The organism is Pseudomonas sp. AK-TSAG1-1, from assembly GCF_056821665.1.
Genome location: NZ_CM165965.1, coordinates 6,174,568 through 6,232,238 on the forward strand (window position 1 = coordinate 6,174,568; position 57,671 = coordinate 6,232,238).

The following is a 57,671-nucleotide window of genomic DNA, read 5'->3' on the forward strand; positions in this document are numbered from 1 at the left end:
GGCGCACTGGCCACGCAGCCCGCAGCGACGAACCTGGCACCGCACATCAGCCGCACCACCAACGAGCTCGACCCGACAGACAGACAATCCTCCTCACGCTTCAACCAGGTCGAGCAGGCATTGCCGCAGTGGATGCTCGACGCCTCGCCCAGCGACTTGACTGCCTACAGCCGTCACCTGATGGATCTTGCGCAGGTGCAAAGCCAGAACGCCGAGCAATCCTTTGACGACGGCATCAAACCGATCCGCGAATATGCGCTGGAGCAACTGCACGCGGCCATGCTTCAGGAGCACGCGGATGCCGCACAACTGAACCTGGCCGATATTCAGATCGTGGTCGAGAGCGTGGTGGTCTGGGGCAGTTATACGCCGTTGCTGGAGCCCGAGCGCAACACCTTCAGCCTGGCCGACCTGGCGCTGCAAAACCTGATCGCGCTGCCGCTGGGCAACAAGACCGTGCGCAGTATCGGCAGCACCGTGGTGCCGGTGTGGATGACGGCCAATTACCTGCAGGCGTTGATCGTCAGCGTCGACATCGGTCAGCACTATCCCGCGCTGATCAAACGCACGCTGCACGATGATCCGCTGGAAAGCCTGCGGCGGCAGAACCTGTTTACCAGTCGGCTGCGTGTCGAATTGCCGTTGCTGGCCCTGCAGCAGAAAATCCGCGCGCAGGCCGGGATTGACGCGTTGGGCTATCGCTATGTCGCAGCCGCGGTTCAGGTCCTCGATGCCAACCGTTGGGTGGACGGTCAGGAGATCGTCATTCGGCCGCTGGCCTTCAATCCCTCGTGGCGCCCGGGCACAACCACGGACGAAGTCGTCAACATGTTCGTGATTGGTCCACGGCAGATGGACAAGGGACCGTGCCTGCTTTACCGGCCACTGCTCGATCACTCGTTGGCCCAATACCCGTCGCCGGCCAACCTGGTGTATGCCATCAAACACTCTCCGAAACTGCGCCAATCGGTACTCGCCTGGTTGCCGGACCGTGTGCGGGCCAATTACGCCAACTACGTGTTCAGCGACGATCGGCCGTCGGTATGGACACTTTCACAATTGCTCGCCGATCCACTGACCTCCCTGCAAATGAGCGGCACACTGGCGTTGGGTACTCGGGTCGGCGCCGAGGATTACCTGACATCCCTGTTCAAGGCCAGCGTCAGCGCCATGGTCGAACTGGCCGATCGGCAATCGCTGTCCAATGCCGAAAGTCGCTGGGAAAGCTTCAAGCGCACCGGCTGGTTGCTCCTCAACACGGCGCTGCCCTTTCTCGGTCGAACAGTCGGCACGGCCGCCTGGATCTGGCAGGTCCTGGACGATCTGCAACAAACCCTGGATGCCGCCGAAACCGGCGACACCGGGCAACAGAAAACCGCGATGACCGACCTGTTGCTGACCCTGTCCATGGTCCTCGCGCATCACGCCAGCACGCGCAACTCGCCGTCCCGCCACATGGCTGAAAAAGCGCCGGCGCCCCTTGCAGTCGAAACCAAGGAGCCCGCGCCACAGCCGTTGGTGAACATCGTTCAACGGCCTGATGTGATCGGCGAGCCCCCAGCGCGGCACCCGGTGGCGTTGCTGACCGACGCCGCCCTGAGCCTGGCCAAGACACTCGATCGCTTCGCGATCACTCGCCCCGAATCACTCATCCCGCCAGCCAGCGAAACCGGACCTTATCGCCACTTGTATCGCCAGGGCACCCGTTATTACGCGCAGGTGGCTGAACGCTGGTTCGAGGTGACGGTCGGGGACGAGAGCGAAGTATCGATCTTCGACTCACGCGAGCAACCAGGACGCGAAGGACCTGCATTGATCGGCAATCGGCGCGGCGAATGGTTCGTCGATACGCGCCTGCGCCTGCGTGGCGGCGGTCTGTCGAGTCGACGCAAAGCCAAAAAACAGAAAAACCTCGAGCACATTGCCGAGCTCAGGAAACAACTGGCCGAATTCGATACCGAGCGCGAGCAGGCACGCAAAGAGCTGACAGCTGCGCACATCGCCATGAGGGCGGCCACCGACGACACCCGGCCTGCCGAACAAGCGAAGTTTCTCGAGGCGCTGGAGCGCCGCACCAGGGAATACGTCATCCCCATCGACCAGCTCAAATCGCTGAATCTGCTGGAGGCGGTTCCCAACTATCGCAGCGCCATGACCGAGATGCTCGGGACCCAGTTGTTTTTCAACCAGACCTGGCTCGATCAACGCAATCCCGCCTTCACTCAAACCCTCAAGGACACCCTGGTGCTGCTTGACGCTGAAGAGACGGCTGAAGGTCCCGGTGATCCTGCGACCTACCGCCAAATGTTCGATCTGACCGAGGAAGTGATCAACAAAGTCGAATTTGCTCAGTCGCGTTTTCAGGAAATGAGCCGACTGGGCAAAAGTGCCGCCGAAATCGCCAATACCTACCGTGCAAAATTGCCCGTGTTCAGCCTCAACGATCTCAAGGCACTGCAGGTTTCGCTGGGGCGCGATATCTGCCTGAAAGAGCAGGCCTCTGCTGCGCTGAGTCAGGCCAAGGGCGAGCTGGTTCACCTGCTCGAAACGGCCGACCTGATCATCCAGACCTCGCAGGAACTGATGCTCGAACACCCGAACCTGGATGCCAACGAGCGAATCGAGGGCCTCAATGACATGCTCGAACAGTTTGCCGCCATCGACCAGACGCTCGAAGACTTCAGTCTCAACCATCAGGAGGTACTCCTCGATCAGCCGTTCGGACACTTGCGATCACGCATCAGTGAATTCCAGCAGCAAACCGAAGAACACCTGGCGAACCTGCTGCTCGAACACCGGCCGGTGGAACCTCGCCCCGGCCCCTCGAGGTCCGCACCACCGTCACGCAAACGAGTGATCAAAACCCGCTTCAAGGGCACGGTGGTCGGTGAATTACGCCCAACGGCACCGGGGCAGCCGACTCTGCTGGACGTCAAAGCACCGTTGACCGGCAACGTGATCGCCACCTTTCATGAGAAAACCCCCGGCGTCTGGCTCGAGCGTGTTCAACCTCGACGTCGCCGCCCGAGCGCTCCGGCCCCGGACCTCGCGACCCAGATCACTCAAGGGCAGACGCTGCTCGACGGCGTGGAAAGCTTCGTGCGGAAAACCGAAGCGCATGCAAAAAAGCCCGGTCGTATCCCGGTGGAGATCGAGGAATTGTTCCAGCACAGGGCCGAGCAACTCGATGAGAGCGCCAGGAGCCTGGAGCAGGCCCGGCTGCGAGCGAACAGCATCGAGGAGCCTCCAGCGCTGATCGCGCAATTGCAGGAGGCGCGAAATCGTTTGTACGCCGAGGGCTACCGGGTACGGGTCGAGATGATCAAGCAACAGCCGCCCACTGCCGCCCGTGTCGAATGGCTATTGAGCAAGGATGAAATCGAGATTGTGGCGGGCGCTGATCGACGCCGCCTCAAAGGGCCGCGTCGGGATTACCTGCAGGAATACGAAATTCGCGAGCGGCGCACCGGGAAGACCTTGTGGTACGCCCACTTCCATTACGCCAGCCTCGACGCACCAGTCGATGCGTTCACCGCCGCCCACTTGAAACTGCAGGATCAACGACTGACCGGCACCTTCGATCTGAATGCCGCCAGCAGCAGCCCACAAGTGATCGCCATCTATCGCAGCGCAATCAGCCCACAGCTGGCGCGCTCGCTGTTTTTCTCATAAGCCCCGAACGTCAAAAAGGAAAATGACGATGACCGAGCACTCAGATGACACCGAAACCCAGGCTTTGCTGCAAAAGAGCCAGATCGTCCATCAGACCAGTCGTGGACCGACGATCGATGAAGTTGCCGCCAGCATACTGCGCCGGGCGCTGAAGCAGCTGTATCCGCACAAGGACATCGACCCTGACCAGGCGATGATCGGCACACCGCACTGGCAATGGCTCGACGGCGAGCCGGCCGCTCTGCCCACTCGGTTTGAATCGCTGACCCAGGCGCTGATCCGGCAATTTTTCAACAGCTCCCACGCCAACTACCTTGAGGGCCAACACTTTCTCACCTTGAATCCCCAGGCCTCGCCCGTGGTGCATCTGGACATCGATATCGAAGCCATTGCCGCGTTGCTGAACGACTACGCGCCTCTGCTGTTCATGGCCTTTGCAGAGCACCAACTGGGTTACTGGAACAGCACCCGGCACCAGATGCCGCACTGGCAGGAGCTATCCGATGCACTGCGCAAGGCGCTGAACGTTCGCAGCGCGCACGGCTGGGACGATGAACAGTGCCGAATCGCCCGGGCAGTCTCGCTGCACCCCGACAAGCAGGAGCGCCGCAACCATGACCAGACACTCTCGGCCATCCAGGTCTGCCTGATCGACATTGACGCTGTCGACGCCCAAGGCCACCGCCAGCACCTGACTCTGGGCGGGGTCGCCGTACTGACCGGCCGCTATGGGCTGCGTAATGTGGTGATGATGTACACCGTAGAAGACGGTTATGAATCGTTCGACTCCCTGGAGCAGTTGGGCGCGTCGTTGCCGCAACGTATCGACTTGCAGCCAGACGGACAGAACCTGCAGTGGCAATTGTTCGAACCGGCGGGGAATTTTTTCGACCACATGGCCTGGGCACTGATCGCCAATCAGCTCGATGCCATCCGGGCGATCACCCAGCAAAGTCTCGACACCGATGCCGAGGACGGCAGCAACTTCCCGCCGCTGATCGAGCAAGCCAGTGAGTCGCAGAAAAAAGCCCTGATTGGCCTGGACGATTCAATCCCCGAATGGCTGATCGGCGCTACGGCGTCCGACCTTGATCAGTACAGTCAATCGATCAACGCGCTGGGTCTGCTGTACCGCCAGGCAGACCCGGCACTGAAACCGGTTCTACCGATCAACACCTATGCACAGAAGCGTATGCGTGAAGCGATCATCGCTGATCAGGCGACGGCTGCCGGATTGCCACTGGACCGCCTGCATATCAACATCACCAACAGCTTCGAATCCGGCGGCTTGACCCTGCCCAACCCGCATGACACCCATACCGAAACCCTGGGTGAGTACGCCTTGCAGAACAGCGCGCCGTATCGGGCCTCGCTGCAATTCAGCCCGCCACAAGCGCTGCCGTCATGGCTGACCGTCGCCTATCTGACGAAGATGGCAAGCCAGGTCAACATCGGTGAGGTGTACCCCGAACTGATCAAGAACAGCCTGATCGACGACCCGCTCCAGGCCCCTTTGCAACAACGTTTTTACATCAGTCAACTGCGTGCGCTACTGCCGTTGATTGCACTGGAGTGCAAGCTCCGTCGCCTCGGTGGTGTGGATGAACAAGGCTATCGCCGTGTCCTCGATTGGCTGAAACCGGCACCCGCTCAGCCGCCAACCGTGGTCATTCGTCCGCTGACCTTCGTCCATGCCGGGGAAACCCAGGGCGACACGGTCACCAACATGTTCATCATTGCCGCGCATCGGCCAGACGCAGGGCCATGCCTGTTGTATCGCCCGTTACTTGATCAGCCGTTGCTGCAATTCCCTTCCGCGCAAAACCTGCTGTACGCCTTGCATCAGCCAGGCGAACTGAGGGATTCGGTGCTGGCCTGGCTGCCAGACTCGGACACCAGTTTCAAATATGCCCAATACACCTTCCCCACTGGCCTGCCCAGCCCATGGCTGGGCGCGCAATTACTTTCCGAACCCTGGACTTCAGTGAACTGGGCCGGGCCGGTCAGGCTCTCCTCCAGAACGCTGAGCGGCGATGTGTTCCCGGTCCTGTTCAAGACCCATGCGCTGGCGATGGCCGAACTCGCTGACCGCCAGTCGCTGTCCAACGCGCAACGTCGCTGGACCTTGTTGCGTGATAGCGGCTGGGCGCTGTTCAACGTTGCCGCGAATTTCCTCTGCGGCCCGGCAGGCGCGGCGATCTGGGTCTGGCAAAGCATCAGTGAGGTCGACCAGGTGGTGGACGCCCATCAACGTGGGGATACGCGGGCTCAGTGGGGCGCCGTTGCCGACATGCTGCTGAACCTGGGGATGATCCTCGCCCATCATGCCGCCGTACGCCGCAAAACCGGCTCCCGCACGGTGCCGCGCGATGACAGGGAATTGTTGCCCCCACCCCCGCTGCCCCCGGTGATAAAGCCTGCACTGCCCAAGGTCACCCACCTCCCGACCTTGTTGCGCGACGAGTTGCCCTCCAGCCACTACACCTCGCTCGAGGCCAGCGGCTCGGTGCCTCGTCGCTCGCCTGCGGCATTGACCACGTTTCTGAACAGCCTGGCCGTACCGGCCCCGGATCTCACCGCAACGGCCATCGAAACCCTGCTGCGCGACAAGGCCAGCTTGTATCGCCTCGATTCCCGGACCTATGCGCAGGTAGGCGAACGCTGGTTTGAAGTGACGGAAAACGATGACCAGCAGGTCCAGATCGTCTATCCCGACGCGCCCTCGAAAACCGGGCCGTTATTGATTCACAACGCGCAGGGCCAGTGGTTCGTGGACACGCGCTTGCGCCTGCGCGGCGGTGCTGGCGGCACCAGCCTGCAAAGCCAGCTCAAGGCTCAGCGCAAGGAAAAGGAACTGCAAAGGCAACAACTGGGCACCGCTCTGCAGACATTCAGAAGCCGGGAAGCGGCCGGCCATGCCGAGCTGGAGAAAGCCCAGAAAGCCTTGCTCGGCAACACCGGGCATGCCTACGAAGAGGCAACCCGACGCTACCTCGAACAGGTCGAAAAGCAGATCGACGATTACCACGAGGCCTTGAAAACGCTTGGGCGGTGGCGCCTCAAGGGTGGGAGCGACGGCTATTTCATTGAGCTGCAACGCATGACCACGTTGCTGCAAAAAAACCTCAGCCTGTGGTTCGTCCTCAAACGGAACGCGTATTCGATACTGACCCGCAACCTGGCAGATAACCGCGTGATCGAATCAGAGCCGGCCCGGCACAGTTACGTCGAAGAAGTGCGCCAGGCCCTGGCCTTGAGCCAGGACATGATCGAGCGCCTGCAACTGTCGCAGACCTCGCTGGAGCCCCTCGACGCTAGCGGCAGCGCGGGCATGACCACCGCGCAGCGCTTGCGAAACCTGCTCCCGACATTCACCCCGTGGGACTTGAAATCCAATGCCATCGGCATGTCCCATGAGGTGTGCATGCGCGACACCGCCACCGAGGCGGCCCGCGAAGCGACCGGCCTGTTGATTATCGAAGCGGCAACCGCCACCCATCGGCATGCCGCCCTGATCAGAAGACCTGAAAACGCCGAATCCGCCGCTCAGCGCATCGATTGGCTGAGTCGGCTGCTCGATATCTATGTCGATGCCGACCAGCGTCTTGGCGACTTGCCAGGCGAACATCCCGGCATGGTCGAACCGGACGAACTGGCGCGGATAAGCGCCTTGATCGGCGAATTCAGGCAGCGCGCCCAGGAGCAGTTGAGCGACCTGCTGCCGGGAACCGGCACCAGCACCCCGCCGCCCGCCGCCAAACCCGCCGTTGCCGGGCCTTCCCGACTGGTTGCCAAGGTCACCAAGAGCCGGCCACGCGACCCTGCGCCCGGCAAACCTTCGACCGCCGCTGAGTCGCCCCTGGAAGAAATGCTTCCCGTCAGACCCAAACCCTCGCCAGCGATGCAACTGGACGACATCGACATCATTGCCAACGCCCTGACGCAAAACGAGGACGTGCATGGATTCATTGAGCGAACCCGTCGCGACGCACTGAGGCCCAACCGGATTCCGGCGGACATGCAGGACCTGTTCGACCATCAGGCCCGCCGACTGGAGCAAAGCGCGATCAGTGTCGAGCAGGCCCGGGCGCGCTTGCTCGCCTCAGGCGGGACGCGACTTCCGGTGGGCGACCTGAGCGCCGAACTCAACAGCGCCGCCGTCCGCCTGCGCGCTCAAGGTGTCGCGGTGCGGGCCAGCCTGCTCAAGCAACGCCAGCCTCGACAGGCCTATGTGCAATGGCTGCTGGACAATCACCAGGTACGGATCGTCAGAAACGCCCAAGGCCGGATCAAGACCCAAAAGCGCAAGGATTACTTCCAGGAATATCAGGTGCTCGACATCACTGAGCAGGACCAACCGCTGTGGGTGGCACACTTTCACTATGACTCGCCTGAAGCACCGCCGGAGCAGTTCACGGCGGCGCACCTGAAGATCGCCGATGCACACCTCAAGAGCCTGAACGCAGAACGGCGTCAGGCCCTGACCAGCCTGACGCCGCTCGACTATGTACTGCGCCGGATTGGCGACCCGAGCCCGTTCCTGCAACTGGAAGCGCGACCTTGACCGGCGTCCGCTTCAGCGGTTGTGCCATACCGTACGCAATCGTTTGAGGGCCGCCTCGATCTCACGTTCAGGCACCGCAGCAAAACCCAGCACCAGACCGGCTCGTTGATCGACCGGGGTGCTGGAGTCCGGTAACCAATAGCTGCTCAACCCGTTGATCTCGACGTCGACGCTACGCGCCAGATCGATCAGTTCGGTTTCGCGCGCCACGCTCTCGACCGGCACGGTCAGGTGCAGCCCGGCGGCGACACCGGGCAACGGGCCGACGCCCGCAATAGCCTGCGGCCAGCCATCGAGCAAAACATTACGCCGACTCAGCGCCGCGCGGCGCATGCGGCGGATGTGCCGCTGGAAGTGCCCGGCGGCCATGAACTCGGCCATCACCGCCTGGGTGCTGACTTCGGAATGGCGCACATCCACCGCGCGTCGCTGGGCAAAGGCATCGACCAACCCTGGCGGCAGCACCAGATACCCCAAGCGCAACGCCGGGAACGCGACCTTGCCGAACGTGCCGACATACAGCACCCGCCCCTGTCGATCGAGCGCGGCCAACGGCGCCAGCGGAGCCCCGCTGTAGCGGTACTCGCCATCGTAATCATCCTCGACGATCCAACCTTGCGTGCGCTCGGCCCACGCCAGCAGTTCGAGCCGCCGCGCCAGACTCATCACCACCCCCGTGGGGTACTGGTGGGAAGGCGTGACATAGGTCAGACGGCAATCGGCAAGTCCCGCCAATTGCTGGCAGTCGATGCCCTCACTGTCCACCGCCACCCCGTGCAACCGGGCACCGGCCACGGCGAAGGCATGACCGGCCGCGCGGTAGCCTGGATTCTCGATTGCTACGCCGTCCCCCGGCTCCACCAGCAACTGTGCACAAAGGCTGATCCCCTGCTGCGCGCCGCTGGTGATCACAATTTGCTCAGCCGTGCACTGCATGCCACGGGAGCTGCGCAAATAGGCCGCGATCATCCCGCGCAACCGTGCATCGCCGGCCGGGTCGCCATAACACAGCTGCTGCAAATCCGGTTTGCGCCAAAAAGCCGCATTCAGCTTGGCCCAGACGTCGAAAGGGAACAGATCGAAGGCCGGCACACCGACCCGAAAAGCCCGCGGCGGACCACTGGGAGGATGCGCCAAATGATTGTTTTTGACTCGAGTCAGCGGGTCGCTGTGGATAACTTTGCTGGATGGATCCACAGGTAAATCCAGCCAATTTGTGGATAAGGCTGTGGGTAAGCCTGTTGAAAACCCTGTGGATACTTTTGTGGATAGTTTTTTCGCCGGCAACACCGTTTGCGGCAATTGCGCAACGTAAGTGCCATCACCCACCCGCCCTTCAATGAACCCTTCGGCGTACAACTGATCGTAGGCGCGCACCACGCTGTTGCGCGAGATGGCCAGCGCCGCCGCCAGATCGCGACTGGCCGGCAACCGCGTACCGCTGGCCAGACGCCCGTCCAGCACACGCAGCCGCAGCGCTTGATACAACTGGCGACTCAAGCCCTGACGGCGGTCGAGTTCGATTCCCGCCGGATTGAACGGCATGGACAGCGTGGGCGATTCGGGCATGGCAATGGACCTATGAAATTGGTCATCAATGGCTCTTACAACAAACCAATAGCCTGCCTAGGATGCAGGCATTCGCCAAGGAAAATATCTCCATGTACACGCCGCGCGCCTTTGCCATCGATGAGCTGTCCCAACTGCACGAGTTGATCCTCGCCACCCGCCTCGCCATCCTCGTGACACACGGTGAAAGTGGTCTGCAAGCCAGCCATGTGCCAGTGCTGTTGCATTGCGAACAAGGCGAGTACGGCACGCTGTACGGACACTTGGCCAAGGCCAATCCACAGTGGAAAGATCTACGCGACGGCGCCGAAGCCCTGTTGATTTTTGCCGGCCCGGACGCCTACGTCAGCCCGGGCTTTTACCCCAGCAAGGCCGAACACGGCAAAGTCGTGCCGACCTGGAACTACGTCGCCGTGCACGCCTACGGCCACGCCGAAACCTTCAGCGATGGCGGTCGTCTGCTCGATATCGTCAGTACCCTCACCGACCGCCACGAAGCCGGCCGCGCAAAGCCCTGGTCAGTCGACGACGCCCCTGCCGACTATATCGACGGCATGCTCAAGGCCATCGTCGGTTTTGCCATTCCCATCGACCGCCTCGAAGGCAAGCGCAAGCTCAGTCAGAACCGCAGCGCCGAAGACATCGCCGGCGTGCGCGACGCTCTGGCCGCCAGTCCCGAAATCAATGATCAAACCCTCGCCCAATTGATGCGCTAAGGAAATCACCATGAGTCAGATCGACATCCGCCAGGTCAGCGCCGCCGACCACGCCGCATGGCTGCCGCTGTGGCAGGCCTACCTGGGTTTCTACAACAGCGAACTGCCGGACGCGGTGACCGACAGCACCTGGCAGCGCTTTCTCGACCCGAGCGAACCGACCCACGCGGCCTTGGCCTGGGCCGATGGCAAAGCAGTAGGCATGGTGCATTACATCTATCATCGCTCGAACTGGAGCATCGAAAACTCCTGCTACTTGCAGGATTTGCTGGTGGCTGCGCAAACCCGTGGTACCGGCGTGGGCCGTCTGCTGATCGAACACGTTTACGCTACGGCCAAGGCTGACGGCTGCTGCAAAGTGCATTGGCTGACCCACGAAACCAATGCCACTGCGATCCAGCTCTACGAGCGCATCGCCGAGCGCCCGGGATTCATCCAGTTTCGCAAAGCCATTTAAGGAGCCACGTACATGACCACTTCACTTGCCGACTGGAAAGGCGTGCCCGCCCCCACCGCCATCTTGCTCGAAGGCCGCTTCATTCGTCTGGAAAGACTCGACCCGGCACGCCATGGCGACCAACTGTTCGCCGCACTCGAAGGTCCCGGTGCCGATCCGAAACTCTGGGATTACTTGCCTTATGGCCCGTTCCCGCAACGCAGTGCCTTCAACGATTGGCTGAACAACCACGCCGCCAGCAGTGACCCGTATTTCTTCAGCGTCATCGACCGTACCACCGGTCAGGTGCAAGGCATCCTCAGCCTGATGTCGATCGTCCCGGCGCAAGGCCGCATCGAAATCGGCCACGTCACCTTCGGCGCGCCGATGCAGCGCTCACCGAAAAGCACCGAGGCGGTGTACCTGCTTGCCAAGTACGCCTTCGAACTGGGCTACCGGCGCCTGGAGTGGAAATGCAACAACGGCAATGCCCGCTCCAAATATGCCGCCGAGCGTCTGGGCTTCAGCTTCGAAGGCGTGTTCCGCCAGCACATGGTGGTCAAGGGCCAGAACCGCGATACCGCGTGGTACTCGATTCTGGATTCGGAGTGGCCGGCGATAGCGCCGGGGTTCGAGCAATGGCTGAGCGATGAGAACCAGACGCCGACGGGGCAGGTGAAAGGGTTGGTCGAATGCCGTTCCTGAGTGTTTAAAGCAAACAGCCAGCAAACCTTCGCCGTGGGCTGATCGGGCAGTGGCTGATGGGTTTCTGATCATTACCAGCGGCTAGCGGCAGCACAACTTGTAGGAAAGGGCGACAGACCGGCAGGATGCAATCGGTACTTCTGCGCCGGGCTGCCCTTTTCCGCCGATCAAACCGACGTAGCCCGCAGCACCGTGCGATCCAGCTGACATCGGCGTCTGCCGGCGCCAACTTAGAGTTTGGCCTCCTTCCACCCGAGGCTGAACTCGATGCCCGTTCAATTCCACTATCGACCCAAACACCTGACACTGGCCATTGCCCTGGCACTGGGATGTGCTGATCTGTCCATGGCCCAAGAGGCACCGCTCGACTTTCAAGACACCTCGTCCGCCCCCCCAAAAACACTCAAATCACAGATCGATACCTTCGCCAGTCATCCAGATACCGTTCAACTCAAGGTCAACAAGGCTTACAAGGCGCAGGATGGCGTGGCTCTGGCGCTCGACGGGCGCAATGACCTCGTCACCGTTCAAGCCCGAGGCAGTTTCGCCGGCCTGATTGACGGAGGCGACGGTGACAACCTGCTGCAACTCGACGCAGACAAGAAAGGGACGCTGGGTGAAACCCGTAACTTCAGCGCACTGGAGGTCAGGCGCGGGAGCTGGATACGCAGTGGGCCGGGAGACTTCAGCCTCGGTGTACTGGTTCATCCGAAGGCCTTGCTGGTCAATGACGGGCATATTCTTGGCACGGCAATGACCGAGGGCATCTTGATCAACAAAGGTGCAATCAGCGGCGGCGCTACTGTCCAGTCAGGAGGCGACCTGACCAACCAGGGCCTCATTGACGGCGTTGTGAATGTTCAGGAGAACGGTCACTTTGCCGGCAGTGGCGCGGTGAACCATCTGAACGTGGACGGACGCATGAGCGTCGACGATGTGTACGGCGCGCCCAACGTCTCGGGAGACCTGAGCCTTTCTCGCACCGCCGTACTGGCTTATGCCGTGGATGCCTCCGGCAATAGCCCGACCGTCTTCGTCAAAGGCACTGCCCATCTGGGCGACGCCACCCTGAAACTGGTGACCACCGGCGATTATCCGCAAAGCAGCCAGCACACCATTCTTGAGGCGGGAAAGGTTGAGGGACAGTTCGGCACTGTCGAAAACGATCTGGCGTTCATGACTCCCACGCTGCATTACGAAGCACAACGCGTAGGTCTGCTGTACGCCCGTAACGACATACCACTTGAAAGCCTCGCGACCACGGAGAATAGCCAGGCGCTCGCTCAAAGCATCGACGAACCCTCCTCCTCACCTCAGCAACCTCAGCAACCTCAGCAACCTCAGCAACCTCAGCAACCTCAGCAACCTCAGCAACCTCAGCAACCTCAGCAACCTCAGCAACCTCAGCAACCTCAGCAACCTCAAAAGCCTGAGCCCTCTGGCGAGTCTGCGAAAGCCATTGGTTCTTCCGTTGCTCCCAGCATGGCTGTCACTGCCCTGCTGGGTGCCGACAAGCCAACAGCTAACATGGCACTGGAACAGTTGGCCGCCGGCAGCAACGCCAACCTCGCCAAAGCCACATTGAGCAGCGTCAGTCCGGTCAGCGCCAGCATGCTCTCGGCGATGCACCAGCTGGACAAACGCACGCCTGCGCAGGGGACGGGAAATGCGCCGCGCCTGGCGGCGGGCGATGGCGGATCCGCACGGGTCTGGCTGCAAGCGCTGGGGCATGGCGGCAAGGTCGACCGTGACGTCGACAGTGCGTTGAAACACTCCACACAAGGCCTGATCCTGGGTGCCGACTGGCAACTCGCCGAGCAATGGCATGTCGGCCTGATGGGCGCAAAAGCGCAAACCCGCTTCGATGCCCGGCAGTTCGATGGCGATCTCGACAGCTGGCACCTCGGCGCCTACGCCCTGCGCCAGGATGGACCATTCGCCCTGCGGTTGGGCGCTTCTTATGGCAGACACGATGGCAGCGGCAAACGTCATGTCGACTTCAATGGTTTCAGCGACCGGCTCAAGAGTAACTACGCCGCCAATACCCAGCAGCTGTTTGCCGAAGTCGGCTACAACCTGGGCCGTGGCAACGTCAGCATCGAACCGTTCGCCAGCGTTGGTTATCAGCGTTACCAGCGAGACGGATACACCGAAAAAGGTGGCGATGCGGCGCTGAGCGTTGAGGGGCAGACCCGAGCGAACCCAAGCAGCACCGTTGGCCTGCGTCTGGCGAAAACCAGTCAGCTGTCCAATGGCATGCAACTCACGCCGCGTCTCAGCGCCAGCGTGAAGCACACCTACGGCAAGCTCGACAACGACACGCGTCAGCAATTGGTGAGGGGCGGGAAAAGCTTTGAGGTGACCGGTGCCGAGATGGATCGCAACAGCGCACTGCTCAATGCCGGTCTCGACCTCAGCCTGTCCGCGCGCAATACCCTGGGCGTCGGCATCACTGGCGAGGCCGGCAGCGACAGCCGCAGCTACGGCGTGATGGGCCAGTGGCGCATGGCCTTCTGATGCGTTGAGCCCCCCTGTAGGAGTGAGCCTGCTCGCGATAGCGGTAGATCAGTCGACCTGTGTAGAGACCGATACCCTGCTATCGCGAGCAGGCTCACTCCTGCAGAGGGTCTCGCGGGCAAAAAAAAGGGGAGCACATGCCCCCCCGAGGTTTAAAACGCTGGATCGCGGCAGTTATCTCAGCCTTCGATCTCGATCAGGATTTCACCCGGATTCACCCGGTCGCCTTTGGCGACATGAATCGCGGTGACCTTGCCGGCAATGGCTGCCTGGACTTCGGTTTCCATCTTCATCGCTTCGGTGATCAGCACGGCCTGACCGGCCTTGACCGTGTCGCCCTCCTTGACCAGCACATCGACGATGTTGCCTGGCATGGTGGTGCTGACGTGACCCGGTGCCGACGCTTGCTTGCGTTTGCTGCTGCCACCGCTGACAAATTCGTTGAGCGGTTCGAACACCACTTCTTCCGGCATGCCGTCGATGGACAGGTAGAAGTGACGCTTGCCTTCAGCCTTGACGCCCACACCGGTGATATCGACGCGGTAGGTTTCGCCGTGGACGTCGATGACGAACTCGGTCGGAACGCCTTCCCCGCCCGCCTTCGTCACACCACCTGCTTCAGGAATCGGCAGCAACACTTCCGGTGTCAGAGTGCCGGCGGCACGTTCTTCAAGGAACTTGCGGCCGATGTCCGGGAACATCGCAAAGGTCAGAACGTCTTCTTCAGACTTGGCCAGCGCGCCGATGTCGGCACGCAGCTTGGTCATTTCCGGCTTGAGCAGATCGGCCGGCCGCACGTCGATGACCTCTTCGCTGCCAATCGCCTGGCGACGCAGTTTTTCGTTCACTACGCCCGGCGCCTTGCCGTAACCGCCCTGCAAGTACAGCTTCACCTCGTTGGTGATGGTCTTGTAGCGCTCGCCGGCCAGCACGTTGAAGAACGCCTGAGTGCCGACGATCTGCGAAGTCGGGGTCACCAGCGGCGGGAAGCCGAGGTCTTCACGCACGCGCGGGATTTCCGCGAGGACTTCACCCATGCGGTTGAGAGCACCCTGCTCTTTCAACTGGTTGGCGAGGTTGGAGATCATCCCGCCCGGCACCTGGTTGACTTGTACGCGGGTGTCGACCGCAGTGAATTCGCTTTCGAACTGGTGGTACTTCTTGCGCACGGCGTAGAAGTACAGACCGATCTCTTGCAGCAGTTCGAGGTTCAGACCAGTGTCGAACTCGGTGCCCTTGAGCGCCGCGACCATCGACTCGGTGCCTGGGTGGCTGGTGCCCGAAGCGAAGCTGGAGATTGCGGTGTCGATGTGGTCGGCGCCGTTTTCGATGGCCTTGAGCTGGCACATGGTCGCCAGACCGGCAGTGTCGTGTGAGTGGATGAACACCGGCAGCGACTGCTCGGCCTTCAGTGCGCGAACCAGTTCGCCAGTGGCGTACGGGGTCAGCAGACCCGCCATGTCCTTGATCGCTACCGAGTCGCAGCCCATGGCTTCCATCTGCTTGGCCTGCGTGACGAAAGCGTCGATGGTGTGCACCGGGCTGGTGGTGTAGGCGATGGTGCCTTGGGCGTGTTTGCCGGCAGCCTTCACTGCTTCGATGGCCACGCGCAGGTTACGCACGTCGTTCATCGCGTCGAAGATGCGGAACACGTCGATGCCATTGACTGCAGCTTTGGCGACGAAGGCTTTGACCACATCGTCGCTGTAGTGGCGGTAGCCCAGCAGGTTCTGCCCGCGCAGAAGCATTTGCAGGCGGGTGTTAGGCAACGCCGCGCGCAGTTGACGCAGGCGCTCCCACGGGTCTTCTTTCAGAAAGCGCACGCAGGCATCGAACGTCGCGCCGCCCCAGCACTCCAGCGACCAGTAGCCGACTTTGTCGAGCTTGTCGCAGATCGGCAGCATGTCCTCGGTGCGCATACGGGTAGCGAGCAGCGATTGGTGAGCGTCGCGCAGGATGGTATCGGTAACGAAGATCTTCTTAGTCATTGGTATCTCCTCATAGCGGCAAGCTTCAAGTTACGAGCTGCAAGAAAAAGCCGAGTCGCTCTCACTTGAAACTTGTCGCTGACAGCTCGCAGCTGGATTTATAGGCCTGCGTGGGCGGCGATGGCGGCGGCGATGGCCAGGGCCAGCTCTTCGGGTTTGCGCTTGATCGAGTAGTTGGTCAGTTCAGGATGGCTTTCAACGAAGCTGGTATTGAACTGGCCGCTACGGAATTCCGGATTGCGCAGGATTTCCTGGTAATACGCGGCGGTGGTCTTCACGCCTTGCAGACGCATGTCGTCGAGGGCGCGCAGCCCACGGTCCATCGCCTCTTCCCAGGTCAGTGCCCAGACAACCAGCTTCAGGCACATCGAATCGTAGAACGGCGGAATGGTGTAACCGGTGTAGATCGCCGTGTCGGTGCGCACGCCCGGACCGCCGGGGGCGTAGTAACGGGTGATTTTGCCGAAGCTCGGCAGAAAGTTGTTCTTCGGGTCTTCGGCGTTGATGCGGAACTGCAACGCGAAACCACGGTGCTGAATGTCTTCCTGCTTGACCGACAACGGCAGGCCGGAGGCGATACGGATCTGTTCGCGGACGATGTCGATCCCGGTGATTTCTTCGGTGATGGTGTGTTCCACCTGCACCCGCGTGTTCATCTCCATGAAGTACACCTCGCCCTCGGCGAGCAGGAACTCCACGGTGCCGGCGTTCTCGTAACCCACGGCCTTGGCTGCGCGCACCGACAGGTCACCGATATAGGCGCGCTGTTCCGGAGTCAGTTGCGGGCTCGGGGCGATCTCGATCAACTTCTGGTTGCGACGCTGGATCGAGCAGTCACGCTCGAACAGGTGCACCACGTTGCCAAAGCTGTCGCCGAGGATCTGCGCTTCGATGTGTTTCGGGTTAACGATGCATTTTTCCAGGAACACTTCGGCCGAACCGAAAGCCTTGGTGGCCTCGGAGATGACGCGAGGGAAATTCTGTTCAAGTTCTTCGCGGCTGTTGCAGCGACGGATGCCACGACCGCCGCCACCGGAGGTGGCCTTGAGCATCACCGGGTAACCGATGCGGTCGCCCTCGGCCAAGGCTTCTTCGATGTCGGCAACGTTGCCTTCGGTGCCCGGTGTCACCGGTACACCGGCCTTGATCATGCTGCGCCGGGCTTCGGTTTTGTCGCCCATGCGGCGAATGACTTCTGCCGACGGGCCGATGAATTTGATTCCGCGTTCGGCGCAGATGTCTGCCAGCTCGGCGTTTTCCGAAAGGAAGCCATAACCGGGGTGCAGTGCATCGCAACCGGTTTCCACCGCCAGGTTCACCAGCTTGCGCGGGTTCAGGTAACCGGCCAGTGGCTCGGCACCGATGCTGTGGGCTTCGTCCGCGCGCTTTACATGCAAGGCATGGCGGTCGGCGTCGGAAAAAATCGCAACCGAGCGAATGCCCATTTCGGCGCAGGCTCGCACGATTCGTACGGCAATCTCACCACGGTTGGCGATCAGGATCTTTGTTATCACTTGGAGGTTCCCTTGAGCCGGTGGCACCACGACCTGCTAGACCCAGGTCGACGCGTGACTAAATGTTTCAATTTAGTCGCAGCCCCACACTAGCGCTCGCAAGGGATTAACAAAAATGAATAAAAATTGGGTCAGGCATAAGCAAAGACTTATAGTTAAACCATCAGCCCGCCGTCAGAGCCCATAAGAAATGCGTAAGTCCTTGATGCGTATGACATTACGCCAATTGCAGATTTTCAACGAAGTGTGTGATTTGCGCTCCTACAGCCGCGCAGCCGATGAAATGTCTCTCACACAACCGGCCGTCAGCCTACAGATTCGTCAGCTCGAAGAGCTGATCGGCCAGCCATTATTCGATTATGTCGGCAAAAAACTCTACATGACCGAGGCTGCCGAAGCCCTGCAGCGGGCCAGCCGGGATATCTTCGGCCGCCTGGAAAACCTCGACATGCAGCTGTCGGACATGCAGGGCTCGCTGCAAGGCCAACTGAAGCTGGCAGTGGAATCCAGCGCCAAGTACTTCGTGCCACACCTGTTCGCCGCCTTCAAGCGCCAGCACCCGGAAGTGAACCTGCAACTGACGGTGGTCAACCGTGGCCAGGTGATCCGCCGCCTCTCGGACAACCGCGACGATCTGGTGATCATGTCGATGGTGCCGCAGGACATGGGCCTGGAATTTCTGCCGTTTCTGAACAATCCGATTGTCGCCGTGGCGCGCCCGGACCATCCGTTGGCACACATGGGGCCGCTGCGCCTGCAGGATCTTGAGCCCTACACGCTGCTGATCCGCGAGTCGGGATCAGGCACGCGACTGGCCTGCGAGGAATACTTCAAAGAGAAACGCGTGCACTTCACCCAGACTCAGGAAGTGGCCTCGGCCGAAGCCCAGCGCGAATGCGTGGTGGCGGGTCTGGGACTGGCGCTGTTGACGCGCCACGCCCTGAACCTGGAGCTGGCGACCGGCGGCCTGGTCGAGCTGCCGGTCGAAGAATTGCCGCTGTTTCGCAGCTGGTGCCTGGTGCAGGCCAAGGCCAAACGGCTGTCACCGGTGGCGCACGCCTTCCTGGCGTTTATCCGCAGCGAACGGGTGCAGATCAGCGCGCTGGTTGAGCGCTTCGACGGGAAGCTGCCGGTGCGGCCTGCCAGTAGTTGAGTTCGATGTCCTCGGGGAAATCGCTGATTTCGCTCTGAAGCTGACGGAGTTCGAAGCGATCTTCGATCGCGCGACGGAATTCCATGCGGCGTTGGTCTTCCTGTTGACGACGGGTTTTCGCGGCGCTGTTGCGTTCTTCGTAGGGCTGAGCCATTTCGAGTCTCCCAAGGCGAGTACGGGAGTTTCACGATAGGCGCGGGGGATGACGGTTTGGCTGCGCGGGGATGACAGTGCGATGAAAGTTTCACAGAGCTGTGGTGTGTGGGAGGCCGCCTTCGCGAGCAAGCCCGCTCCCACAAAGGATCTACGGTGACCACAAATTCTGTGTCTATCGAGATCAACTATGGGAGCGGGCTTGCTCGCGAACAAGGTCGCAATGACCTTGCTTAATCGTCCAGCGCCTTTACGGCCTTCGGCGACAAACGCAAGCTGCGCAGGCTGCGTTTCACGCTCTTGAGGTGATTGACCAGGCTCGGCCCGCGCGCCATGGCCACGCCCATCGCCAGCACATCGATCACCACCAGGTGGGCGATGCGCGAGGTCAGCGGGGTGTAGATTTCGGTGTCTTCATGCACATCGATCGCCAGGTTGACGGACGACAGCTCAGCCAACGGTGTCTGGCTCGGGCACAGGGTGATCAGCGAAGCGCCGCTCTCGCGAACAAGGTTGGCGGTGATCAGCAGGTCCTTAGAGCGGCCGGACTGGGAAATGCAGATCGCCACGTCGGTCGGCTTCAAAGTTACCGCTGACATCGCCTGCATGTGCGGATCGGAGTACGCCGCTGCGGTCAGCAGCAAACGGAAGAACTTGTGCTGCGCGTCCGCCGCCACCGCGCCGGACGCGCCGAAGCCATAGAACTCGACGCGCTGCGCCTGCGACATCAACGTCACCGCCCGCTGCAACTCCACCGGATCGAGCTTCTCGCGAACTTCCATCAGGGTGTGCAACGTGGTGTCGAAAATCTTCAGGCTGTAGTCGGCGACCGAATCGTCTTCGTGAATCGCGAACTGACCGAAGCTGGCCCCGGCAGCCAGGCTCTGCGCCAGCTTGAGCTTGAGATCCTGAAACCCGGAGCAGCCAATGGCCCGGCAGAAGCGCACGATGGTCGGCTCGCTGATGCCAACGCTGTGGGCCAGGTCGGCCATGGAACTGTGCATCACGGCCGCAGGGTCAAGCAGCACGTGGTCGGCGACCTTGAGCTCCGACTTGCGTAACAGGTGACGTGACTGGGCGATGTGTTGCAGCAGATTCAAGGGGCTGGACTCTTCTTATGGGCAAGGATGTAGCACGCTTGTAGTTATACTACATGAATTGGCTTTTTGCCTGCTCAATGCGTAACTCCATGTCCCCATATCAGGCGCGATGGGGTGCATGTAGCCCTTAAAACGGTTTTTCCTGTTCGCGCAAAAGCCCGGCCAGAGCGGCAGCCTCCACGGGGCGACTGATCAGATAGCCCTGCACTTCATCGCAATGCTCGACGCGTAAAAACTCCAGCTGCTCTTGCCGCTCGACACCTTCGGCTACCACCTTCAACGACAATCCATGGGCCATGGCAATGATCGCGCGGGTGATCGCCGCATCCTCACTGCTCTGCCCCAGTCCACGAATGAACGCCTGATCGATCTTCACGTAATCCACCGGGATGCGCTTGAGGTAGCTCAGCGACGAATAGCCGGTGCCAAAATCATCGATCGCCAGCTTCACGCCCAGATCGCGCAGTTGCTGGAAGGTGGCGATGATGTGTTCAACGCTGTCGAGCAACTGGCTTTCGGTGAGTTCCAGTTCCAGGTAGTGCGGCGCCAGCCCGGTTTCTTCCAGCACCTGGCGCACCAGACTGACCAGTTTGCCCTGACGCAGTTGATGCACCGACAGGTTCACCGACACGCGGATCGGTTCCAGACACTGGCGCTGCCACTCGCACGCCTGCCAGCAAGCCTGGCGCAGGACGAATTCGCCGATCGGCCCGATCAGCCCGGTCTCCTCGGCCAGCCCGATGAAGTCCCCCGGCGGCACTCGACCCATGCTCGGATGGTCCCAGCGCACCAGCGCTTCCGCCGCATTCAGGCGCCCGGTTTGCAGGCACAGCTTCGGTTGATAGAACACTTTGAGCTGTTTGTCCTCGATGGCTTTGCGCAGCTGGTTTTCCAGTTGCAGCCGCTCCAGGGTGCTGGCCTGCAGGCTGTCGGTATAGAACTGGAAATTGTTGCCGCCCAAGTGCTTGGCGTGTTGCATGGCCATGTTCGACTGACTGACCAGCGCAGAAATTTCCCGGGCGTTGTCCGGTAGCATGCTGATGCCCATCGAAGCGCTGACCACCAACTCATGCCCCTCAACGGTCAGTGGCAGGCGCAGCTTGCTCGATAGTCGCGTGGCGACTCGCGCCAGACTCGACAAGTTGCCATAGGCATCGAACAGCACGGCAAATTCATCACCGGACAAGCGCGCGATGGTGTCAGCCTCCGGCAACGCGTTGACCAGTCGCCGGGACATTTTCTGCAGCAGTTGGTCCGCCACCTCGTGACCGAGGCTGTCGTTGAGCAATTTGAAGCGATCCAGGTTGATATGCAGCAATGCCAGACTGCGCCGTCCGCCCTGACGCACGCGCTGATGGGCTTCGTGCAGGCGCTCGCGGAACAGCGAGCGGTTGGCCAGCCCGGTGAGTTCATCGTAATGCGTCAGGTAGCGCATGCGTTCTTCGGATTCGCGCCGCGCGGAAAGATCGGCGAAGAAGCCGACGATATGGCTTACATTTCCCCGACGGTCGCGCACCGCGTTGAGTTGCAGCCACTGCGGATACAACTCGCCGTTCTTGCGGGTCTCGACCAGTTCGCCCTGCCAGCTGCCGTGCTGCTCCAGCGCGTGACGGATCGCGACGTAATGGCGCCGGGCATCACGACTGCACGGCAGTTCGACGACATTGCGCCCGAGCATGTCTTCGATGTCATAACCGGTGACCCGACTGAACGCCTGATTGATCGCGATCAGCGCATAGTTCGGGTCGAGAATCACGATGCCTTCGCTGGCCGCTTCGAACACCGTGGCGGCCAGCCTTTGCTGCTCTTCAAGGCTTTTGCTGGCGCTGATGTCGCGCCGGGTGCCGACCATGCGGATCACCCGCCCACTGTCACTGCGCTCCACGGCGCGGCCGCGATCCTCGATCCACACCCAATGACCGTCGCCGTGACGTACGCGGTACTCGATCTGATAGTCCTCGGTGCGACCTTTCAGGTGCTCGATCAGCGCCTGCTTGAGCGACGGCACATCCTCGGGGTGCAGGCGTGGCTTGAGGTCGCGCAGGATCGCCGTGACGTATTCCGGTGCCAGGCCGAACAGCTCCTGGATCTGTGTGTGGTGAACTTCGTCGGTTTGCAGGTTCCAGTCCCACAGCCCCAGCTCGCTGGCCTTCAAAGCCAGAGCCAGACGGGCTTCGCTTTTGCTCAGCGCCTGATTGGCCGCGTCCAGTTCGCGGCTGCGCTGTGCCACGCGGTCTTCCAGTTCGACCTGCGCCTCACGCAATGCACCTTCGGCACAACGGCGCTGCTCGACCTCTTTGCCCAGGGCTTGATTGAGCTGTTCGCTACGGCTCTGCGCCTGCTGCAAATGCTCGATCAGGTGCTGATTCTGGAAGCGCCGCAGTAGCCCGCGATCGATCAACCGATTGACTTGCCACGCCACCACACTCAGCGAGCCGAGCAGGATCAGCCCCAGCCAGCCCCAGCCCCGCGCCTGTTCATCGCCGCCCCAGAACAGGTAACCGATCGCCGGCAGCAGGCACGGCAAGGTAAAGGACAGGAAGGCCGGCAGGCTGACCGCGTAGGCGACGCTGGCGGACAACGTCGCGGCGCCGATCAGGCCGAACACCCAGGCTTGCTGCATGAAGTTGTCGGCGGGCACCAGCGCAATACCGGCGCCGGCCAGGGTCAGACCGGTCATGGTCGAGCCCAGCAGGAACATGCGGAACCAGATCGGCTGGGCCTGACGGTCCGGGATCGCCGAATCGAACGCGGCGACCTGAATCACTCGCAGCGCCACCAGCGACAACAACCAGACCAGCCAGATGCTGACCACGAAATAGCGCTGCGGACTCCAGAGCAAACCGGCGCAGACCAGACCATTGAGTAGCATGAACAACGTGGGCAGCAGTGAGCCCTGATAAAGCAGGCGCGTGCGTTCCACCGCCATTTCGGTGGCGTAATGCTTGCGGATGACCCGGGGTTCCACAGAGGGGCCCGACAGGTCTGAGCTGAGGGTCTTTTGCAATGTTTTTGTTCTTATAGGAGTGAGCATGGGCCCGAAACGTGGACGGAGCATACACAAGCCGATCCCGTTGCCAAACTGCTCCAGATCATAATTTGAGCGAAACTTTTCCCCGCCCGATCGCTGGCAAAACCCGCAGAGCGAGGCGGGCCAAAGCCTGTAGCCAGTGACCGACCGGTCGTCATTGGCGGCACTTTCATCGGCTAATGCAAAGCTCGGTTTGCCCGGGCCTGCGGCGCACCCTAGAATGCCCCGATGCGCGATGATCTCTCCCTTCTGCTGAACTCCCTCAACGATGCCCAACGCCAGGCCGTAGCAGCCCCCGTTGGCCGTCAGTTGGTCCTGGCCGGTGCCGGTTCCGGTAAAACCCGAGTGCTGGTGCACCGTATCGCCTGGTTGATCCAGGTCGAAAACGCCTCGCCCCACTCCATTCTGTCGGTGACCTTCACCAACAAGGCCGCTGCCGAGATGCGTCACCGCATCGAGCAGTTGCTGGGTATCAACCCGGCCGGCATGTGGGTCGGCACCTTCCACGGCCTGGCGCACCGCTTGCTGCGGGCGCACTGGCAGGAAGCGGGCTTGAGCCAGACCTTCCAGATTCTCGACAGCGACGACCAGCAAAGGCTGGTCAAGCGGGTGATCCGCGAGCTGGGGCTGGACGAACAACGCTGGCCGGCCCGTCAGGCCCAGTGGTTCATCAACGGGCAGAAAGACGAAGGTCTGCGTCCGCAACACATTCAGGCCAGCGGCGATTTGTACCTGGCCACCATGCGCGGCATCTATGAGGCCTACGAGGCCGCTTGCCAGCGCGCCGGCGTCATCGACTTCTCCGAACTGCTGCTGCGCGCCCTCGATCTGTGGCGCGATCACCCGGGCCTGCTGGCGCACTATCAGAAGCGCTTCCGGCACATTCTGGTGGACGAGTTCCAGGACACCAACGCCGTGCAGTACGCCTGGTTGCGTCTGCTGGGCAAGGGCGGCGACAGCCTGATGGTGGTCGGCGACGACGACCAGTCGATCTACGGCTGGCGTGGCGCGAAAATCGAGAACATTCATCAGTACTCGTCCGACTTCGCGGATTCGGTGACCATTCGTCTGGAGCAGAACTACCGCTCCACCGCCGGCATCCTCAAGGCCGCCAACGCCCTGATCGCCAACAACACCGGGCGTCTGGGTAAAGAGCTGTGGACCGATGGCGGCGACGGCGAAGCGATCAACCTGTACGCCGCGTTCAACGAGCACGACGAAGCACGCTACGTTGTCGAAACCATCGAAAGCGCGCTGAAAACCGGCCTGGCACGCAGCGATATCGCGATTCTCTACCGCTCCAACGCCCAATCACGCGTTCTCGAAGAAGCGTTGCTGCGCGAACGCATTCCGTACCGCATCTACGGCGGTCAGCGCTTCTTCGAGCGCGCGGAAATCAAGAACGCCATGGCCTACCTGCGTTTGCTCGAAGGGCGCGGCAACGATGCGGCGCTGGAGCGGGTGATCAACGTGCCGGCCCGTGGCATTGGCGAAAAAACCGTCGAAGCGATCCGCGACCATGCACGCCACAGCGACGTGTCGATGTGGGAAGCGATGCGCCAACTGGTGGCCAATAAAGGTCTGACCGGACGTGCTGCCGGTGCACTGGGTGCGTTTATCGAGCTGATCGAAAACCTCGCCGCCAAGTGCATGGAGATGCCGCTGCACTTGATGACGCAAACTGTCATCGAGCAATCGGGCCTCATCGCCTATCACGAAGCGGAAAAAGGCGAGAAAGGCCAGGCCCGGGTGGAAAACCTTGAGGAACTGGTCAGCGCCGCGCGCAACTTCGAGAACACCGAAGAAGACGAAGAGCTGTCGCCTCTGGCGGCGTTCCTCGGCCACGCCTCGCTGGAAGCCGGCGACACCCAGGCCGACGAGCACGAAGACAGCATTCAGCTGATGACCCTGCACAGCGCCAAAGGCCTGGAATTCCCTTACGTGTTCCTGGTGGGCATGGAAGAAGGCCTGTTCCCGCACAAGATGAGCCTGGAAGAGCCTGGGCGTCTTGAGGAAGAACGACGCCTGGCCTACGTGGGCATCACCCGGGCCATGCAGAATCTGGTGATGACCTATGCTGAAACCCGACGCCTGTACGGCAGCGAAACCTACAACAAGGTCTCGCGCTTCGTCCGTGAAGTGCCGAAAGGCCTGATTCAGGAAGTGCGCCTGTCGAACAGCGTCAGCCGACCGTTCGGCGGCAACCAGTCGATGAGCGGCAGCAACCTGTTCAGCGGCAGCGAGATTCCGGAAACCGGCTTCAGCCTGGGCCAGACCGTACGCCATTCGATCTTTGGCGACGGTGTGATCCTGAACTTCGAAGGTGCCGGCGCGCAGGCGCGGGTGCAGGTGAATTTCAGCGAGGGCAGCAAGTGGCTGATGCTGGGCTACGCCAAGCTGGAAGCAATCTGAATACTGGTTTTGCGTTTCTGTGGGAGCGAGCCTGCTCGCGAATGAAATCACCACGGCTTATCTGATAAACCGCAGTGAAGCTTTCGCGAGCAGGCTCGCTCCCACAGGGTTTTGTGTAAACCTCGATTCGACACGGGAGCAATTCATGGGCTCAGGCTTCTTTTCTTCCTGGACATTCTGGGCCCTGCTCTCGGCGACTTTCGCCGCATTGACGGCGATCTTCGCCAAAGTCGGCATCGAAAACGTCAATTCCGACTTCGCCACCCTGCTGCGCACCATCGTGGTACTGGTCAGTCTGGCCTTGATTTTGTACGCCACGGGCCAATATCAGTCCTTGGGATCGATCTCCGCCAAGAGCTACTTGTTCCTGCTGTTGTCCGGTCTGGGTACCGGCGCATCATGGCTGTGTTACTTCCGCGCGCTGAAAGTCGGCCCGGCCTCGCTGGTCGCCCCGGTGGACAAGCTCAGCGTGGTGCTCGTGGCGGTGCTCGGCGTGATCCTGCTGGGCGAGAAACTCGACCTGCGCCAATGGGGCGGCATCGGTCTGATCACGGCGGGTGTGGTGATGCTGGCGTTTCGTCGCTAAGCAATTTCTCACTGAACCTATCCAGTTTTCCTACAGCCAAAAGTACATGGCCTGATTGCCTCGACCGAGCTGAACGTAACCTGTCAGGCAAAAGCCCGAAACACTCTCTCGCTAGCCAGTAACACTTCAGCTGTGCAACATGGCGCGCGTGTCTCCACAAACGGGAATTCCCTTTATGAAACGTTTTCTTAGCATCGCCATGGCGTTGTGCATCGGCCTGACGATGAGCCTCGACGCCAACGCCAAGCGCTTCGGTGGTGGCAAAAGCGCCGGCGCTGCGCCGACGCACCAGACCAGCCAGATGGCTCCTTCTTCTCCAGGCATGGGCGGCGCAGCAGCGACCGCTGGTGCTGCCGGTGCCGCTGGCGCCGCTGCCAAGGCCGGTGGCGCCTCGAAATGGCTCGGCCCTCTGGCCGGCATCGCCGCCGGTGGCCTGCTCGCTTCCATGTTCATGGGCGGCGGCTTCCAGGGCATGCAGATCTTCGACATCCTGATCATGGCCGTGATTGCGTTCGTGATCTTCCGCTTCATTGCCGCCCGTCGACGCAAGCAGCAGGAACACCTGGCTCCGGCCGGCGCGCCGATGCAGCGTGAAGTGTTCGAGCAGAAGCCTGCGGCCATGGGTTCGATCTTCGGTGGCTCGGCCGCTCCGGTTGCTGCTCGTCCGGTGATCAACGCACCTGCCTGGTTCAACGAGCAGAACTTCCTTGCCGCCGCTCGTAGTCATTTCCAGTCGCTGCAGCAGCACTGGGACGCCAACGAAATGGACAAGATCGCCGAGTTCGTGACCCCGCAGATGCTCGACTTCCTCAAGCGTGAGCGTGCGGACCTGGGCGAAGGCTTCCAGTCGACCTACATCGACAACCTGCAAGTGCAGCTGGACGGCGTGGATGATCGTGCCGACAAGACCATCGCCACCCTGACCTTCAGCGGCGTGTCGAAGACCTCGCGTTTCGACCAGGGCGAAGTGTTCAGCGAAAGCTGGAACATGGAACGTCCGCAGGGCGACAACCAGCCTTGGCTGGTGGCCGGTATCCGCCAGAACGGCTGATCCCTCTGCGCTACGCATGTGGTAATAAAAACCCCAGCCTCGGCTGGGGTTTTCTATTTCGCGGTTGCATCTATAGCGAGCTACTGTATAAACCGGCCCATATAAACCGCGCCATTCAAGCAAGAGGATCCCGGACGTGGAAGAAATCATCGAACAACTGCGCGAAGCCAACGAACCCGTACCGGTTCCCCTGGAGTTGCCTGACGAAGACCAGTTGGTTGAAGTCGAAGAAGAACTCTTCATCAACATCCCATTTGTCTTCAAAGAGTTTTTGCTGACCGTCAGCGATGTGGTTTACGGCAGCCTTGAGCCGGTGACTGTCACCGACCCGCAATCGCACACCTACTTGCCGGACGTCGCAGCCAATGCGTGGGACATCGGTGTACCGCGCGACCTGATCCCGATCTGCCAGGACGGCGACAACTACTACTGCGTCGAAGAGGACGGCACCGTGGTGCTGTGGTCCGGCGAAGAAGAGTTGATCACCGAAGAGTCCTGGGAATCGGTCTGGCATTGGGCACGGGACGTCTGGCTGGAAAGCTGAGTGGCCAGACGCCCCGACTGATCAGTGCCCCGACGACTCCTTGTGGTTGTCGAGGGTTTCCAGCAGGGCCACCTGCATCCGCGTGTGCACGCGGATGAACCAGCGCCAGAGCATCGCCGCCACGGCGGCCGCGACCACGGCGATCAGCACCAGCAACTTGTTGGTCGGCAGGATACTGGCCGACAAGGCTGCCAGCAGCAGGAAGATCACCAGCAACGAGAGAATCGGGATCACCTCGGAGATCACCCGCCGCACTCGCTGGGTGTGCCGCCCGGCCATCTCCGGCTTCACGCCCATCTCCGCCAGCAGCATCGACAGCGCCTTGAGCTTGCGATAAGCGGCGATCAGAAACGGCAACGACAGCATCAGCGCCCCGCCCCAGATCAAGGCTTTCTGCCAGCTCGGGTCGCCGATCCAGTCCTGCATCCACACCGACAGCCGTCCGGCAAAGAACGCACCGCTGAAGAAAATCGCGATCACCAGCGCCAGATTGACCCCGACCTGCAGCAGGATCCGCCGAATCATCGCCGCCAGCATCGCACCCTCGCCTTGCGGCTGGATGCTGCGCAGCCATTCGCCGTACATTCCGAACACCCGCCCGAGACGCTTGGGCACTGCGGCAGACAGCTTGATCGACAGCGGATCAGCCGCGCGAATCAGGTACGGCGTCAGCAGCGTGGTAATCACCGAAACCGCCACCGCTACCGGATACAGGAAGTTGCTGGTGACCTGAAGTGTCATCCCGAGTGCAGCGATGATGAAGGAAAATTCGCCAATCTGTGACAGCCCCATACCGACGCGCAGTGAGGTGCGTCCGTCGTTGCCGGCGATAAACGCGCCGAGGCCGCAGGACAACATCTTGCCGAGCACAACAGCCACGGTAATCACCGCGATCGGCCACGCATATTGCAGCAGGATCATCGGATCGAGCATCAGACCGATCGCCACAAAGAAGATCGCACTGAACAGGTCGCGCACAGGCTCGATCAGGCGCTCGATTTTCAGCAACTGCCGCGACTCGGCCATGATCGCACCGATCAGGAAGGCGCCGAGCACCATGCTGTATTCGAGCTTGACCACTAGCAGGCAGAAACCGAAGCACAGGCCCAGCACGGTGATCAGCAGCATTTCGTTGCTTTCGAATTTGGCGACGTACGCCAGCAGGCGCGGCACCAGCAGAATGCCGACCACCAGCGCGACGATCATGAACAGCGACAGCTTGCCGACCGTGGAAAATACTTCACCCGAGCTGACCGTACCGCTGACAGCGATGCTCGACAGCAAGGCGATGATGCCGATGCCAAGGATGTCCTCAACGATCAATACGCCGAAGATCAACTGGGCAAAGCGCTCGTTCTTCATCTTCAGGTCATTGAGCGCCTTGACGATGATGGTGGTCGAGGAAATCGCCAGGATCGCCCCCAGAAACAGCGAATCCATGGTGTTCCAGTCGAACCAGCGGCCGATTTCGTAGCCGATCCAGATCATCAGCACGATTTCGAGGAACGCCGCGATGAACGCCGTGGCGCCGACCTTGAACAACTTGCGCAGACTGAATTCGAGACCCAGACAGAACATCAGGAAGATCACCCCCAGTTCGGCGAGGGTCTTGATGGTTTCTTCGTCGTGGATCAGGCCGAACGGCGGCGTGTGCGGGCCGATGATGAAACCGGCGACGATGTAGCCGAGCACCACCGGCTGCTTGAAGCGGTGAAACAGCACGGTGACCACACCTGCGACCAGCATGATCACTGCCAGGTCCTGAATAAAGCTGATGGCATGCATGGTGTGGGCTCCTTGTATGACGTGACCCGCGGTCAGACATCAGAAAGGTCTGAGCGAGCTGGGTAAAAATCCGCTTTTGGTGTGGGAATTGCCCTTGGACAGGGCCTTTTGCAGGTTAACACCGCGACTTCCGGCTGGAAGGCGGTGCAATATAAGGAAACAGATCGATACCGGCGTGACGGCAGCCAGTCGCCTGGCGTCCCGATAACGGTGCTTTTGAAAAAGCGACCAGGCACCCGCAGAGGTGCTTCCAGCAATCCAGCCTTGATCCGTGAGAACGTTATGGAACCCGGAAACGCCCAACTGTCGATGACGGTACTGATGACCCCCGACATGGCCAACTTCTCTGGCAATGTCCACGGCGGTACCCTGCTCAAATACCTCGACGAAGTGGCCTACGCCTGCGCGAGCCGCTATGCCGGCCGCTACGTGGTGACGCTGTCGGTGGATCAGGTGATTTTCCGCGAGCCGATCCATGTCGGCGAACTGGTGACCTTCCTCGCGTCGGTCAACTACACCGGCAACACCTCGATGGAAGTCGGCATCAAAGTGGTGACCGAGAACATCCGCGAGCGCTCGGTGCGCCACACCAACAGCTGCTTCTTCACCATGGTCGCGGTGGATGACCAGCGCAAACCGGCGGCAGTACCGCCGCTGCAACCGCAGAACAGCGAAGACAAGCGCCGCTACATGCAGGCTCAGCAGCGCCGGCAGATTCGCCAGGAGCTGGAGAAGCGTTATCAGGAGATCAAGGGCGACGCCTGATCAGCCCTTTGGAATGATGTCGCTTTACAGATATCTTTCGCGAGCAAGCCCGCTCCCACATTTAATCGCCGTTCCCCCATGAGAACGCGGCCGAATGTGGGAGCGGGCTGGCTCGCGAATGGACGTAACGCGGTCTTACAGACTGATCGCCGTCGCCTCGAATTTCACCCGCGGATGCGCGATCCGGTCCTGCGCCCGTACCAGTTGCAGCTCATAGCTGGCACACGCCTGGGTCTCCAGCAGCACTTCATGCACCGCCGCTGCGGTGAACTCAAACGCCGCCACCAGACTGTCGCCCAACAGCACCCGCGCCAGGAACAGTCCCGACGTCAGATCGCCCACGCCCACCGGCTGACGCGGAAACGCCAGCAGCGGACGGCGCAGGTGCCAGCTTTCGTCAGCGGTCACCAACAACATCTCGAAACCATCTGCCGGCTTGCCCGGATAATCCAGATGCTTGACCAGCACTGCTTTGGGTCCGCGCGTCAGCAGCGCCCGAGCCATCGCCAGGCAATCGAACAGCGACTGCGGCTTGCGCCCGGAGAAGCTGTCCAGTTCCAGCTGGTTCGGGCACATGATGTCCGCCACTGCCGCTGCTTCCTCCAGCAGGAAATCGCTGACTTCAGCCGGCACACTGCAGCCTTTTTCCGGGTGGCCCATGACTGGGTCGCACAAGTACAGCGCCTTCGGGTTGACCGCCTTGATGCGCGCAACGCCACTGAGAATCGCCCGGCCTTGCGCCGCGCTGCCTAGGTAGCCGGAGAGCACCGCGTCGCAGTTGCCCAGCTCGCCAATGGCAGCGATGCCTTCGACCAGTTCGGGAATCTGCTGCGGCGCCAGCACTTCACCGGCCCATTGGCCGTACTGGGTGTGGTTGGAAAACTGCACGGTGTTGAGCGGCCAGACATTCACCCCGACCCGCTGCATCGGAAAAACCGCAGCGCTGTTGCCGGCATGGCCGAAGACCACATGGGACTGAATGGCGAGCAGATGAGGCGTACGTTTCATTCGGGTTATTCCGTAAAACGATTGAAATTCAAGCCGCGCAGTATGCGACGAAACACAGCCTGTACGACAGACCGGCGACGCAGTTAAGCTGGACCTATCTTTTGGAGTTTCCTGTTGATGCTGACCCTTGAAAACATCTTCGTGCTGATGCTGTTCGCCGCTGCCGGCGCATGGCTATGGCACAACCACGGCTTGCGCGAGCGGGCGCTGGAGCGGGTCAAGCAGCATTGCATCAACGTCGGCGTCGAGCTGCTGGACGGCAACGTGGCGTTGAAGAAAATCGGTTTGATCAAGGATGCCAGCGGTCGGCGGCGCCTGGCCCGGGTCTACAACTTCGAGTTCACCGTGACCGGCGAAACCCGGCACAACGGCACCATCACCCAGTTTGGCGCGCACAGCGCGCAGATCGAACTGGCGCCCTACCCGGCGCCGTTCGACGACACGCCGCCGGTGGTCGAAGTCACCCGCCCACGGGCCGAAGTGATCGAGCTGAGTCAGTGGCGCCAGGAACACAACAAGTGGAAGCCGTAAACTAATCCGCCCGAACCCGGCATCGCGCCAGGCCTGCCTGCAAAGCATCGATATGCTGCGAATCGGCGAAGATCAGTTCGATACGCGAATCCCGGCGCCATTCGCTCGGCTGCCAGTTGAGCTCAGCGTTATCCAGAGCATTGGCCGAAACCCAGCCCTCATCGCTGTGGATAACCAGCTTGGCCCGCCGCCAGTTCAGGGCCTGTAGCCATGCGCTCATGCGTTGCGTATCGAACGTCTGGCCCGGATGCCAACGCCAGCCGATGCTCCAGCCGCCCTCCTGCGCCTGGCTAAGGCAAATCGGCACTGCCGGATCGCTCCAGAGCGCCGGGATCGGCCCTGCCCCCTTGGGTACGGCGAAGTTATCCACACCCGCTACGGCTTGCGCAGTCACACCCGGTAGCTCAAGCAAAGGCAGTTGCGCCTGCTGTGTCCAGATCAGCCTGACCCGCGGCAAACGCTCGGCGATGGTCTGCCGCATGGCTTCATCCAGACTTTCGGCTTTGTTCAGTAACAGCAAACCGGCGCAGGCCAGCGCCTCCTGCTGAGCGGACGGCAAGGTTTTCCCGGCAGCTAGCGCCTGTGCATCCAGCACCAACACACAGGGCTGCACTGCGAGCACACCCCGCCATGGCGCCTCGCTCAATTGCTTGAGCAATTGCGCCGGATGCCCCAGACCGGACGGTTCGATGAACAGCCGATCCGGCCTGGCCTTGCGCAGTAAACGGCCGAGGCCGATCTGAAACGGCGCGCCGTTGACGCAACACAAACAGCCCCCAGCGACTTCACCCAGTGCGATACCATCGGCGTCGCGGGTCAGCAGCGCGGCATCGAGACCGATCTGGCCGAATTCATTGATCAGTACAGCCCAGCGCTCGTCGTCCGGCCGTTGCGCCATCAGTTGGCGAATCAGGCTGGTCTTGCCGGCGCCCAACGGGCCGGCGATGACATGGGTGGGAATGTTCTGCAACATGGCTGGGCGTTTTCTGAGAGGACTGGACATGCGTTGGATGGGATGGTCGTTGCTGTTGATGCTGGTGTCGAGCGAAGCCTTGGCTCAAGCCTGCGTTGTGCACAGCCAGGGTGAGCGGCTCGACGTCAAGGTCTGTCAGCAGAACCGCAATATTCCCGAGAAATTGTTCAGCGATGGTTTCTGCCAACCGACCCTGGCCGGGCAAAAAGTCGAGGTGCAGTACGTCGACCAGTGCCCGAGCGGCGCGTTCGGCGTGTGCAGCAACGCGCAAGTCGCCAATATGCCCTATCGCCAGGATATCCACTATTACGGTGTTGCCTCCGACGCGGCGTATTTAAAGCCGTACTGCGAAGGCCAGAGTCAGGGCAAGTGGCTCAAGCCTTGAGCCGTCAAGCGAGCCAGTCGAGGGTCAGCAGCAGCCGTCGTTCACCCAGTGCCGGTTGCGGGGAACGATGAATCAGGCCGAAGCCTTCATTGCCATGCCACTTCTCGCCTTTCAATAGCGCCACGTCCCCGCTCTGCAGTTGCTGGATCTGCGCCATGTCCTGCGGCTCGGCGTTCGCCTGGCCCAACTGCTCGCGATCCATCACCCCTTCCTTGAGCCACTGACTGCCGATTCCCGCGTACGTGGTGATCAGGCGCACCGGCACATGATCGACATGGAAGCGCGGGCACATGGCCTTGTCCAGCACCCGCAGGCGCAGGCCGACACGGCGTGCACCCAGCAAGCAGGCGAAGGCACTGACCAGCCATTGCAGATCAGCGATAAAACCTTCGTGGCCTTCCAGATCACGGAACCCGGCTGCCAGTCCGCTGAGATCGGGGTCAGCGTCTTCGTCCGGCAATTCGATGCAGAGCGACTGCGCCAAAGGCTCGTTGAGCGACAGCAGCAACGCTGCGAAATCGGCGATGTGCAGCGGCATTTGGCGCTGCCAGACCGCGAGATTGACGTCATCTTCAAGGATTCGCGTGAGGGTTTTCGGCGTCGCCCCCTGATGCTGGCAGCGCGCCCGGTTCTGTTGCAGTTTGAGCGCAAGCATCAGGCGGCCTCGTCGTGCCAAGGGCCGAACGGATCCGGCAGCAAGCGCCAACCTTCGGCGCCAACGGCCATTTCCTGATCCGTCAGCAAGCAGGCGTCGAGTTCAGCAGAGAGCTGTGGAAAATCGATGTTCTGACCAATGAACACCAACTCCTGACGGCAATCGCCGACACTCGGCGTCCAGTTTTTCATGATTGCGGCGGTGCTTTCCTGATCCTGCGGCCATTGGTTTTTGGGTATAAAACGCCACCAGCGTCCGGCAAAACCGTGGCGCATCAGGCCGCCCGCCTGCGACCAACTGCCCGCATCGGTGGCTTTACTGGCGAGCCAGAAGAAGCCTTTGGAGCGCAGCAATTTACCGTTCGTCCACGGACGGTCAATGAAGTTGTAGAAGCGCTGCGGATGAAACGGGCGACGCGCCCGGTAAGCGGTGGAGGCAATGCCGTACTCGGTGGTTTCCGGCACATGTTCACCGCGCAATTCCTGTAACCAACCCGGGGCCTGGGCGGCTTTTTCGAAATCGAAACGCCCGGTGTTGAGGATCTGCTCCAGCGGCACCTCGCCCATCACCATCGGGATGATTTGCGCCTGGGCGTTGAGGCGCTTGAGGATTGCCGTCAACTCGTCGCGCGCCTGGCGGCTGATGAGGTCGATCTTGCTGATCAGCAGGACGTCGGCGAACTCGATTTGCTCGATCAACAGATCGGTGATCGAGCGTTCGTCTTCCTCCCCCAAAGTTTCGCCACGGGAAGCGAGACTCTCTGCAGCCTGGTAATCGATGAGGAAATTCATGCCGTCGACTACCGTAACCATGGTGTCGAGTCGCGCAACGTCGGCGAGGCTCTGACCCTGCTCATCGCGGAAGGTAAACGTCTCGGCGACAGGCAGCGGTTCGGAAATTCCGGTGGATTCGATGAGCAGATAATCGAAACGACCTTCGCGGGCGAGTTTGCTGACCTCTTCAAGCAGGTCCTCGCGTAACGTACAGCAGATACAGCCGTTGCTCATCTCTACAAGTTTTTCTTCAGCGCGGTTCAGGCTGACATCGCGCTGGACTTCGCTGCCATCAATATTGATTTCGCTCATATCGTTAACGATGACAGCGACACGCAAACCTTCTCGATTACGTAGTACGTAATTCAAAAGTGTACTTTTTCCGGCGCCGAGAAAGCCTGAAAGAACGGTTACGGGAAGCGGGTATGACATTGGATAATCCTCATCAGGTGGTGGCCGATGGGCGCTTATGCCGGGAAATGGCATAACGCACCGCGTTCTCTGGCTTCAAAACAGCGTTGTGGCAGAAGCAGACGCTTTAAATCGGCGAGCTCAGGCTCAATTCAAATTTAATGTTATATTATAACAATATGAATAAGCCAGACCCGCTCTTGCTCAAACCGACAAAGAGCAGGAAGCTGCACGCAATCTGCCCGTCCGGAACCGTGATGAAAAAAGCCCTGAAATGCTCACTGCTGAGCCTTGCATTGCTGTCGGGTGCCAACGCCTGGGGACAAACCCCAATGCTCGCCAACTGCACACGCAGCGCCAATCTGCTGGCCTGTGTCGATGCGCAAGGCAATGCTTACAGTGTGAATACGGTGGGCAGTACGATTTACCTGCGGGGCTTTGAAAACGACGGCAAACGCTACTGGGCGCAGACCAACAGTCGTTTTGGCCAACTGACGTTCTTCACCGGAATCGCCTCTGACGGAGAAGCCTGGGTCGGCTACACCCGTCGAGTCGGCTGGACGACGATCAATCGCTTTTCCAGCTCGGGAGGCAGCAGTGCGAAATTCACCTGCAGCCGGATCACTGGCTGCTAGACCTGCGCTTTTTGCTGATCCAACTGCCAGGCGATGTAGCTGTCGATCGGCGGGTTCTTCTGAAAATAACGCTGCAATCCTTCGAACAAACCGTCAGCGATAGCCTGTTGGTGTCGGGTCGTCACCAGCCGCTGGCTATCACGCGCGTTGGAAATGAAGCCGGTTTCCACCAGAATCGACGGCACATCCGGCGACTTCAAGACGGCAAATCCCGCCTGTTCCACGCGCTTCTGATGCAGCGTGGTGATGCCTTGCAGACTGCCGAGTACAGTGCTGCCGAGTTGCAGGCTGGCGGCGATGGTGGCGTTCATCGACATGTCGAGGATCACGCCGGCGAGCATCGGATCCTTGTCTTTGAGATTGAGCAGACTGGTAGCGCCGAGCAGGTCCGCGCCATTTTCGCGCTGCGCCATGAAGCGCGCTGTCGCTGACGTCGCGCCGCCTTCCGACAGGCAATACACCGAAGCTCCCGAGGCCGTCAGACGCGGTGCTGCATCGGCATGCACGGAGATAAACATGTCGGCCTTGTGCTGACGAGCGATATCCACACGCTTGCGAAGTGGCACAAAAAAATCGTCATTACGCACCAGTTTGACGTCGAAACCTCTCTCTTTTTTCAGCCGTTTGGCGAGCAACTGCGCGATGGAAAGTACGACGTCTTTTTCTCGCTCGCCCTTGGCACCGACCGCGCCAGGGTCTTTTCCGCCGTGTCCAGGATCGACCACAACAATGATGTCGCGCTTGGCGTGAGGCTTATTGGTGGGTGTTTCACGTGGAACCATTGCCGTGTTTGGAGCCTGCCTGGCGTTCACCAGATCCAGCACCAAGCGGTGACCCTGGCCGTCCTGCGGCGCCAAAAGAAAGCTGTTCAACAGCACTGGATTGTTCAGATCGAGAACGATACGGGTATCTCCCTGACCAAAGTGCCCGGAGCGGATGGCGCGAATAGCCGTGTTGACCAACACCAATTGACTGAAATCACCACTCAAACTTGCCCCGGACAGATCAATGATCAAGCGTTCCGGGGCACTCAGGGAGAAGGTTTTGTAGCGGACGGGGCCGCTTAAATCGAAGACCAATCGCAGCTTTTCATCAGAACGCCAGAGCCGCGCGTTGCGTACCTGAGCAGCTGACACACTGAACGGCAAGGCGAAGGCAGCGCTGGCCAGGAACAAATTGAGCAAATGGCGTCTGTGCATATGAAAACCCGTTCATGAAAAAGGCATCGTGATTTGAATTGTTATAATGTAACATTCAATTCAATCAACACGATGGTCCCGAACATGAATTCGCTGACACTTCCGGATATCGCCACTCAAGCCGCTCGCCAAGCACTACCGCTTGAGTGGGTGGGAATGCGCGGCATTGCCTTGCCCGTTTTATTCGAGGGCCAACGCCTGAGCGCGAAGGCTGATGCGGGCGTTAGTCTCGATGATGGCGAGGCACGCGGCATTCACATGTCACGGTTGTATCTGGCCCTGGCGACGCTTGAGCGGCAGAACCTTTCTCCACGGGTTTTGCGTCAGGTACTCGAGGATTTCCTGGATAGTCACCATGGTTTATCCAGTAACGCCTACCTGAGTATCCATAGCGAAGTTCTGTTGAAAAGGCCGGCGCTGGTCAGCCCATTGGCCGGATGGAAAAGCTATCCAGTGAGCATTTGTGCCAGCTTGAAAAACAAAGTGTTCCACGTGGAACTGAAAATCGAGGTGCCCTACTCCTCAACTTGCCCGTGCTCGGCAGCACTAGCGCGGCAGTTGATCCAGCAGCAATTCATTGATGATTTTGCCAACAAGCCACTTCAGCACGCAGAGGTTCTGGCGTGGCTTGGATCAAGCCAAGGAGTCGTTGCCACGCCGCATAGCCAACGCAGCACCGCGCAATTGCACATGGACCTGGAGGAGTTCATCGACGAACTGCCTTTGAGCGTAATCATCAACGACGCCGAAGCCGCGCTCGGTACCGCCGTGCAAACCGCAGTTAAACGCGCCGACGAACAAGCTTTCGCTCTGGCCAATGGGCAAAACCTGATGTTCTGCGAAGACGCCGCGCGGCGACTCAATCTGGCCCTGCGCCGCTCGCCTGGCGTCAGCGGATTCCACCTGCGAGTGATTCATGCTGAAAGCCTGCACGCCCACGATGCCGTCGCCGAAAGTCATTGGCACCGGGAGCTTGCATGATCCGCTGCCATACCCTGAGCTGGGGCGCCCCGGGCCAACCGCTGACCTCCCCACTCACCATCGCGCTGGAAAGCGGCAGCCTGAGCGCTATCGTCGGCGCTAACGGCTGCGGCAAAAGCAGCCTGCTGAAAGTCATCGCGGGATTGCAGAAACCGTTATCCGGAAAAGTCGCGCTAGGCGTTCCACGCCAAGGTGGACTGTCGTTCCTACCGCAACAGCAACACCTCGACCGACAGTTCCCCATCAGTCTTGAGGAACTGGTGGCCGCTGGTTTCTGGGGCCGACGACTATCGACACAACTGCGCGCACAACGCCTGACCAACGCACTCGAACACTGGCACTTGAACGGGCTCGAAAAGCGCCCACTGATGGCTCTCTCTGGCGGCGAACTGCAACGCGCGTTGCTCGCCCGTTTAAGCCTGGCTGACGCGCCGTTACTGCTTCTCGACGAACCCCACGCCGCACTCGATGAACTGGGTCAGCAATTGCTCTGGCAACACATCCACGCCTGGCACGCCGAAGGGCGAACATTGCTGGTGGTCTGCCATGACCTTGCGGCCGTTCGCCAACATATCCCGCAGACGCTGTTAATCAAAAATCGGGAATGCGCGTTCGGCGCCAGCGCCGAACTGATCCAGCAAACACCCAGCACGCAGGTGGCCTGATGCTCGCCGTCAGCCATTTCTGGCAACCGTTCAGCGAGTTCGTATTCATGCGCCGAGCGCTATTGGGTGGATTGCTGCTGGCCTGCAGCACGGCGCCACTTGGCGTGTTCCTGATCCTGCGGCGTATGAGTCTGATCGGCGACGCGGTCGCCCACGGCATTCTGCCAGGCGCAGCATTGGGCTTCTGGTTCGCCGGCCTGAGTCTGCCCGCGTTGACCCTGGGTGGTCTGGGTGCCGGCCTGAGCATGGCTGGGCTTGCCGCCTGGATCACCCGACGCACTGGCCTGCGCGAAGACGCCAGTCTCGCCGCCATCTACCCGATCTCCCTCGCCAGCGGTGTGTTGATTCTCGGCATCGCCGGCAAACGCCTGGACTTGCTGCACCTGTTGTTCGGCTCGGCACTGGCGGTCGACGGCCCTACACTTCACGGCATGTTATGGGTCTCGGCACTCAGCCTGATCGCCATGGCAGTCATCTACAAACCGCTGCTGCTCGACACCCTCGATCCCTTATTCCTGCAAACCGTCAGCCGTCTCGGCCCCCTCGCCCACGGCGTGTTCCTGACCCTCATCGTGCTCAATCTGGTGATCGGTTTCCAGGCCATTGGTGCCTTGATGGTGGTCGGCCTGATGATGTTGCCAGCCGCTGCGGCCCGTTTCTGGAGCCGACGCCTGCCAGTGCTGATCGCCATTGCGGCGCTGATCGGTTGCCTGTCGGTGTGGCTCGGATTGCTGCTGTCATTCGACTACTCGCTGCCCAGCGGGCCGGCCATCGTCCTGGTCGCCGGTGGCGCTTATCTGCTGTCCGTGGTGTTCGGGCCGGTCCACGGTCTGCTGCGCCGCCCACCTTCGCTCACATCCCAATGAGGTGTTTTCCGATGCGCGTTCTACTCGTGCTGTTCAGCTTGCTGCTGTCGATGTCGTTGTCGGCGGCGGAAAAATTGCCGGTGGTCACCAGCTTCAGCATCCTTGCCGACATGGTGCATCAGGTCGGTGGCGAGCATATTCAGATCACCAACATGGTCGGCCCGGACGCCGATGCACACACCTATGAGCCGACACCGGACGACGCCAAAGCGCTGCTCAAGGCCAAGTTGATCATCAAAAACGGGCTCGGCTTCGAACCATGGCTCGATCGCCTGGTAACCAGCACCGGCACCCAGGCTCCACTCATCAGCGCCAGCCACGGTGTGATTCCGCGTTCGCTCGATGAAGACGGCGAGACCATTCCCGACCCGCATGCCTGGCACAACCTGGCCAACACCGAGTTGTACATCGCCAACATCACCAAGGCGCTGATCGCTGCCGACCCGGTGAACAAGGCCGACTACCAACGCAACAGCCAGACCTACCTGAAACAGATCTATGCCCTGCTTGCCGAAGCCAAGGCCAAGCTCGGCTCATTGCCGCCGGGCAATCGCAAGATCGTCACCAGCCACGATGCGTTCGGTTATCTCGGTCAGGCGTACGGTATCGACTTCATGGCCCCGCAAGGTCTCTCCACTGAGCGTGAACCTTCGGCTGCCGAAGTGGCCGCACTGATCACACAGATCCGCCAGGCCAAAGTCAAAGCGGTGTTCATGGAAAACATCAAGGACGCGCGCCTGCTCAAGCAGATCGCTGACGAAAGCGGCGCGCACATCGGCGGCACGTTGTACTCCGATGCCCTCGCCGCCAGTGGTCCGGCCAGCACCTTTGCCGGGCTTTTCGAATACAACCTCAACACCCTTTACAACGCACTGAGCCAACCATGATCCGCAAGAATCCTTCAGGTGATCTGCCGCAGATTGCCGAGTCGGCCTACGTCGACAAAACCGCGATCATCTGCGGCAAGGTGGTCATCGGCGAAAACGTGTTCGTCGGTCCCTACGCCGTGATTCGCGCGGATGAGGTTGACGCCTCAGGCGCGATGGAGCCGATTACCATCGGTGCCAATTCGAACATCCAGGACGGCGTGGTAATCCACTCCAAATCCGGCGCCGCCGTGACCATCGGCGAATTCACCTCGATCGCTCACCGCTCGATCGTGCATGGCCCCTGCGTGGTCGGCGACCGGGTATTCATCGGTTTCAACAGTGTGCTGTTCAATTGCGTGGTCGGTGACGGCTGCGTGGTGCGGCACAACTCGGTGGTCGATGGCCGCGATTTACCGGACGCGTTTTACGTGCCCTCCACCACCCGCATCGGCCCCAACACCGACCTCTCGCAGTTCCCGCCGGTGAGTGTCAGCGCCTCGGAGTTTTCCGAAGACGTGGCGCGCACCAACGTCGATCTGGTGCGCGGGTACAAAGCCTTGCAGAACGAGTTCTGAACCATGAGCAGCGTGCTGATTCGCAACGCAAGACTGGTCAACGAAGGACGCGAATTCGATGGGGATCTGTTGGTCAGCCATGGCCGCATCGTCAAGATCGCGCGCACTATCGACGGCGAAAATGCACGGGTGGAGATCGACGCTCGTGGCCAGTGGCTGATACCGGGCATGATCGATGACCAAGTGCATTTTCGCGAACCGGGAGCACCGGCAAAGGGCTGCATTCACACCGAGTCTCGAGCGGCGGTAGCCGGTGGCATCACCAGCTTCATGGACATGCCCAATACCCAGCCGGCCACCCTCACCCTCGAAGCGCTGGCCGACAAAAAGCGTCGGGCGGCGATCAACTCTGTGGCCAATTACGGCTTCCACTTCGGCGTGAGCCAGGACAACCTCGACACGGTCGCCGCGCTGAATCCCTGCGAAGTCGCCGGGGTCAAAGTGTTCATGGGTGCCTCCACCGGCAACATGCTGGTGGATGACCCGAAGATTCTCGAGCGCCTGTTCGCCGAAGTGCCAACGATTCTGTTGGCCCATTGCGAACACACGCCGAGCATCGAGGCCAACGCAGCCCGACTGCGCGAGCGCCTGGGCGAACACTTGCCGGCCAATATCCATGCGCGGGTGCGCGATGCCGAGGCTTGCTACCGCTCCTCTTCACTGGCGGTGGAACTGGCGAAACGGCACGGCACCCGCCTGCATGTCTTGCACCTGACCACCGCTCGCGAACTCGAGTTGTTCGCGGACAAGCCGCTCGTGCAGAAACACATCACGGCTGAAGTCTGCCTGCATCATCTGCTGTTCGATGACCGCGACTACCCAGCCCTGGGCAACCTGATCAAATGCAATCCGGCGATCAAGACCCGGGCCGACCGAGATGCCTTGCGCGCGGCGTTACTGACTAATCGACTGGATGTGATCGGCAGCGATCACGCACCGCACACTTGGGAGGAAAAGCAGCGCCCGTACGCCGAGGCACCTTGCGGTTTGCCGCTGGTGCAACAGGCTTTGCCGGCGCTGCTGGAACTGGTGGCCGACGGCGTGTTGCCGATCACCGCGCTGGTGGCGAAGACCAGTCACCGGGTGGCAGATCTGTTTGCGATTCCCGATCGGGGTTATTTGCGTGAGGGCTATTGGGCGGATCTGGTGCTGGTTGAACCGACGGCTCTGGAAGTGTCTCGGCAACCGATTCTGTCGCAGTGCGGTTGGACGCCGTTTGCCAACAGAACCTTCCGGCACCGGGTGAATACTACGTTGGTGTCGGGGCAAATTGCGTGGGATGGCGGACGGATCAATGAAGGGTGTCAGGGCCTACCGTTGCGGTTTATGCGCTGATCATCAAACGCTTTCGCGAGCAGGCTCGCCCCCACAGGGAAATGCATTCCAACTGTGGGAGCGGGCTTGCTCGCGAAGCTTTTACGTTCTTGGCTTAACAGTGCCGCAATCCTGACCCAACCACACCGCGCGGGTTTCCAGGCTGCCCTTCTGGTTAATGCCGATGGCATTGAACGTGCCGTTGGCCACGGTGGTGAACTCCCGATCACTGAGGAACGTGGCGACGCCAGTCCCCTGCGCTTTCGGGCAACTGAAACGGAATTTCCATTGGTTGCCGGTGCGCTCGGTGATCTGCTGTTTACAGCCCGACTGCGGATCGGCCAGCGGGATATCGTTGGTCGCGACCTGCTGCGGCGTGAGGCACGCACGGATGCCCTTGCCGCCAATATTGATCCCGTTCTTCTCCAGCGCTGCCCGTTGTTGCGGGGTCATCTGACCTTGAAGCTGGCCGAGGATCGATTGCACATCCATTGGCTGGTCATCGACCTTGACGTTGCTCGAGGTCATCTCCCACAGCCCCGGCTGCAGCATCTGCGCCTGCGCCACCAACGGCATTGCCAAACCCAGGCCCAGCGCCAAACCCAGCAGACGAACGTTCATCGAAAAAACTCCTGATCAGTAGTGGCCGTTAGACGTCGGCCGATGGCTTCGGTTCATGGGCCAATTAAATAGCGACAATCGCGCTGGAACATGGTCTGTTACGCATTGAATCTTCAGGAGCAAGGCTGCCCCATGGATTATTTTGGACCGCACATTTTCGGTTATCTGATCGCCCTGATACACAGCCTCGGCTTGATCGCCGCCATCCACGCGGTGCTGACCGTTCGCACCGCCCAAGGCTCGATCGCCTGGGCATTGTCGCTTATTTTCATACCCTACCTGACGCTCATCCCCTATCTGGTGTTCGGCCGTAGCACCTTCGACGGTTACATCAAGGCGCGGCGCCAGGCCAACGAACAGATGCGTCAGGCAATTTCCGAGTTGAACTGGCGACCGTGGGTGGAAGAAGCCCTCACCGCCCGCGCCTCGAATGCCTACGCCTCCCTGCGCGCCATGCCCAAGTTGGGGCGCATGCCGTGTCTGGCGAACAACGAAGTGCAACTGTTGGTGAATGGCCACGCGACCTTTTCGGCGATTTTCCAGGCGATCGATCAAGCGCGTGAAGCCGTACTGATTCAGTTCTTCATCATCCATGACGACCGTCTTGGTCAAAGCCTGCGCGACCTGTTGCTGAAAAAAGCCGCCGAAGGCGTGGCGATTCATCTGCTCTACGACCGGATCGGCAGTCACGCCTTGCCCCACAGTTACGTGCAGGCGTTGCGCGATGGTGGTGTCGAGGTCAAAGCCTTTGCCACGCGCAGCGGCTGGCTCAATCGCTTTCAGGTGAATTTCCGCAACCACCGCAAAATCGTCGTGGTCGATGGCGTGCTCGGCTTTGTCGGCGGGCATAACGTCGGTGATGAATACCTGGGCGAGAAGCCGCCACTGGCGCCATGGCGCGATACCCATGTCCAGGTCCGTGGCCCGGTGGTGGCCTGCATGCAGGAGTCGTTTGCCGAGGACTGGTTCTGGGCCGCGCGCACGTTGCCGCCACTGATCCTGCCGGATGTCTACCCGGAGGACGGCGTGCTCTGCCAGTTGCTCGCGAGCGGTCCGGCCGACGCCTACGAAACCTGTTCGCTGTTCTTCGTCGAAGCAATCCATGCAGCGACGGAACGGGTGTGGATCACCAGCCCGTATTTCATTCCCGATGAGGCGGTATTCGCCGCATTGCGCCTGGCAGTACTGCGCGGCGTCGACGTGCGCCTGCTGCTGCCTTCGCGCCCGGATCACCGCATCGTCTACGCCGCGTCCAGCCTCTACGCGTTCGAAGCGGTGCGCGCCGGCGTGCGGGTATTCCGCTACGAACCCGGATTCCTGCATCAGAAAGTGGTGTTGATCGACAGCGAAATCAGCGCCATCGGCAGCGCCAATCTGGATAACCGTTCATTCCGGCTGAATTTTGAAGTGATGCTACTGACCGTCGACAGCGAGTTCGCCGCCAGCGTGGAACACATGCTCAACGAGGACTTCGACCAGGCTTACGAAATCGCCAAAGAAGAAAGCCGGGAGGTCCACCGCCTGCAACAGCTCGGCATGCGGATCGCCCGGCTTATCTCACCGATTCTCTGAGAGGCTCATCCCCTCTCGACGAGAGAGGGGGATGGTTCAGGCCTCAAGGGTGATAGATGTCGTCGCGGGTCCAGGGCAGTTCATGGCTGCCGTCCGGATGCGCCTTCACCGCGAGAATCTGGTGCAGATTGATCCAGCCACGTGCGAAAGCGTAGGCGCAACCGGCCAGATACAGGCGCCAGATGCGCAATGCCTGATCCGGCACCAGTTTCCCGGCGGCTTCGAGGTTGTCCTCCAGACGCTCGCTCCAGTGATCAAGCGTGCGCGCGTAATGCAGGCGCAGGCTTTCGACGTCGACAATCTCCAACCCGGCTTCGCTGATCTCGGCCGAAATCATCGACAGGTGCGGCAGCTCACCGTTGGGGAATACGTATTTTTCGATGAAGTCACCCGCACCGCGTCCCACCGGACGGCCATCAGTGTGCTTGGCGGTGATGCCGTGGTTCATCACCAGACCGCCCTCCTTCACCGCGCCGAACAGGACCTTGCAGTATTCGGCGAGGTTGGCATGGCCGACATGTTCGAACATACCGACGCTGACCACCTTGTCGAAGCGACCGTCCTGAGGCAGGTCGCGGTAGTCGAGCAGTTGCAGTTCGACCTGGTCTTCCAGGCCCTCGGCCTTGACCCGCTCCCGGGCCAGTTCCAGCTGTTCCTTGCTCAGGGTGATGCCGAACACCTTGGCCCCGAATTCCCGCGCGGCATAACGCGCCAGGCCTCCCCAGCCACAACCGACATCCAGCAGATAGTCGCCCGGCTGCAAACGCAGCTTGCGACACAGGTGACGGAATTTGGCCTGTTGCGCCTGCTCCAGGGTTTCACTGCCGGTTTCGAAATAGGCGCAGGAATACGCCATGTCACTGTCCAGCCACAGCTGGTAGAACGCGTTGGACAAGTCGTAGTGATAGGAAATGGCTTTGGCGTCGGTTTCCTTGTCGTGCACTGCACGCACTGGCTGGGCACCGTCGTCTTCATCGAGCAAGGCGCTGCTCAATTCGTCGCAGACCCGGATGACCTCGCTGATCGAGCCCTCCAGTTCGAGCTTGCCTTCGACAAACGCCGCCCCCAGCGCGTCGAGGCTTGGATGCGTGAACTGGGTGACCATCTGCGGGTCCTTGACCACGATGGTGACGCTGGGCGCCGGCCCCAGATTGAACTCATGGCCGTCCCAGAGCCGCAGGCGAAGCGGAAGCTGCAGTTTCTGTAAGGCCGGTGGAAGTTGCGCGAGCATGGAAAATCCCCCTTGTTTCAGACGTCAGATCTGAGGGTAGACCATCCTTGAAAAATAGCAGGCTATCGATTTGATAAGCCGAGCCTATCGTTCCAGACGCTCCAGCAGGCCGTCATGCACCCACTGCTTTAACCAGGTCACGGCCTGAAGTGGTGCGCCCTCACCATAGATGACTGCTAACTCGGCGCACAGTTCGGCGAAATTCCAACCCTCGTTGAACAGGCCGTTCAGGGCATTGGCCTCGGCCGGTTCCAGACTGCGGTAATTGCACAGCAGATCATTGCGCCAGACCAGGCATACCTGCGGGTCTTGAAGTGCCGAGCTGTCGGGGAAATCCGTCGCTTCCTTGACCGAACGCCACACAGCCAGGCTGTTGAATCGCTGCTCAAGCCATTGCACCGAGGGCGTCGGCTTGAGCTGAAGTGCAGGCCATTCCTGGGCAGACAGCGCCGCCATCGCCTCAATCGTCAACGGCACACCGGGCAGCGCATCAAAAGCCAGCGTGAACGCCCACTCCAGCGCTGCCAGTTCACTCAACGGCGCGCTCTGCTCCGGCATCAGATACTCGCGGATAAACGCTTCAAAACCACGACCGAGCCAACGCAGACTGTAGTGCGTCGACGGGTATCGGCGGATGTACGCACTGGCGAGCCCATCGAACTCCTCATCCCCCATCCAGTGATGGATAGCCGGGAAGTCGTTACGCAGCACTTCCAGTAAACGCGCCTTGTAGGCGTTGTGATAGATCGCCAGCCCGGTGTCGACATCCAGCGTCGGGCCGCCGATCAGGCTGGTAGTCAAGGCCGGGGGCGACGTCGTCGCGTCCTCCAGCAGAAAGGCCTCAAATGCCAATTGCCATTCGTTCAGGCGCATGGCTGTCTCCCGGCCAAAACCCGATCACCCAGTTCACGGGCCTTGTGCAGTTCGTCGAGCAGTTCTTCAAGCGGCGGGAAATGATCATCACGCTCCAGCAGCGTCGCCACCGGGCCGAAGTGCTCCAGGGTGCGTTGATACAACGCCCAGACCGGATCGCTGACCGGATGATCGTGAGTGTCGATCACGTAGTCACCGTAATCGCTATGCCCGGCCAGATGCAGCTGGCGCACCTTGTCCTTGGGCAAACTCTGAATGAACGTCCACGGATCAAAGCCGTGATTGCGAGAGCTGACGTAGACGTTGTTGACGTCCAGCAGCAACTCGCAGCCGCTGACGCGACTCAGTGCCTGCAGAAATTCCCATTCGCTGAAGTCATCGGAGGCTGCGCGCACGTAACTGGAAACGTTCTCCAGCACCAACGGCCGCTGCAACACGTCCTGCACCTGCGTCACGCGCGCGGCGATGTACTCAAGGCTTTCTTCGGTGTACGGCAGCGGCAGCAAGTCATGCAACTGATGGGCATTGCCACGGCTCCAGCACAGGTGATCGGAGATCCACGCCGGTCTGACCCGGTCGGCCAAGTGCTTGAGCTGTTTGAGATAGTCCGGATCGAGGGCATGCGGCCCGCCGATGGACAGGGACACGCCATGCATCACCACGGGATAGCGTTCGGCAATGGCGTCGAGAAAGTACAAGGCTTTACCGCCCTGCACCATGAAGTTTTCCGAGACCACTTCAAACCAGTCCACGGCCGGCGACTGTTCGAGGATCTGCTGGTAATAGGCGCTGCGCAAACCCAGGCCATAGCCCAGGAAAGGAACGGAAGCTGACATGCCAGGACTCCTTTGCAAAGTGGCCGCAGCGGCATCACCCGCTGCGGCAGCACTCACAGGTGGCTTACTCGCCGACCTTGCCACCGGCTTTTTCGCAAGCCGACTGAGTCATCGCCTTGAAGCCCTGACCCTTGCAGGAACCCATGCCTTTGCACGCATGGTCCTTGGTCTTGCAGTCGTTCTGGCCTTTGCAGGCGTTCACACCGTAGCAGTGAACCTGGGCATCGGCTGCCATCGCATTGGTAGCAACACCGGCAAACATTGTGGCAGCGGCCAAAGCGAGGGCGGCACCAGCAGCAGCGGTCTTGATAGTCATTTTTTAATCCTCGGTAAGCGTCAGGGGTGTCGGCTGGAAGGTTGTTCAGTCCCGACATAGCACTAGAGAGGGCTGCCCCGACGGCGTTACAGAGGTACAAAAAATAATTTCAACGATCGTCCTTGAGCTTGAGCAGCGGCTCCTGAAACCGCAGCAAACGCCCGGCATTGCCCAGCACCAGCAGCGTGCTGAGGTTATGCAGCAACGCAGCGATCATCGCCCCCGCCGCGCCGAGCCAGCCGAAGGCTGCGAATACCACGATCGCCAAGGTCCAGCCCAGACCGATGATGACGTTGACCTGCAAGGTCCGGCGGCATTGGCGACTGAGCCGCACACAAGTGCCGAGGCGGCGCAGGTCGCTGCCGATCAAGACGATGTCCGCCGAAGCCAGCGCAATGTCGGCACCGCCGGCGCCCATTGCGACCCCCACCACCCCGGCCTTGAGTGCCAGCGAATCATTGATGCCGTCACCCACCACCATCGGCCGGAAACCGTTGTCGATTTCCTTGAGCACGCGGTTGAGTTTGTCCTCGGGCAGCGCCTGCGCTTGTACCTCCTGCAGGCCCACTTCGCGAGCCAGGTTCTGCGCAACACTCTGGCGGTCGCCGGTCAGCAGCAACTGGCGCCCCAGACCCAGTTCGCGCAATTCGCCGAGGGCAAAACGCGCTTCCGGTTTGACGCTGTCCGCCAGCAATAACCAGGCGACAAACTCACCGTTCAAGGCCAAGCCGGCAATCGGCCCGTCATGTTCGGGAACAGGCGTGGTGACAATGCCCAGTTGTGCGAACAACTCGGGCCGCCCCAACGCCGCCTCGCCTTGGGCAGTCATGGCAACCACGCCGAGGCCCTGACGCTCATGAATATCGGTCAATGGCAGGCTCTGCTCCTGACTGACCAGCCCGGCCAGCGCACGACTGACCGGGTGGCTGCTGGCCGCGCCGAGACTGGCGGCCAGTGCCATCACCGAGGCCTGATCCAGTCGCGGGCTGCTGATCGATTGCAAACGCAAGGTGCCGTAAGTCAGGGTGCCGGTCTTGTCGACCACCAGCGAGGTCAGGTCCGCCAGCTCTTCGAGGAAGGCCGAACTGCGGATCAGAATGCCGTGGCGCGCCGCCACCGCGACGCCGGCAATCGCCGTGGCCGGTGCCGACAACACCAGCGCGCAAGGACAGGCGGCGACCAATACCGCGAGCATCGCTTGCGCATCGTTGGTCACGAACCAGGTCACCGCCGCCAGCAGCAACACCAGCACCATGTAGCTGCCGGCATACCGCTCGAGCAGACGGGTGATCGGTGGCTTCGAGCGCTCGGCGTTTTGCATCAGCGCAATGACCTTGCCCAGCGTCGATTGGTCGCCGGTGCGGGTCACTTCAATGCGCAGCAAGCCGTCGAGGTTGATCGCCCCGCCGAATACCGTCATGCCCACTGCCGTTTCAACCGGGACCGACTCGCCGGTGATCGACGCCGTGTCGAGGCTGGCCTGGCCGAACAGCACCCGCCCATCCGCCGGCACCCGATCACCGGCGCGCACCTCTACGGTGTCGCCGGGTTTGAGCGTGCCGTTATCCACTTCGATGATCGAGCCGTCCGCTTGAATCTTGCGTGCGTGGCTGCGGGTCAACTGACCGAGGGCGTGAATCGCTTCCTGCGAACCTATCACGCTGCGCTCCTCCAGCACGTGGCCGAAGATCATGATGATCGGCAGCAACGCGGCGGTCAGCAGGTCGCCGGTCGCCCACGCACCGAGCATGGCCAGTGCAATCAGTTGATCAGTGATGCCGTGCAGGCTCGGATAACGCAGGCTGTACCACGCCGAACGCATCACCGGCACCGCCACCAATAAAGAAGCAAAACCCAGCAGCAACTGACTGACACCGGTTTGCTCCGGCACCAGCCAGCGCCAGATCAGACCAAGGCCAAGCAAGCCCAGGGCGAGCATGGCCAGGGTCAATTGCCGTGCGGCGCGGCGCTGTTCGGCCGAGGACAACAGGCTCGGTGCGGCAGTGGTCGCAGTCATTTACTGGCTCCCTGAATGATCAGGCGGGAATCGTCTTTCGGATCGACCGTAGTCACGGAACCGGCCTGGCCGAGAATTTTTGGCATACGTTCGCGGTACAACCGCAGGAGCATCTGCGGATCGGTGCCCTGCTGTTGCGCCTTGGCCAGGCTCATTACCGTGGCGGTGTCGGCGGAGGCTTTCGCCAACCGTTCGCCGGCCTGCGCGTGAGCCACTTGCAGGGTGCGGTCGGCTTGTTCGTTGGCGGTCTGGGTAAGTTTTTCCGCCTCGGTGCGTGCGTTGGCGACCGCTTTGTCGGCTTGCTGGCTAGCAGTCAACACAGCATTGAAGGCGCTGACAGCCGGGTCTGGGAGACTCGACTGAACGTCGACTCGCGCCACTTCGATACCGATACCCTGCCCGTTCGCCTTGAGTTCTGCCAGGCGCTTGTTGATGCCTTGCACCAGATCACCGCGCAAACGTTCGCGGCGCTCAGCCGCCTGATTGTCGGCGCCGATCAACTCTGGCCGGGCTACCAGAATCGTGTCCAGATCACGAGCGGCGGTCAAAGCCACCGCACTGCGCGTGACCAGCCGATCCAATGCCGGCAGCACATGATCACCTTGCAATACGAAGTCATACGGATCGGTGACCTTGTAAAACACCCGCACATCCAGTTGCACGACACCAGCGTCGCCGGTCAGCAAATAACCGGAACCGGCCAGCGCATCGCTCAGCGGAGTGGCAAATGTCGCAACGCGATCAGCCTTGATCGCCTCACTGCTGCGCAGCAGGTTTTCTACTCGGCGCTCAATCACCCGATCCGCTGCAGGCAGCAACACCACCTGTTCGAAGGGCTGTGGCCAGGCCAGCAACAGGCCGGCATTCTGGATGCGATCCAGTGCACCAAAGTGCAAAACCACGGCGCGATTCTGCGGATCGATCTGCCGTACATTGGAAAACGCCCACGCCAACGCGGCCAGAACAGTGACCGCATACAAAGCGAAAAACGCCAGGCGTCCGGCCTGAATCCACGGACTGCTCAACGAATGTGTTCCACGTGGAACTTCATCACTCATGGCTGCGATCCGGATTTGTTATCAACAGTCGGCGGACCGTCTACCAACACGCGGAATGGCGCGGCGTCGGTGCGCAGGATCAGCTTGGTGTCCGGTGTAACGATGGTGCCGAGCGTGTCCAGCGAGCGCAGCAGGTTGTACAGCTGCGGCGACCCGGCGTAGGCGCGGCCATAGATCTGAGCCGCTTCGACCCGGGATTGCGCTTCGATTTCTGCGGCTTTCACCGTGGCATCCGCCTGCACAATTCGCGCATCGCGCTCGGCAGCCGAGCGAATTTGCGCAGCTTCACGCTTGCCAATGGCCGTGCGTTCGGTGGCAATGGTTTCACGCTCGGCGCGCATTCTATCGACCGTGGCCGTGAGCGTTACCGAAGGCAAGGTCAGCCGTTCGATGCCAACCTGCACCACGCGCACACCATAAGTCGCGAGCAGTTGTTGATCGATCTGCTTGCGCAATTGAGCTTCGAAGTCGGCGATGCGCACCTGACTGGCATCGGTGTTGACCAGGTTCGCCAGGTCGAAACTGCTCGCGGTGGTTTCCAGTGCCGAGCCGACGAACGTGCGAATCTGCCGCGCCGCCTCATCCGGCTGGTTTTGCACCGCCCGCATGAAACGCTGCACGTTATCCGGGTCGCCCTGCACCTGCCACGCCACGTAAGCCTGAACGATGATGCGCAAACCATCGCGGGTGCCGACATCCTGCAAACCGCTGGAGGTGGTGCGCAGGCGCAGATCCACCGGGATCGCGGCTTCGAACGGCGCCGGCCAGCGCCAGCTCAAACCGGGCTCAAGCAACACCCGCGACGGATTGCCGAAACGGGTGATGACCGTAGCCTCGCCCGAGCGCACTTGCACCAGGCTCGCCGCAGCGATGGCAAACGCCACCAATAACACCGCCCAGCCCATGCGCCGCCACGGGAACGGTCCCGCCTCTTCCGGCGCACCGTGATGATGGTGATGATGCCCATGATGATGGTGATGCCCGGCGTGGCCGTGATCATGGCCGCTGTGGTCATGCGAATCGTGAGTGTGCGACTGGCTCAATGGGCAACTCCTGGTTGAGCGGTGGTGCGCGCGGGCGTCGGGTCAGCCGGCAGCGTGAACGTACGCAGGTCGATGGTCGGCGCATTGCTGCTACCGCCTAAACGGTGGTCGAGCACCAGCAGCCTGGCCTTGCTCAGGCCTTGGCTGAGCTGACTGAAATATTGCTCCAGCACGAACGCCTGGCCGGCGCTGGCATAGGCTTGTTGTTCAGCCTTGAACTTCAGATCCGCCGCCTGCGCGGTGGCGCTGACTTCACGCGCACCGGCACTGGCCTGATCCCGCACAAGGCTGGCCTGCAACTGCGCCTGGTTACTGGCTTCAGCTGCAGCCCCGCGCTCACGGGAGATCAACGCCTGCGCGCCGATCTGCGCTGCCTGCACGCTGTGATAGGCATTGGCGGCACCGGCCGGTGGATGAATGGCTTCGACCACGGTGGCGAGAATCTCCACACCGCTGTCGAGCTTCTGCAGATCGCCCTGCACTGCGCGGCGGATTTCTTCGCCCAGCCCTACCCGGTCGGAACCGAGCAGACCGTCGAGGGTGCGCGAGGCAAAATCATGAACCAGAATCCGGCTGGCGGTGCTGCGAATCAGCGTCGGCACATCGGCATTGTTGTAGGTGGCGGCCAAGGCATCCTGATCCCGCAGGCCGATGCGATAGACGAAGCGCACGTCCATGTTGACGATCTGAAAGCTCTGCTGATCGCCTCGGCTGCTGGCAATCACTTGGGATTTATCGTTGACGTGACTGGCATCCCACAGGCGGTTGGCGGTCATCGGCGCCGGTCCTTCGGCGGGCTCGGCCTGGGTCGGTGCTTGCGCCGGTGCGGCGCTATCACCGACGCTGGTCGCCAACTCGTGCACCACACCATTCTCGACACTCAGCACACGGCCCAGCGGCCACGGCAAACCGACGTGCAAGCCGGGGCCGAACACTTGCACCGGTTTGCCGAAACGCTCGTAGATGCCGCGCCCTTGCAGCGGAATTTCGTGGATCCCGGTCAGCAACCAGCCGACTGCAGCGACCAGCGCCAGCACCGGGATAAAGGCGCGACGCATGTAGCTGAAAGCCCAGATCTGTCGCAGATCGATGCCGAAACGGTTGTGCAATTCGTGCTGCAAGGCGAGCAGCGGCTGAGGCGGCCAACGCAGCATGTCAGCGACAAAACTACGCGCCAGCAGGGTCGGTTCCAGCTGTTCGCGATACGGGCTGAATATCGACAGAATCGCGCGCAGTAGCAACTCGATCGCGACCATTCCCGGCAAGATCCCGATCAACACCGCGAGCCTGACGGGCCACACCGAAGCGTCGTTGGCAAACAACAGACACAAGGCGCCAAGCACCAGACTGATGATCGCCACCCGCGCCAATTGCGCAAGGGATCCGGCCTCCGGCCATTGCGCCGGAGGCTCCTGAGCCAGTTGGCGTTCCAGCACCAGCAAGCCGAAGCCCAGCAGCAACATCAGCACCGCGCCGACGGTGGCAGACACGCCGACCGCGCCGGCCGGCAAGGCAAGGTTCCACACTTGCTCGATGCTCAGCACCACCAACGCCGACCAACCGCCGAGCCACAACGTGGCCGCGCCGATTTGACCCAGCAGATGCAATCCGCGTTGACTCAGGCGCTCCAGCAGCCGTTCATACCAGCCGTCAGGCGTCGCGGGCTCAGCCTCCTCGGTCGGCGCCACCCGCGCCGGCGGGTTCATCACCCGTGCGCGCCACTGCGTCACCCACCAGGCCGACTGCAGCCCGGCGACCAGCACCAGCACTGCCGCACTCAGATTCACCAGCAATGCTGGCCATAACGATTGCGCGGCAAACAGCCCGACAAAAAACGCCAGTACCCACCCTGCCCCGGCCAACCCGCCGAGGCCAATGGCCAAGCGGCGCAAACGTCGCCCCTGCACGGCTGCTTGTTGAAAGCGCGGCAACCCGGTCACTTGCGCGCCATCGAGATCCAGATCGACTTGCATATCACCCCAAAGCCATTGATTCACCCGTCTTATCGTTACGATATAACGAAAAGCGTGAAATATTCGTACACAAATACGCTTATCTAAAGATGCGCAACCTGTCGCTTGCCTGAAGCCTTGACCGAAATGTCCGGAAACGCACATATTACGTTCGTAATTTTATCGACCCACTACTTTTAGCGATCCGCATCCGTCAACGAGGAGCAAGAGCATGAGTCACTACGACGTGGTAATTCTGGGCGGCGGCCCCGGTGGTTATAACGCGGCGATCCGCGCCGGCCAACTGGGCCTGAAAGCCGCGTGCGTGGAAGGCCGCGCCACCTTGGGCGGCACCTGCCTGAACGTCGGCTGCATGCCGTCCAAGGCCTTGCTCCACGCCTCGGAGCTATACGACGCGGCCATGGGTGCGGAATTCGCCAACCTCGGCATCGAGGTCAAACCCACGCTCAACCTCGCGCAGATGATGAAACAGAAAGACGAGAGCGTGAGCGGCCTGACCAAAGGCATCGAGTTTCTGTTTCGCAAGAACAAGGTCGACTGGATCAAGGGCTGGGGCCACATCGATGGCCCGGGCAAAGTCAGCGTGACCGATGGGCAAGGCAACAAGACCGGGCTGAACGCCAAGGACATCATCATCGCCACCGGCTCCGAACCCACGCCTCTGCCCGGCGTCGAGATCGACAACCAACGCATCCTTGACTCCACGGGCGCACTGTCCCTGAGTGAAGTACCCAAGCATCTGGTGGTGATTGGCGCCGGAGTGATCGGCCTCGAACTCGGCTCGGTATGGCGCCGTCTCGGTGCCCAGGTGACCGTGGTCGAATACCTCGACCGCATCTGCCCCGGCGTCGATGGCGAGGCCGGCAAGACCCTGCAGCGCTCGCTGAGCAAACAAGGCATCAGCTTCAAGTTGAGTTCGAAGGTCACCAGCGCCACGACCTCGGCCACCGGTGTGCAGCTCAGCGTCGAACCCGCCGCCGGTGGCAGTGCCGAGCTGCTGGAAGCCGACTACGTGCTGGTCGCGATCGGCCGGCGTCCATACACCCAGGGCCTGGGTCTGGAGAACGTGGGCCTGACCACCGACAAGCGCGGCATGCTCGCCAACCGCCAGCATCGCACCGAAGCGCCTGGCGTCTGGGTGATCGGCGACGTGACGTCCGGGCCGATGCTCGCGCACAAGGCCGAAGATGAGGCGATGGCCTGTGTGGAACAGATCGTCGGCAAGGCCGGCGAGGTCAATTACGAGTTGATTCCCAACGTCATCTACACCCGGCCGGAACTGGCCAGCGTCGGCAAGACCGAAGAGCAGCTCAAGGCCGAGGGCCGCGCCTATAAAGTCGGCAAGTTCCCGTTCACCGCCAACAGCCGGGCGAAGATCAACCACGAAACCGAAGGCTTCGCCAAAGTCCTCGCCGACCAACGCACGGACGAAATCCTCGGCGTGCACCTGGTCGGCCCGAGCGTCAGCGAAATGATCGGCGAATACTGCGTGGCCATGGAATTCAGCGCATCGGCCGAAGACATCGCGCTGACCTGCCACCCGCACCCGACACGTTCAGAAGCGTTGCGCCAAGCGGCGATGAATGTCGAGGGGATGGCGACGCAGATGTAGTCAGCAAAGCTATGGGTGACCGCTATCGCGAGCAGGCTCACTCCCACCTTTGATCACATTCGAATGTGGGAGCGAGCCTGCACGCGAAAGGAGCAGCTCGATCTCAATCCGGTAGATGCCCCAACGGCAATGCTCCCGGGGTCTTCACCGTGTGAATCGCAAAATTGCTGCGAATGTCACTGACCCCCGGCAGCTTCAGCAGGCAACCGCTGAGAAAGCGGTCGTACGCGCGCAGATCCGGCACCACCACCTGCAACAGAAAGTCCGATTCGCCCGACACCAGAAACGCCGAGATCACCTCCGGCAGCGCCGTGACCGCCGCATAAAAGGCCTCGGCCTGTTCGTCGTTGTGGCGCTCGACCTTGACCCCGACAAACACCGTCAGCCCCAGCCCCACCTCATCGCGATCCAGATTGGCCTGATAGCCGCGAATCACCCCGGCCTCTTCCAGCATCCGCACCCGGCGCAGGCACGGTGACGCCGACAACCCGATCTCGTCCGCCAGCTCGACGTTGCTCAGCCGTCCGTTGCGTTGCAGCGCGGCGAGAATCTTGCGATCAAAGGCGTCAAGTTTCATGGTTGGCAGATCCTGATGGTCGAGGCGCAAAAAGAAAGCAGGTTATGCCAATCCAATGAGTTTTTGAAGCTGACTACGCAAGCACCTGCCCCACCTTTCAGCCATAGACTGTGGTCACCGAATCGACAACGAAAGGGCTGCGACATGGCGAGTTTCTGGCTGTTTTTTCTGGCATTGACGGTGGTCTATCTGTTGCCCGGCCCGGACATGATCCTGTTGCTGCAAACCGGCGCGCGGCAGGGTCGCGGTGCGGCACTGGCGACCGCTGTTGGCCTGGGGATTGCCCGGGGCTGTCACGTGGCGTTGGCGGCGCTGGGCCTGGCAGCGCTGTTCAAGGCGGCGCCGTGGACGTTCGATGTGGTGCGTCTGGCCGGTGCGGCGTATTTGCTGTGGATCGGCATTCAGTGCCTGCGCAGCACATTGTTGCCAAACCTCAATGCCGACCCTGACTCCGACGCTCACGGACAATGGCGCGAAGCGATTCGTCGCGGCTTGCTGACCAATCTGCTCAACCCCAAGGCCTTGCTGTTCTGCTCGGTGCTGTTGCCGCAGTTCATCGTCAATGACGGCGCACCGGTGCTGAGCCAATTTGCCACCCTCGGCGTGTTGCTGGTGGGCGTCGGGCTGCTGTTCGACAGCGCCTATGCCCTGACCGGTGCCGCGCTGGGCCGTTGGCTGCAACACAGTCCAACCGCCCAGCGCGTCCAGCAATGGTTATTCGGCAGCCTGTTGATCGGCTTCGCCGTGCGTCTGACGTTTATCCAGCAGGCCTAGGGCTTGCGCGCCTTGCGGCGGCGGCTGAACAACGCCAACGCGCCAGCACTGATCAGCACCAGGACGCCGACCACCGGCCACTTGTACGGGCGCAACGTATTGCGCACGGCATCAGTGACCTGAGTCACGTAACGCTTGTCGGCGTTGTCGAAATCCGGATACGGGCATTGATTGCCGAAGTCCACCGCCCAAGGCACGTACGGGCCTTCATTGACGTAGCGTCGATACAGCGCGCTCTGCTCTTGCAGACTGCTGTTGAAACCGGCGGCATTGCACAACACCGCCGCAAACGCCTGACTGGTGTGCGGCAAATTGTCGGCAGCTCGGCCGGCCAGTGCGGTGGCGACAAAGCGGTAGTGATAACGTTCATCCGGCTGCGCCTGACTGGCCTTCTGGCGCTGCACTTCGGCTTCGGCCACCAATGGCCCGACTTTCAGCTCGGTGTTTTCCAGGCTGTAGTTGCCGCCAAGCGTGGCGTAGTCCGGCGCCATCTCATAGCCGAGGATATCCATGCCCCATTCGCGCGCCGTCCACGCCGCGTTGTACAAGGCGCTGGCGCGTTTGGTCGGCCACCAGGCGGCATCGGCCTTCAGGCGTTGCTCACCGTACAGGCGGGCCTTGTGCTGCAGATCGGGATTGTCGAAATAACCGACCGCCTCCTCGTAATGCCCCTCGCGCAGCAAGCGCCGTCCCAGCAGGTTACGCAGGCTGGCAGCGACCGGCAGCGGCACGTAGTTGTCGCGCTGCTGCTGGGTCAGCGCCGCAGGCGCCGGCACGTTGTCATCGACATATTGTTTGAGCTCGTCGACCGTCAGTACGCGCTCGGCCACCGTCGCGGCGTCGAACCAGTAGATGCTGTTGCTGCGATACAACTGCACGAACGCTTGCAGGTATTCGCCGCGCTGCAACGCGAGGATCGCGCTCTCGCCCTCGACCCGGCATTTGGGCTGCAGGGTTTCGAAGTCCCAGTCCGGGGTGCGTCGGTAGCCCCAGTCCTCGTTCTGCGGGAAGGCCTGCGCGGCTTTGGCATAGGCAGCAGCGGCCGCATTTTTGTCGCCGTCACGCAC

General features: G+C 61.1%; 47 protein-coding genes (2 of these 47 only partly in view). 24 read left to right on the forward strand and 23 right to left on the reverse strand.

Going from position 1 to position 57,671, the window contains the following annotated elements:
- Together AC1UK9_RS28050 and AC1UK9_RS28055 are read left to right on the forward strand one after the other, a co-directional pair.
- Nucleotides 1-3,672, forward strand: partial view of a hypothetical protein gene (locus AC1UK9_RS28050; RefSeq protein WP_482578871.1) — the 3' portion only. The gene continues 900 nt to the left of window position 1, outside the view; the window shows 3,672 of its 4,572 coding nt (coding positions 901-4,572); the start codon falls outside the window, past its left edge; its stop codon occupies nucleotides 3,670-3,672.
- Nucleotides 3,673-3,700: 28 nt separating this feature from the next.
- Nucleotides 3,701-8,236 carry a hypothetical protein gene (locus AC1UK9_RS28055; RefSeq protein WP_482578872.1) on the forward strand — a complete coding sequence of 1,512 codons (4,536 nt, stop codon included), beginning with the start codon at nucleotides 3,701-3,703 and terminating at the stop codon, nucleotides 8,234-8,236.
- A 12-nt stretch (nucleotides 8,237-8,248) separates the two neighbouring features.
- Here AC1UK9_RS28055 and pdxR read toward each other — a convergent pair whose 3' ends face one another.
- The gene (gene pdxR / locus AC1UK9_RS28060; protein WP_025112643.1) at nucleotides 8,249-9,805 is read right to left on the reverse strand and encodes a MocR-like pyridoxine biosynthesis transcription factor PdxR; all 1,557 of its coding nucleotides are present in this window, start codon (nucleotides 9,803-9,805) and stop codon (nucleotides 8,249-8,251) included.
- Between the two features lie 92 nt (nucleotides 9,806-9,897).
- On the opposite strand from pdxR, the gene AC1UK9_RS28065 reads away from it, so the two are divergent.
- From AC1UK9_RS28065 to AC1UK9_RS28080, 4 genes are all read left to right on the forward strand, one after another.
- Nucleotides 9,898-10,521, forward strand: coding sequence for an FMN-binding negative transcriptional regulator (locus AC1UK9_RS28065; protein ID WP_482578873.1), 624 nt, complete (start codon nucleotides 9,898-9,900; stop codon nucleotides 10,519-10,521).
- 10 nt (nucleotides 10,522-10,531) lie between these two features.
- On the forward strand, nucleotides 10,532-10,978 hold the full coding sequence (locus AC1UK9_RS28070; protein ID WP_025112641.1) for a GNAT family N-acetyltransferase: 447 nt from the start codon (nucleotides 10,532-10,534) through the stop codon (nucleotides 10,976-10,978).
- A 12-nt stretch (nucleotides 10,979-10,990) separates the two neighbouring features.
- Entirely contained in the window at nucleotides 10,991-11,662 is a 672-nt protein-coding gene (locus AC1UK9_RS28075; RefSeq protein WP_473013978.1) for a GNAT family N-acetyltransferase, read from the forward strand.
- 267 nt (nucleotides 11,663-11,929) lie between these two features.
- Nucleotides 11,930-14,179 (forward strand): autotransporter outer membrane beta-barrel domain-containing protein, encoded by a 2,250-nt coding sequence (locus AC1UK9_RS28080; protein ID WP_482578874.1) that lies wholly within the window; start codon nucleotides 11,930-11,932, stop codon nucleotides 14,177-14,179.
- 179 nt (nucleotides 14,180-14,358) lie between these two features.
- Here AC1UK9_RS28080 and oadA read toward each other — a convergent pair whose 3' ends face one another.
- Nucleotides 14,359-16,167: a sodium-extruding oxaloacetate decarboxylase subunit alpha gene (oadA, locus tag AC1UK9_RS28085; protein WP_473013980.1), complete on the reverse strand. Its 1,809-nt coding sequence runs from the start codon at nucleotides 16,165-16,167 to the stop codon at nucleotides 14,359-14,361.
- A 98-nt stretch (nucleotides 16,168-16,265) separates the two neighbouring features.
- Nucleotides 16,266-17,681, reverse strand: coding sequence for an acetyl-CoA carboxylase biotin carboxylase subunit (locus AC1UK9_RS28090; protein ID WP_025112637.1), 1,416 nt, complete (start codon nucleotides 17,679-17,681; stop codon nucleotides 16,266-16,268).
- Between the two features lie 190 nt (nucleotides 17,682-17,871).
- On the opposite strand from AC1UK9_RS28090, the gene AC1UK9_RS28095 reads away from it, so the two are divergent.
- On the forward strand, nucleotides 17,872-18,834 hold the full coding sequence (locus tag AC1UK9_RS28095; protein WP_482578875.1) for a LysR family transcriptional regulator: 963 nt from the start codon (nucleotides 17,872-17,874) through the stop codon (nucleotides 18,832-18,834).
- Here the strand turns inward: AC1UK9_RS28095 and AC1UK9_RS28100 are convergent.
- The 3 genes from AC1UK9_RS28100 to AC1UK9_RS28110 all read right to left on the reverse strand — a co-directional run bounded on the left by AC1UK9_RS28100 (nucleotide 18,776) and on the right by AC1UK9_RS28110 (nucleotide 23,145).
- Nucleotides 18,776-18,988, reverse strand: coding sequence for a PA3496 family putative envelope integrity protein (locus AC1UK9_RS28100; RefSeq protein WP_007962241.1), 213 nt, complete (start codon nucleotides 18,986-18,988; stop codon nucleotides 18,776-18,778). The genes AC1UK9_RS28095 and AC1UK9_RS28100 overlap by 59 nt on opposite strands.
- A 232-nt stretch (nucleotides 18,989-19,220) precedes the next feature.
- The gene (hexR, locus tag AC1UK9_RS28105; protein WP_482578876.1) at nucleotides 19,221-20,087 is read right to left on the reverse strand and encodes a transcriptional regulator HexR; all 867 of its coding nucleotides are present in this window, start codon (nucleotides 20,085-20,087) and stop codon (nucleotides 19,221-19,223) included.
- Between the two features lie 127 nt (nucleotides 20,088-20,214).
- The gene (locus AC1UK9_RS28110) at nucleotides 20,215-23,145 is read right to left on the reverse strand and encodes a putative bifunctional diguanylate cyclase/phosphodiesterase (protein WP_482578877.1); all 2,931 of its coding nucleotides are present in this window, start codon (nucleotides 23,143-23,145) and stop codon (nucleotides 20,215-20,217) included.
- Nucleotides 23,146-23,346: 201 nt separating this feature from the next.
- Here AC1UK9_RS28110 and uvrD point away from each other — a divergent pair, with 201 nt between their 5' ends.
- From uvrD to AC1UK9_RS28130, 4 genes are all read left to right on the forward strand, one after another.
- Nucleotides 23,347-25,530, forward strand: coding sequence for a DNA helicase II (gene uvrD / locus AC1UK9_RS28115; protein ID WP_025112633.1), 2,184 nt, complete (start codon nucleotides 23,347-23,349; stop codon nucleotides 25,528-25,530).
- A gap of 145 nt (nucleotides 25,531-25,675) precedes the next feature.
- The gene (locus tag AC1UK9_RS28120; RefSeq protein ID WP_016984014.1) at nucleotides 25,676-26,116 is read left to right on the forward strand and encodes an EamA family transporter; all 441 of its coding nucleotides are present in this window, start codon (nucleotides 25,676-25,678) and stop codon (nucleotides 26,114-26,116) included.
- 175 nt (nucleotides 26,117-26,291) lie between these two features.
- On the forward strand, nucleotides 26,292-27,167 hold the full coding sequence (locus tag AC1UK9_RS28125) for a Tim44 domain-containing protein (protein ID WP_025112631.1): 876 nt from the start codon (nucleotides 26,292-26,294) through the stop codon (nucleotides 27,165-27,167).
- A gap of 136 nt (nucleotides 27,168-27,303) precedes the next feature.
- On the forward strand, nucleotides 27,304-27,711 hold the full coding sequence (locus tag AC1UK9_RS28130) for an SMI1/KNR4 family protein (RefSeq protein ID WP_095113175.1): 408 nt from the start codon (nucleotides 27,304-27,306) through the stop codon (nucleotides 27,709-27,711).
- A 21-nt stretch (nucleotides 27,712-27,732) separates the two neighbouring features.
- On the opposite strand, the gene AC1UK9_RS28135 is transcribed toward AC1UK9_RS28130, so the two are convergent.
- Entirely contained in the window at nucleotides 27,733-29,496 is a 1,764-nt protein-coding gene (locus AC1UK9_RS28135) for a cation:proton antiporter (protein ID WP_482578878.1), read from the reverse strand.
- A 282-nt stretch (nucleotides 29,497-29,778) separates the two neighbouring features.
- Here AC1UK9_RS28135 and AC1UK9_RS28140 point away from each other — a divergent pair, with 282 nt between their 5' ends.
- The gene (locus AC1UK9_RS28140; protein WP_003229693.1) at nucleotides 29,779-30,261 is read left to right on the forward strand and encodes an acyl-CoA thioesterase; all 483 of its coding nucleotides are present in this window, start codon (nucleotides 29,779-29,781) and stop codon (nucleotides 30,259-30,261) included.
- A gap of 135 nt (nucleotides 30,262-30,396) precedes the next feature.
- On the opposite strand, the gene pdxY is transcribed toward AC1UK9_RS28140, so the two are convergent.
- Complete coding sequence (gene pdxY, locus AC1UK9_RS28145) at nucleotides 30,397-31,269, reverse strand: pyridoxal kinase PdxY (protein ID WP_473013983.1); 873 nt, start codon at nucleotides 31,267-31,269, stop codon at nucleotides 30,397-30,399.
- A gap of 117 nt (nucleotides 31,270-31,386) precedes the next feature.
- On the opposite strand from pdxY, the gene AC1UK9_RS28150 reads away from it, so the two are divergent.
- Nucleotides 31,387-31,800: a DUF3301 domain-containing protein gene (locus tag AC1UK9_RS28150; protein WP_025112628.1), complete on the forward strand. Its 414-nt coding sequence runs from the start codon at nucleotides 31,387-31,389 to the stop codon at nucleotides 31,798-31,800.
- A 1-nt stretch (nucleotide 31,801) separates the two neighbouring features.
- Here the strand turns inward: AC1UK9_RS28150 and AC1UK9_RS28155 are convergent, their stop codons facing one another.
- The gene (locus tag AC1UK9_RS28155) at nucleotides 31,802-32,773 is read right to left on the reverse strand and encodes a CobW family GTP-binding protein (protein ID WP_473013984.1); all 972 of its coding nucleotides are present in this window, start codon (nucleotides 32,771-32,773) and stop codon (nucleotides 31,802-31,804) included.
- 28 nt (nucleotides 32,774-32,801) lie between these two features.
- Here AC1UK9_RS28155 and AC1UK9_RS28160 point away from each other — a divergent pair, with 28 nt between their 5' ends.
- Nucleotides 32,802-33,158, forward strand: a complete 357-nt coding sequence (locus AC1UK9_RS28160) for an NADH:ubiquinone oxidoreductase (protein ID WP_473013985.1) — start codon at nucleotides 32,802-32,804, stop codon at nucleotides 33,156-33,158.
- Between the two features lie 4 nt (nucleotides 33,159-33,162).
- Here AC1UK9_RS28160 and AC1UK9_RS28165 read toward each other — a convergent pair whose 3' ends face one another.
- Nucleotides 33,163-33,813, reverse strand: coding sequence for a DUF1826 domain-containing protein (locus AC1UK9_RS28165; protein WP_482578879.1), 651 nt, complete (start codon nucleotides 33,811-33,813; stop codon nucleotides 33,163-33,165).
- Nucleotides 33,813-35,018, reverse strand: a complete 1,206-nt coding sequence (gene zigA / locus AC1UK9_RS28170; RefSeq protein WP_482578880.1) for a zinc metallochaperone GTPase ZigA — start codon at nucleotides 35,016-35,018, stop codon at nucleotides 33,813-33,815. Before zigA ends, AC1UK9_RS28165 begins: the two co-directional genes overlap by 1 nt.
- 236 nt (nucleotides 35,019-35,254) lie before the next feature.
- On the opposite strand from zigA, the gene AC1UK9_RS28175 reads away from it, so the two are divergent.
- Nucleotides 35,255-35,632, forward strand: a complete 378-nt coding sequence (locus AC1UK9_RS28175; RefSeq protein WP_025112623.1) for a hypothetical protein — start codon at nucleotides 35,255-35,257, stop codon at nucleotides 35,630-35,632.
- On the opposite strand, the gene AC1UK9_RS28180 is transcribed toward AC1UK9_RS28175, so the two are convergent.
- Nucleotides 35,629-36,831 carry an N-acetylmuramoyl-L-alanine amidase gene (locus tag AC1UK9_RS28180; RefSeq protein ID WP_482578881.1) on the reverse strand — a complete coding sequence of 401 codons (1,203 nt, stop codon included), beginning with the start codon at nucleotides 36,829-36,831 and terminating at the stop codon, nucleotides 35,629-35,631. The two genes, AC1UK9_RS28175 and AC1UK9_RS28180, sit on opposite strands and share 4 nt — an antisense overlap.
- A gap of 84 nt (nucleotides 36,832-36,915) precedes the next feature.
- Between AC1UK9_RS28180 and folE2 the strand changes: the two genes are divergently transcribed.
- The 6 genes from folE2 to AC1UK9_RS28210 are packed head-to-tail and all read left to right on the forward strand — an operon-like array spanning nucleotide 36,916 to nucleotide 42,122.
- Nucleotides 36,916-37,812, forward strand: a complete 897-nt coding sequence (folE2, locus tag AC1UK9_RS28185) for a GTP cyclohydrolase FolE2 (RefSeq protein WP_482578882.1) — start codon at nucleotides 36,916-36,918, stop codon at nucleotides 37,810-37,812.
- Nucleotides 37,809-38,477, forward strand: a complete 669-nt coding sequence (locus tag AC1UK9_RS28190) for a metal ABC transporter ATP-binding protein (protein WP_473013991.1) — start codon at nucleotides 37,809-37,811, stop codon at nucleotides 38,475-38,477. Before folE2 ends, AC1UK9_RS28190 begins: the two co-directional genes overlap by 4 nt.
- Nucleotides 38,477-39,343, forward strand: coding sequence for a metal ABC transporter permease (locus tag AC1UK9_RS28195; protein WP_482578883.1), 867 nt, complete (start codon nucleotides 38,477-38,479; stop codon nucleotides 39,341-39,343). Before AC1UK9_RS28190 ends, AC1UK9_RS28195 begins: the two co-directional genes overlap by 1 nt.
- Nucleotides 39,344-39,354: 11 nt before the next feature.
- Entirely contained in the window at nucleotides 39,355-40,230 is an 876-nt protein-coding gene (locus AC1UK9_RS28200) for a metal ABC transporter substrate-binding protein (protein ID WP_482578884.1), read from the forward strand.
- Entirely contained in the window at nucleotides 40,227-40,787 is a 561-nt protein-coding gene (locus tag AC1UK9_RS28205) for a gamma carbonic anhydrase family protein (protein ID WP_025112617.1), read from the forward strand. The genes AC1UK9_RS28200 and AC1UK9_RS28205 overlap by 4 nt, the downstream gene beginning before the upstream one ends.
- Before the next feature lie 3 nt (nucleotides 40,788-40,790).
- The gene (locus AC1UK9_RS28210; protein WP_482578886.1) at nucleotides 40,791-42,122 is read left to right on the forward strand and encodes a dihydroorotase; all 1,332 of its coding nucleotides are present in this window, start codon (nucleotides 40,791-40,793) and stop codon (nucleotides 42,120-42,122) included.
- Nucleotides 42,123-42,203: 81 nt separating this feature from the next.
- Here the strand turns inward: AC1UK9_RS28210 and AC1UK9_RS28215 are convergent, their stop codons facing one another.
- Nucleotides 42,204-42,722 carry a DUF3617 domain-containing protein gene (locus tag AC1UK9_RS28215; protein ID WP_025112615.1) on the reverse strand — a complete coding sequence of 173 codons (519 nt, stop codon included), beginning with the start codon at nucleotides 42,720-42,722 and terminating at the stop codon, nucleotides 42,204-42,206.
- 132 nt (nucleotides 42,723-42,854) lie between these two features.
- Here AC1UK9_RS28215 and cls point away from each other — a divergent pair, with 132 nt between their 5' ends.
- Nucleotides 42,855-44,294, forward strand: coding sequence for a cardiolipin synthase (cls, locus tag AC1UK9_RS28220; protein WP_473013994.1), 1,440 nt, complete (start codon nucleotides 42,855-42,857; stop codon nucleotides 44,292-44,294).
- Between the two features lie 43 nt (nucleotides 44,295-44,337).
- On the opposite strand, the gene cfaB is transcribed toward cls, so the two are convergent.
- The 8 genes from cfaB to hflK (AC1UK9_RS28260) form a co-directional block, all read right to left on the reverse strand.
- A complete protein-coding gene (cfaB, locus tag AC1UK9_RS28225) occupies nucleotides 44,338-45,525 on the reverse strand; it encodes a C17 cyclopropane fatty acid synthase CfaB (protein ID WP_482578887.1) in 1,188 nt (395 codons plus the stop codon).
- 84 nt (nucleotides 45,526-45,609) lie between these two features.
- Nucleotides 45,610-46,398: an HvfC/BufC family peptide modification chaperone gene (locus tag AC1UK9_RS28230; RefSeq protein ID WP_473013996.1), complete on the reverse strand. Its 789-nt coding sequence runs from the start codon at nucleotides 46,396-46,398 to the stop codon at nucleotides 45,610-45,612.
- Nucleotides 46,389-47,234 (reverse strand): MNIO family bufferin maturase, encoded by an 846-nt coding sequence (bufB, locus tag AC1UK9_RS28235; protein ID WP_482578888.1) that lies wholly within the window; start codon nucleotides 47,232-47,234, stop codon nucleotides 46,389-46,391. The genes AC1UK9_RS28230 and bufB overlap by 10 nt, the downstream gene beginning before the upstream one ends.
- Nucleotides 47,235-47,298: 64 nt before the next feature.
- On the reverse strand, nucleotides 47,299-47,550 hold the full coding sequence (gene bufA2, locus AC1UK9_RS28240; protein ID WP_025112611.1) for a BufA2 family periplasmic bufferin-type metallophore: 252 nt from the start codon (nucleotides 47,548-47,550) through the stop codon (nucleotides 47,299-47,301).
- A gap of 109 nt (nucleotides 47,551-47,659) precedes the next feature.
- Nucleotides 47,660-49,567, reverse strand: a complete 1,908-nt coding sequence (locus tag AC1UK9_RS28245; protein ID WP_025112610.1) for a heavy metal translocating P-type ATPase — start codon at nucleotides 49,565-49,567, stop codon at nucleotides 47,660-47,662.
- Nucleotides 49,564-50,625, reverse strand: a complete 1,062-nt coding sequence (gene hflK, locus AC1UK9_RS28250) for a protease modulator HflK (RefSeq protein ID WP_482578889.1) — start codon at nucleotides 50,623-50,625, stop codon at nucleotides 49,564-49,566. The genes AC1UK9_RS28245 and hflK (AC1UK9_RS28250) overlap by 4 nt, the downstream gene beginning before the upstream one ends.
- Nucleotides 50,622-51,668 (reverse strand): protease modulator HflC, encoded by a 1,047-nt coding sequence (gene hflC / locus AC1UK9_RS28255; protein WP_473014000.1) that lies wholly within the window; start codon nucleotides 51,666-51,668, stop codon nucleotides 50,622-50,624. Before hflC ends, hflK (AC1UK9_RS28250) begins: the two co-directional genes overlap by 4 nt.
- Complete coding sequence (hflK, locus tag AC1UK9_RS28260; protein WP_482580532.1) at nucleotides 51,665-53,641, reverse strand: protease modulator HflK; 1,977 nt, start codon at nucleotides 53,639-53,641, stop codon at nucleotides 51,665-51,667. The genes hflC and hflK (AC1UK9_RS28260) overlap by 4 nt, the downstream gene beginning before the upstream one ends.
- Before the next feature lie 211 nt (nucleotides 53,642-53,852).
- Between hflK (AC1UK9_RS28260) and lpdA the strand changes: the two genes are divergently transcribed.
- Nucleotides 53,853-55,253 (forward strand): dihydrolipoyl dehydrogenase, encoded by a 1,401-nt coding sequence (lpdA, locus tag AC1UK9_RS28265; protein ID WP_482578890.1) that lies wholly within the window; start codon nucleotides 53,853-53,855, stop codon nucleotides 55,251-55,253.
- 103 nt (nucleotides 55,254-55,356) lie between these two features.
- Here lpdA and AC1UK9_RS28270 read toward each other — a convergent pair whose 3' ends face one another.
- Nucleotides 55,357-55,830 carry an Lrp/AsnC family transcriptional regulator gene (locus AC1UK9_RS28270; protein ID WP_025112605.1) on the reverse strand — a complete coding sequence of 158 codons (474 nt, stop codon included), beginning with the start codon at nucleotides 55,828-55,830 and terminating at the stop codon, nucleotides 55,357-55,359.
- A 144-nt stretch (nucleotides 55,831-55,974) separates the two neighbouring features.
- On the opposite strand from AC1UK9_RS28270, the gene AC1UK9_RS28275 reads away from it, so the two are divergent.
- The gene (locus tag AC1UK9_RS28275) at nucleotides 55,975-56,604 is read left to right on the forward strand and encodes a LysE family translocator (RefSeq protein WP_482578891.1); all 630 of its coding nucleotides are present in this window, start codon (nucleotides 55,975-55,977) and stop codon (nucleotides 56,602-56,604) included.
- Here the strand turns inward: AC1UK9_RS28275 and AC1UK9_RS28280 are convergent.
- On the reverse strand, nucleotides 56,601-57,671 hold the 3' portion of the coding sequence (locus tag AC1UK9_RS28280; protein ID WP_482578892.1) for a hypothetical protein. Its footprint extends 1,062 nt past the window's final position; only the last 1,071 of its 2,133 coding nucleotides appear in the window; the start codon falls outside the window, past its right edge; it ends in the stop codon at nucleotides 56,601-56,603. The two genes, AC1UK9_RS28275 and AC1UK9_RS28280, sit on opposite strands and share 4 nt — an antisense overlap.

Excerpts from the sequence above, each read along its gene's own strand:
- AC1UK9_RS28055 (WP_482578872.1), top strand. The coding sequence starts at position 3,701 with ATGACCGAGCACTCAGATGACACCGAAACCCAGGCTTTGCTGCAAAAG.
- pdxR (WP_025112643.1), bottom strand. The coding sequence starts at position 9,805 with ATGCCCGAATCGCCCACGCTGTCCATGCCGTTCAATCCGGCGGGAATC.
- AC1UK9_RS28065 (WP_482578873.1), top strand. The coding sequence starts at position 9,898 with ATGTACACGCCGCGCGCCTTTGCCATCGATGAGCTGTCCCAACTGCAC.
- AC1UK9_RS28070 (WP_025112641.1), top strand. The coding sequence starts at position 10,532 with ATGAGTCAGATCGACATCCGCCAGGTCAGCGCCGCCGACCACGCCGCA.
- AC1UK9_RS28075 (WP_473013978.1), top strand. The coding sequence starts at position 10,991 with ATGACCACTTCACTTGCCGACTGGAAAGGCGTGCCCGCCCCCACCGCC.
- AC1UK9_RS28080 (WP_482578874.1), top strand. The coding sequence starts at position 11,930 with ATGCCCGTTCAATTCCACTATCGACCCAAACACCTGACACTGGCCATT.
- oadA (WP_473013980.1), bottom strand. The coding sequence starts at position 16,167 with ATGACTAAGAAGATCTTCGTTACCGATACCATCCTGCGCGACGCTCAC.
- AC1UK9_RS28095 (WP_482578875.1), top strand. The coding sequence starts at position 17,872 with ATGCGTAAGTCCTTGATGCGTATGACATTACGCCAATTGCAGATTTTC.
- AC1UK9_RS28100 (WP_007962241.1), bottom strand. The coding sequence starts at position 18,988 with ATGGCTCAGCCCTACGAAGAACGCAACAGCGCCGCGAAAACCCGTCGT.
- AC1UK9_RS28110 (WP_482578877.1), bottom strand. The coding sequence starts at position 23,145 with ATGCTCCGTCCACGTTTCGGGCCCATGCTCACTCCTATAAGAACAAAA.
- uvrD (WP_025112633.1), top strand. The coding sequence starts at position 23,347 with ATGCGCGATGATCTCTCCCTTCTGCTGAACTCCCTCAACGATGCCCAA.
- AC1UK9_RS28120 (WP_016984014.1), top strand. The coding sequence starts at position 25,676 with ATGGGCTCAGGCTTCTTTTCTTCCTGGACATTCTGGGCCCTGCTCTCG.
- AC1UK9_RS28125 (WP_025112631.1), top strand. The coding sequence starts at position 26,292 with ATGAAACGTTTTCTTAGCATCGCCATGGCGTTGTGCATCGGCCTGACG.
- AC1UK9_RS28135 (WP_482578878.1), bottom strand. The coding sequence starts at position 29,496 with ATGCATGCCATCAGCTTTATTCAGGACCTGGCAGTGATCATGCTGGTC.
- AC1UK9_RS28140 (WP_003229693.1), top strand. The coding sequence starts at position 29,779 with ATGGAACCCGGAAACGCCCAACTGTCGATGACGGTACTGATGACCCCC.
- pdxY (WP_473013983.1), bottom strand. The coding sequence starts at position 31,269 with ATGAAACGTACGCCTCATCTGCTCGCCATTCAGTCCCATGTGGTCTTC.
- AC1UK9_RS28150 (WP_025112628.1), top strand. The coding sequence starts at position 31,387 with ATGCTGACCCTTGAAAACATCTTCGTGCTGATGCTGTTCGCCGCTGCC.
- AC1UK9_RS28155 (WP_473013984.1), bottom strand. The coding sequence starts at position 32,773 with ATGTTGCAGAACATTCCCACCCATGTCATCGCCGGCCCGTTGGGCGCC.
- AC1UK9_RS28160 (WP_473013985.1), top strand. The coding sequence starts at position 32,802 with ATGCGTTGGATGGGATGGTCGTTGCTGTTGATGCTGGTGTCGAGCGAA.
- AC1UK9_RS28165 (WP_482578879.1), bottom strand. The coding sequence starts at position 33,813 with ATGCTTGCGCTCAAACTGCAACAGAACCGGGCGCGCTGCCAGCATCAG.
- zigA (WP_482578880.1), bottom strand. The coding sequence starts at position 35,018 with ATGTCATACCCGCTTCCCGTAACCGTTCTTTCAGGCTTTCTCGGCGCC.
- AC1UK9_RS28175 (WP_025112623.1), top strand. The coding sequence starts at position 35,255 with ATGAAAAAAGCCCTGAAATGCTCACTGCTGAGCCTTGCATTGCTGTCG.
- AC1UK9_RS28180 (WP_482578881.1), bottom strand. The coding sequence starts at position 36,831 with ATGCACAGACGCCATTTGCTCAATTTGTTCCTGGCCAGCGCTGCCTTC.
- folE2 (WP_482578882.1), top strand. The coding sequence starts at position 36,916 with ATGAATTCGCTGACACTTCCGGATATCGCCACTCAAGCCGCTCGCCAA.
- AC1UK9_RS28190 (WP_473013991.1), top strand. The coding sequence starts at position 37,809 with ATGATCCGCTGCCATACCCTGAGCTGGGGCGCCCCGGGCCAACCGCTG.
- AC1UK9_RS28195 (WP_482578883.1), top strand. The coding sequence starts at position 38,477 with ATGCTCGCCGTCAGCCATTTCTGGCAACCGTTCAGCGAGTTCGTATTC.
- AC1UK9_RS28200 (WP_482578884.1), top strand. The coding sequence starts at position 39,355 with ATGCGCGTTCTACTCGTGCTGTTCAGCTTGCTGCTGTCGATGTCGTTG.
- AC1UK9_RS28205 (WP_025112617.1), top strand. The coding sequence starts at position 40,227 with ATGATCCGCAAGAATCCTTCAGGTGATCTGCCGCAGATTGCCGAGTCG.
- AC1UK9_RS28210 (WP_482578886.1), top strand. The coding sequence starts at position 40,791 with ATGAGCAGCGTGCTGATTCGCAACGCAAGACTGGTCAACGAAGGACGC.
- AC1UK9_RS28215 (WP_025112615.1), bottom strand. The coding sequence starts at position 42,722 with ATGAACGTTCGTCTGCTGGGTTTGGCGCTGGGCCTGGGTTTGGCAATG.
- cls (WP_473013994.1), top strand. The coding sequence starts at position 42,855 with ATGGATTATTTTGGACCGCACATTTTCGGTTATCTGATCGCCCTGATA.
- cfaB (WP_482578887.1), bottom strand. The coding sequence starts at position 45,525 with ATGCTCGCGCAACTTCCACCGGCCTTACAGAAACTGCAGCTTCCGCTT.
- AC1UK9_RS28230 (WP_473013996.1), bottom strand. The coding sequence starts at position 46,398 with ATGCGCCTGAACGAATGGCAATTGGCATTTGAGGCCTTTCTGCTGGAG.
- bufB (WP_482578888.1), bottom strand. The coding sequence starts at position 47,234 with ATGTCAGCTTCCGTTCCTTTCCTGGGCTATGGCCTGGGTTTGCGCAGC.
- bufA2 (WP_025112611.1), bottom strand. The coding sequence starts at position 47,550 with ATGACTATCAAGACCGCTGCTGCTGGTGCCGCCCTCGCTTTGGCCGCT.
- AC1UK9_RS28245 (WP_025112610.1), bottom strand. The coding sequence starts at position 49,567 with ATGACTGCGACCACTGCCGCACCGAGCCTGTTGTCCTCGGCCGAACAG.
- hflK (WP_482578889.1), bottom strand. The coding sequence starts at position 50,625 with ATGAGTGATGAAGTTCCACGTGGAACACATTCGTTGAGCAGTCCGTGG.
- hflK (WP_482580532.1), bottom strand. The coding sequence starts at position 53,641 with ATGCAAGTCGATCTGGATCTCGATGGCGCGCAAGTGACCGGGTTGCCG.
- lpdA (WP_482578890.1), top strand. The coding sequence starts at position 53,853 with ATGAGTCACTACGACGTGGTAATTCTGGGCGGCGGCCCCGGTGGTTAT.
- AC1UK9_RS28270 (WP_025112605.1), bottom strand. The coding sequence starts at position 55,830 with ATGAAACTTGACGCCTTTGATCGCAAGATTCTCGCCGCGCTGCAACGC.
- AC1UK9_RS28275 (WP_482578891.1), top strand. The coding sequence starts at position 55,975 with ATGGCGAGTTTCTGGCTGTTTTTTCTGGCATTGACGGTGGTCTATCTG.